Annotated in this window: 55 protein-coding genes; 36 read left to right on the forward strand and 19 right to left on the reverse strand. The window is 73.8% G+C overall.

Translation table 11 applies throughout. From position 1 onward, the window contains the following. Window positions 1-83 precede the first annotated feature (83 nt). The 6 genes from AB0K34_RS26755 to AB0K34_RS26780 all read left to right on the forward strand — a co-directional run bounded on the left by AB0K34_RS26755 (window position 84) and on the right by AB0K34_RS26780 (window position 7056). Window positions 84-2063, forward strand: a complete 1980-nt coding sequence (locus tag AB0K34_RS26755; RefSeq protein WP_240807876.1) for an APC family permease — start codon at window positions 84-86, stop codon at window positions 2061-2063. Window positions 2064-2134: 71 nt separating this feature from the next. Next, the gene (locus tag AB0K34_RS26760; RefSeq protein WP_364551577.1) at window positions 2135-2902 is read left to right on the forward strand and encodes an antibiotic biosynthesis monooxygenase; all 768 of its coding nucleotides are present in this window, start codon (window positions 2135-2137) and stop codon (window positions 2900-2902) included. 121 nt (window positions 2903-3023) lie between these two features. After that, window positions 3024-5162 carry an MMPL family transporter gene (locus tag AB0K34_RS26765; protein WP_364551579.1) on the forward strand — a complete coding sequence of 713 codons (2139 nt, stop codon included), beginning with the start codon at window positions 3024-3026 and terminating at the stop codon, window positions 5160-5162. A 13-nt stretch (window positions 5163-5175) separates the two neighbouring features. Next, the gene (locus AB0K34_RS26770; protein ID WP_364551581.1) at window positions 5176-5748 is read left to right on the forward strand and encodes a TetR family transcriptional regulator; all 573 of its coding nucleotides are present in this window, start codon (window positions 5176-5178) and stop codon (window positions 5746-5748) included. After that, the gene (locus AB0K34_RS26775) at window positions 5745-6461 is read left to right on the forward strand and encodes a GNAT family N-acetyltransferase (RefSeq protein WP_364551583.1); all 717 of its coding nucleotides are present in this window, start codon (window positions 5745-5747) and stop codon (window positions 6459-6461) included. The genes AB0K34_RS26770 and AB0K34_RS26775 overlap by 4 nt, the downstream gene beginning before the upstream one ends. A gap of 163 nt (window positions 6462-6624) precedes the next feature. After that, window positions 6625-7056, forward strand: a complete 432-nt coding sequence (locus tag AB0K34_RS26780) for a DoxX family protein (RefSeq protein ID WP_364551585.1) — start codon at window positions 6625-6627, stop codon at window positions 7054-7056. A 78-nt stretch (window positions 7057-7134) separates the two neighbouring features. Here the strand turns inward: AB0K34_RS26780 and AB0K34_RS26785 are convergent, their stop codons facing one another. After that, a complete protein-coding gene (locus tag AB0K34_RS26785) occupies window positions 7135-7788 on the reverse strand; it encodes a TetR/AcrR family transcriptional regulator (RefSeq protein ID WP_364551588.1) in 654 nt (217 codons plus the stop codon). Between the two features lie 116 nt (window positions 7789-7904). Between AB0K34_RS26785 and AB0K34_RS26790 the strand changes: the two genes are divergently transcribed. From AB0K34_RS26790 to AB0K34_RS26805, 4 genes are all read left to right on the forward strand, one after another. Then, entirely contained in the window at window positions 7905-9233 is a 1329-nt protein-coding gene (locus AB0K34_RS26790; protein ID WP_364551590.1) for a cytochrome P450, read from the forward strand. Between the two features lie 83 nt (window positions 9234-9316). Continuing rightward, window positions 9317-11251: a serine/threonine-protein kinase gene (locus AB0K34_RS26795; protein ID WP_364551592.1), complete on the forward strand. Its 1935-nt coding sequence runs from the start codon at window positions 9317-9319 to the stop codon at window positions 11249-11251. A 135-nt stretch (window positions 11252-11386) separates the two neighbouring features. Continuing rightward, window positions 11387-11971 carry a Uma2 family endonuclease gene (locus AB0K34_RS26800; RefSeq protein ID WP_364551595.1) on the forward strand — a complete coding sequence of 195 codons (585 nt, stop codon included), beginning with the start codon at window positions 11387-11389 and terminating at the stop codon, window positions 11969-11971. A 144-nt stretch (window positions 11972-12115) separates the two neighbouring features. After that, entirely contained in the window at window positions 12116-12376 is a 261-nt protein-coding gene (locus tag AB0K34_RS26805; RefSeq protein WP_364551598.1) for a hypothetical protein, read from the forward strand. Window positions 12377-12602: 226 nt separating this feature from the next. On the opposite strand, the gene AB0K34_RS26810 is transcribed toward AB0K34_RS26805, so the two are convergent. Further along, the gene (locus AB0K34_RS26810; RefSeq protein WP_364551600.1) at window positions 12603-14504 is read right to left on the reverse strand and encodes a protein-arginine deiminase family protein; all 1902 of its coding nucleotides are present in this window, start codon (window positions 14502-14504) and stop codon (window positions 12603-12605) included. Here AB0K34_RS26810 and AB0K34_RS26815 point away from each other — a divergent pair. Genes AB0K34_RS26815 through AB0K34_RS26835 form a run of 5 tightly spaced genes read left to right on the forward strand, consistent with a single transcriptional unit; the run spans window position 14493 to window position 18044 of the window. After that, window positions 14493-15710: an ATP-binding protein gene (locus AB0K34_RS26815; protein WP_364551602.1), complete on the forward strand. Its 1218-nt coding sequence runs from the start codon at window positions 14493-14495 to the stop codon at window positions 15708-15710. The genes AB0K34_RS26810 and AB0K34_RS26815 overlap by 12 nt on opposite strands. Next, window positions 15707-16348, forward strand: a complete 642-nt coding sequence (locus AB0K34_RS26820) for a response regulator transcription factor (RefSeq protein ID WP_301174533.1) — start codon at window positions 15707-15709, stop codon at window positions 16346-16348. The genes AB0K34_RS26815 and AB0K34_RS26820 overlap by 4 nt, the downstream gene beginning before the upstream one ends. A 55-nt stretch (window positions 16349-16403) precedes the next feature. Beyond that, window positions 16404-16853 carry a helix-turn-helix domain-containing protein gene (locus AB0K34_RS26825; RefSeq protein WP_364551604.1) on the forward strand — a complete coding sequence of 150 codons (450 nt, stop codon included), beginning with the start codon at window positions 16404-16406 and terminating at the stop codon, window positions 16851-16853. Next, window positions 16846-17214: a DUF4180 domain-containing protein gene (locus AB0K34_RS26830; protein WP_138641176.1), complete on the forward strand. Its 369-nt coding sequence runs from the start codon at window positions 16846-16848 to the stop codon at window positions 17212-17214. Before AB0K34_RS26825 ends, AB0K34_RS26830 begins: the two co-directional genes overlap by 8 nt. Further along, window positions 17211-18044: an alpha/beta fold hydrolase gene (locus tag AB0K34_RS26835; protein ID WP_364551606.1), complete on the forward strand. Its 834-nt coding sequence runs from the start codon at window positions 17211-17213 to the stop codon at window positions 18042-18044. The genes AB0K34_RS26830 and AB0K34_RS26835 overlap by 4 nt, the downstream gene beginning before the upstream one ends. Before the next feature lie 37 nt (window positions 18045-18081). Here the strand turns inward: AB0K34_RS26835 and AB0K34_RS26840 are convergent, their stop codons facing one another. The 4 genes from AB0K34_RS26840 to AB0K34_RS26855 form a co-directional block, all read right to left on the reverse strand. Beyond that, window positions 18082-18735 (reverse strand): DUF1990 family protein, encoded by a 654-nt coding sequence (locus AB0K34_RS26840; RefSeq protein WP_364551608.1) that lies wholly within the window; start codon window positions 18733-18735, stop codon window positions 18082-18084. After that, window positions 18732-20138, reverse strand: coding sequence for a DUF1990 family protein (locus AB0K34_RS26845; protein WP_364551609.1), 1407 nt, complete (start codon window positions 20136-20138; stop codon window positions 18732-18734). The genes AB0K34_RS26840 and AB0K34_RS26845 overlap by 4 nt, the downstream gene beginning before the upstream one ends. 126 nt (window positions 20139-20264) lie before the next feature. Continuing rightward, the gene (locus tag AB0K34_RS26850) at window positions 20265-20582 is read right to left on the reverse strand and encodes a MerR family transcriptional regulator (RefSeq protein ID WP_138642291.1); all 318 of its coding nucleotides are present in this window, start codon (window positions 20580-20582) and stop codon (window positions 20265-20267) included. A gap of 103 nt (window positions 20583-20685) precedes the next feature. Next, window positions 20686-21126 (reverse strand): Hsp20/alpha crystallin family protein, encoded by a 441-nt coding sequence (locus AB0K34_RS26855; RefSeq protein ID WP_138642290.1) that lies wholly within the window; start codon window positions 21124-21126, stop codon window positions 20686-20688. 254 nt (window positions 21127-21380) lie between these two features. On the opposite strand from AB0K34_RS26855, the gene AB0K34_RS26860 reads away from it, so the two are divergent. The 4 genes from AB0K34_RS26860 to AB0K34_RS26875 all read left to right on the forward strand — a co-directional run bounded on the left by AB0K34_RS26860 (window position 21381) and on the right by AB0K34_RS26875 (window position 23750). Beyond that, window positions 21381-21887 carry a GAF domain-containing protein gene (locus tag AB0K34_RS26860; RefSeq protein WP_364551612.1) on the forward strand — a complete coding sequence of 169 codons (507 nt, stop codon included), beginning with the start codon at window positions 21381-21383 and terminating at the stop codon, window positions 21885-21887. A 56-nt stretch (window positions 21888-21943) separates the two neighbouring features. Next, window positions 21944-22642, forward strand: coding sequence for a GAF and ANTAR domain-containing protein (locus AB0K34_RS26865; protein WP_205719757.1), 699 nt, complete (start codon window positions 21944-21946; stop codon window positions 22640-22642). A gap of 86 nt (window positions 22643-22728) precedes the next feature. Further along, on the forward strand, window positions 22729-23205 hold the full coding sequence (locus AB0K34_RS26870; RefSeq protein ID WP_301174538.1) for an STAS domain-containing protein: 477 nt from the start codon (window positions 22729-22731) through the stop codon (window positions 23203-23205). Between the two features lie 95 nt (window positions 23206-23300). Beyond that, a complete protein-coding gene (locus tag AB0K34_RS26875) occupies window positions 23301-23750 on the forward strand; it encodes a GNAT family N-acetyltransferase (protein WP_171069296.1) in 450 nt (149 codons plus the stop codon). Between the two features lie 22 nt (window positions 23751-23772). Here AB0K34_RS26875 and AB0K34_RS26880 read toward each other — a convergent pair whose 3' ends face one another. After that, window positions 23773-24600, reverse strand: a complete 828-nt coding sequence (locus AB0K34_RS26880; protein ID WP_364551616.1) for an SAM-dependent methyltransferase — start codon at window positions 24598-24600, stop codon at window positions 23773-23775. Window positions 24601-24793: 193 nt separating this feature from the next. Between AB0K34_RS26880 and AB0K34_RS26885 the strand changes: the two genes are divergently transcribed. Both AB0K34_RS26885 and AB0K34_RS26890 read left to right on the forward strand, forming a co-directional pair. Then, the gene (locus tag AB0K34_RS26885) at window positions 24794-27394 is read left to right on the forward strand and encodes an MFS transporter (protein ID WP_138639821.1); all 2601 of its coding nucleotides are present in this window, start codon (window positions 24794-24796) and stop codon (window positions 27392-27394) included. Between the two features lie 3 nt (window positions 27395-27397). Beyond that, a complete protein-coding gene (locus AB0K34_RS26890; RefSeq protein ID WP_138639820.1) occupies window positions 27398-27643 on the forward strand; it encodes a hypothetical protein in 246 nt (81 codons plus the stop codon). A gap of 6 nt (window positions 27644-27649) precedes the next feature. Here AB0K34_RS26890 and AB0K34_RS26895 read toward each other — a convergent pair whose 3' ends face one another. Next, window positions 27650-28483, reverse strand: coding sequence for an MBL fold metallo-hydrolase (locus AB0K34_RS26895; protein WP_138639819.1), 834 nt, complete (start codon window positions 28481-28483; stop codon window positions 27650-27652). A 156-nt stretch (window positions 28484-28639) separates the two neighbouring features. Here AB0K34_RS26895 and AB0K34_RS26900 point away from each other — a divergent pair, with 156 nt between their 5' ends. From AB0K34_RS26900 to AB0K34_RS26920, 5 genes are all read left to right on the forward strand, one after another. Continuing rightward, window positions 28640-29470, forward strand: a complete 831-nt coding sequence (locus AB0K34_RS26900; RefSeq protein ID WP_364551620.1) for an SAM-dependent methyltransferase — start codon at window positions 28640-28642, stop codon at window positions 29468-29470. Further along, window positions 29467-29682 (forward strand): DUF397 domain-containing protein, encoded by a 216-nt coding sequence (locus tag AB0K34_RS26905; protein WP_364551622.1) that lies wholly within the window; start codon window positions 29467-29469, stop codon window positions 29680-29682. The genes AB0K34_RS26900 and AB0K34_RS26905 overlap by 4 nt, the downstream gene beginning before the upstream one ends. A 127-nt stretch (window positions 29683-29809) precedes the next feature. Continuing rightward, window positions 29810-30652 (forward strand): helix-turn-helix transcriptional regulator, encoded by an 843-nt coding sequence (locus AB0K34_RS26910; protein ID WP_171069295.1) that lies wholly within the window; start codon window positions 29810-29812, stop codon window positions 30650-30652. A 1-nt stretch (window position 30653) separates the two neighbouring features. After that, window positions 30654-30851 (forward strand): DUF397 domain-containing protein, encoded by a 198-nt coding sequence (locus AB0K34_RS26915; RefSeq protein ID WP_138639815.1) that lies wholly within the window; start codon window positions 30654-30656, stop codon window positions 30849-30851. Window positions 30852-31213: 362 nt separating this feature from the next. After that, window positions 31214-31969, forward strand: coding sequence for an ATP-binding protein (locus tag AB0K34_RS26920; RefSeq protein WP_364551624.1), 756 nt, complete (start codon window positions 31214-31216; stop codon window positions 31967-31969). Between the two features lie 12 nt (window positions 31970-31981). Here AB0K34_RS26920 and AB0K34_RS26925 read toward each other — a convergent pair whose 3' ends face one another. Both AB0K34_RS26925 and AB0K34_RS26930 read right to left on the reverse strand, forming a co-directional pair. Then, window positions 31982-32656, reverse strand: coding sequence for a response regulator transcription factor (locus AB0K34_RS26925; protein WP_138639813.1), 675 nt, complete (start codon window positions 32654-32656; stop codon window positions 31982-31984). Then, a complete protein-coding gene (locus tag AB0K34_RS26930; RefSeq protein WP_364551627.1) occupies window positions 32626-33957 on the reverse strand; it encodes a sensor domain-containing protein in 1332 nt (443 codons plus the stop codon). Before AB0K34_RS26930 ends, AB0K34_RS26925 begins: the two co-directional genes overlap by 31 nt. A gap of 138 nt (window positions 33958-34095) precedes the next feature. Between AB0K34_RS26930 and AB0K34_RS26935 the strand changes: the two genes are divergently transcribed. From AB0K34_RS26935 to AB0K34_RS26955, 5 genes are all read left to right on the forward strand, one after another. Beyond that, complete coding sequence (locus AB0K34_RS26935; protein ID WP_364551629.1) at window positions 34096-35373, forward strand: SGNH/GDSL hydrolase family protein; 1278 nt, start codon at window positions 34096-34098, stop codon at window positions 35371-35373. Beyond that, window positions 35370-36107, forward strand: a complete 738-nt coding sequence (locus AB0K34_RS26940; RefSeq protein WP_364551631.1) for an ABC transporter ATP-binding protein — start codon at window positions 35370-35372, stop codon at window positions 36105-36107. The genes AB0K34_RS26935 and AB0K34_RS26940 overlap by 4 nt, the downstream gene beginning before the upstream one ends. A 3-nt stretch (window positions 36108-36110) precedes the next feature. Beyond that, the gene (locus tag AB0K34_RS26945; protein WP_364551633.1) at window positions 36111-38042 is read left to right on the forward strand and encodes an ABC transporter permease; all 1932 of its coding nucleotides are present in this window, start codon (window positions 36111-36113) and stop codon (window positions 38040-38042) included. A 120-nt stretch (window positions 38043-38162) separates the two neighbouring features. Then, window positions 38163-39956 (forward strand): serine/threonine-protein kinase, encoded by a 1794-nt coding sequence (locus AB0K34_RS26950; RefSeq protein ID WP_364551635.1) that lies wholly within the window; start codon window positions 38163-38165, stop codon window positions 39954-39956. Between the two features lie 21 nt (window positions 39957-39977). Continuing rightward, on the forward strand, window positions 39978-40637 hold the full coding sequence (locus tag AB0K34_RS26955; RefSeq protein WP_364551637.1) for an SDR family oxidoreductase: 660 nt from the start codon (window positions 39978-39980) through the stop codon (window positions 40635-40637). Here AB0K34_RS26955 and AB0K34_RS26960 read toward each other — a convergent pair. Beyond that, the gene (locus tag AB0K34_RS26960; protein WP_364551638.1) at window positions 40634-41116 is read right to left on the reverse strand and encodes a hypothetical protein; all 483 of its coding nucleotides are present in this window, start codon (window positions 41114-41116) and stop codon (window positions 40634-40636) included. The two genes, AB0K34_RS26955 and AB0K34_RS26960, sit on opposite strands and share 4 nt — an antisense overlap. A gap of 256 nt (window positions 41117-41372) precedes the next feature. Between AB0K34_RS26960 and AB0K34_RS26965 the strand changes: the two genes are divergently transcribed. Then, on the forward strand, window positions 41373-41657 hold the full coding sequence (locus tag AB0K34_RS26965; RefSeq protein ID WP_364551639.1) for an antibiotic biosynthesis monooxygenase family protein: 285 nt from the start codon (window positions 41373-41375) through the stop codon (window positions 41655-41657). A 67-nt stretch (window positions 41658-41724) separates the two neighbouring features. Here AB0K34_RS26965 and AB0K34_RS26970 read toward each other — a convergent pair whose 3' ends face one another. Next, window positions 41725-42123, reverse strand: a complete 399-nt coding sequence (locus AB0K34_RS26970) for a nuclear transport factor 2 family protein (RefSeq protein WP_138641991.1) — start codon at window positions 42121-42123, stop codon at window positions 41725-41727. Window positions 42124-42185: 62 nt separating this feature from the next. On the opposite strand from AB0K34_RS26970, the gene AB0K34_RS26975 reads away from it, so the two are divergent. Next, a complete protein-coding gene (locus AB0K34_RS26975; protein ID WP_364551641.1) occupies window positions 42186-42734 on the forward strand; it encodes a TetR/AcrR family transcriptional regulator in 549 nt (182 codons plus the stop codon). A 42-nt stretch (window positions 42735-42776) separates the two neighbouring features. On the opposite strand, the gene AB0K34_RS26980 is transcribed toward AB0K34_RS26975, so the two are convergent. After that, on the reverse strand, window positions 42777-43085 hold the full coding sequence (locus tag AB0K34_RS26980) for a hypothetical protein (RefSeq protein ID WP_364551643.1): 309 nt from the start codon (window positions 43083-43085) through the stop codon (window positions 42777-42779). Between the two features lie 108 nt (window positions 43086-43193). Beyond that, window positions 43194-43649: a pyridoxamine 5'-phosphate oxidase family protein gene (locus tag AB0K34_RS26985; RefSeq protein ID WP_138641423.1), complete on the reverse strand. Its 456-nt coding sequence runs from the start codon at window positions 43647-43649 to the stop codon at window positions 43194-43196. Between the two features lie 120 nt (window positions 43650-43769). Here AB0K34_RS26985 and AB0K34_RS26990 point away from each other — a divergent pair, with 120 nt between their 5' ends. Next, window positions 43770-46556: a LuxR C-terminal-related transcriptional regulator gene (locus tag AB0K34_RS26990; RefSeq protein WP_364551644.1), complete on the forward strand. Its 2787-nt coding sequence runs from the start codon at window positions 43770-43772 to the stop codon at window positions 46554-46556. 12 nt (window positions 46557-46568) lie between these two features. Here AB0K34_RS26990 and AB0K34_RS26995 read toward each other — a convergent pair whose 3' ends face one another. Further along, window positions 46569-47015, reverse strand: a complete 447-nt coding sequence (locus AB0K34_RS26995; protein ID WP_364551647.1) for a DUF1801 domain-containing protein — start codon at window positions 47013-47015, stop codon at window positions 46569-46571. Between the two features lie 256 nt (window positions 47016-47271). On the opposite strand from AB0K34_RS26995, the gene AB0K34_RS27000 reads away from it, so the two are divergent. Continuing rightward, on the forward strand, window positions 47272-48765 hold the full coding sequence (locus AB0K34_RS27000; RefSeq protein WP_364551648.1) for a CYTH and CHAD domain-containing protein: 1494 nt from the start codon (window positions 47272-47274) through the stop codon (window positions 48763-48765). Here AB0K34_RS27000 and AB0K34_RS27005 read toward each other — a convergent pair. The 3 genes from AB0K34_RS27005 to AB0K34_RS27015 all read right to left on the reverse strand — a co-directional run bounded on the left by AB0K34_RS27005 (window position 48762) and on the right by AB0K34_RS27015 (window position 53401). Next, window positions 48762-49640: an NUDIX hydrolase gene (locus tag AB0K34_RS27005; RefSeq protein WP_364551650.1), complete on the reverse strand. Its 879-nt coding sequence runs from the start codon at window positions 49638-49640 to the stop codon at window positions 48762-48764. The two genes, AB0K34_RS27000 and AB0K34_RS27005, sit on opposite strands and share 4 nt — an antisense overlap. Continuing rightward, on the reverse strand, window positions 49633-51717 hold the full coding sequence (locus AB0K34_RS27010; RefSeq protein WP_138642091.1) for an RNA degradosome polyphosphate kinase: 2085 nt from the start codon (window positions 51715-51717) through the stop codon (window positions 49633-49635). Before AB0K34_RS27010 ends, AB0K34_RS27005 begins: the two co-directional genes overlap by 8 nt. A 190-nt stretch (window positions 51718-51907) precedes the next feature. Next, window positions 51908-53401, reverse strand: coding sequence for a pentapeptide repeat-containing protein (locus tag AB0K34_RS27015; RefSeq protein WP_301176760.1), 1494 nt, complete (start codon window positions 53399-53401; stop codon window positions 51908-51910). Window positions 53402-53622: 221 nt separating this feature from the next. Here AB0K34_RS27015 and AB0K34_RS27020 point away from each other — a divergent pair, with 221 nt between their 5' ends. After that, complete coding sequence (locus AB0K34_RS27020; protein ID WP_240808155.1) at window positions 53623-53877, forward strand: hypothetical protein; 255 nt, start codon at window positions 53623-53625, stop codon at window positions 53875-53877. Between the two features lie 68 nt (window positions 53878-53945). Here the strand turns inward: AB0K34_RS27020 and AB0K34_RS27025 are convergent. Continuing rightward, window positions 53946-54935 (reverse strand): CU044_5270 family protein (locus AB0K34_RS27025; RefSeq protein ID WP_364551653.1); only part of this gene is annotated, 990 nt, incomplete at its 5' end.

Below are 54935 nucleotides of genomic sequence, written 5' to 3' on the forward strand. Positions count from 1 at the left end.
GGCCGCGCGGCCGGGCGGGCGCCGCGGCCGGGTGGCGCGCGGCCGGAGGCGCGGGCGGCCGCACGCGATGGATGCGGAGAGCGGTGAGCATTCCCAAGCGGTTCCTGGTCGGCCGGCCGCTGCGCAGCGCGCAGATGGGCGAGACGCTGCTGCCGAAGAAGATCGCGCTGCCGGTGTTCTGCAGCGACCCGCTCTCGTCCAACGCCTACGCCACCGAGGAGATCCTGCTCGCGCTCAGCCTCGGCGGGACGGCGCTGCTCCACCTCACCCCGTGGGTCGCTGCGGCCGTCATCGTCCTGCTGGCGGTGGTCGTGCTCTCCTACCGGCAGACCTGCCGCGCCTACCCCAGCGGCGGCGGCGCCTACGTCGTCAGCCGCGAGAACCTGGGCCTGAACGCCTCGCTGGCCGCCGCCAGCGCCCTGCTGGTCGACTACGTGCTGACGGTCGCGGTGTCGGTGGCGGCCGGGGTCGCCAACCTCGCGTCCGCGATGCCCGCCCTGGCGCCGTACACGGTACAGCTCTCCGTGGCCCTGGTCGCGCTGCTGGCGATCATGAACCTGCGCGGGGTCCGGCAGTCCGGGACGGTCTTCGCCATCCCGACCTACGGGTTCATCACCGTGGTCATGGCGATGCTCCTGTGGGGCGCCGGACGGACGCTCGTCGGCGAGGCCCCGCAGGCCGAGTCGGCGCATTTCGGGATCGAGCCGTCCCACGGCACGACGGGCTGGCTGGTCATCGCGCTGGTCCTGCGCGCCTTCTCCCAGGGCTGCACGGCGCTCACCGGCGTCGAGGCCGTCAGCAACGGCGTCCCGAGCTTCCGGCCGCCCAAGAGCCGCAACGCCGCCGCCACATTGGCGATCATGGGCGGGATCACCATCGCCATGTTCGCCGGGATCACCGCGCTCGCCCTGGTCTCGCAGGTGCGGGTCGCCGGCTCCACCGGACTGCTGACCGGCGCGCCGCCGGGCTACGAGCAGAAGACCGTCATCGCCCAGATCGCCGCGGCGGTGTTCGGCGCCGGTTCCCCGCCGTTCTACCTGGTCGCCGGGTTCACCGCCGCGATCCTGGTGCTGGCGGCCAACACCGCCTTCAACGGCTTCCCGACGCTGGCCTCCATCCTCGGCGAGGACGAGTTCCTGCCCCGGCAGTTCTCCCGCCGCGGCGACCGGCTCGTCTTCAGCAACGGCATCGTGATCCTCGCCGTCCTTGCGGGCGGCCTGATCTGGGCGTTCCAGGCCAGCGCCACCCGGCTCATCCAGCTCTACATCATCGGGGTCTTCGTCTCCTTCACCCTCAGCCAGACCGGGATGGTGCGGCACTGGACGGACCTCCTCGGGCGCGCGGCCGGGCCGCAGCGGGCCCGGCTGCGGCGCGCCCGCCTGATCAACGCCGTCGGCGCGGCGCTCACCGGCGTGGTGCTGGTCGTCGTCCTGATCACGAAGTTCACGCACGGCGCCTGGATCGTCGTCATCGCCATGCCCGTCCTCTTCATGATGATGAAGTCCATCCGCGGGCACTACACGCGCCTGGCCGCGGAGCTGGAGCCGCCCGAGGAGGCGGTCGGCCTGCCGAGCCGCGTCCACGCGGTCGTGCTGGTGTCCAAGCTGCACACGCCCGCGCTGCGCGCCATCGCGTTCGCCCGCGCGACCCGCCCGGACACCCTCACGGCCGTGACCGTCCGCACCTCCGGCCGCGACACCGGGGAGCTGGAGGAGGCGTGGGCGCGGCACGCCATCCCCATCCCGCTGACCGTCCTCGACTCGCCCTACCGCGACATCACCGGCCCCGTCCTCGACTATGTCGCGCGCATCCACCGCAAGAGCCCGCGCGACGTCGTCTGCGTGTTCATCCCCGAGTACGTCGTGGGGCACTGGTGGGAGCAGCTCCTGCACAACCAGAGCGCGCTCCGCCTCACGGCGCGGCTGCTGTTCCGGCCGGGCGTCATGGTCACCAGCGTTCCGTGGCGGCTCGGCTCCACCGGACCCGGCCGGTTCCGCCGCTCGGCCGGCCGGCTCCGCCGTTCCGCCGGGCGGTTCCGCCGCCGCCCCGCCGCACGGGATTGATCATTCCGCTTCCCGTCGGATGATTACAGGATTACATTGACTACCCCGACCGAAAGCGCCCTGGGGGTCTCGTGATCGTCGAATACATCCGCTACCGCATCGAACCGGACCGCACCGACGCGTTCGAGGCCGCCTACGCGCGCGCCTCCGTCCCGCTCGCCGCGGCGCCCCAGTGCGTCGACTACGAGCTGTCGCGGTGCGTCGAGGAGCCGTCCTCCTACATCCTGCGCATCTGCTGGACGTCCGCCGACGACCACATGAAGGGGTTCCGCGGCGGCGAGCACTTCCCCGCCTTCTTCGCCGAGATCAAGCCGTACGTGCGGCAGATCGAGGAGATGCGGCACTACGAGCGGACGCCGGTGGCCGGCGCCGGATCGTCCGTCCCGACGATGTACGACTGGGCGGGCGGGAGCGAGGCGTTCGAGCGCCTCACCGAGGTCTTCTACACGAGCGTCCTCAAGGACGACCTGCTCTTCCCCCTCTTCGAGCACATGGCCCCGGACCACCCGAAATGGGTGGCGATCTGGCTGAGCGAGGTGTTCCGCGGCCCGGAGCGCTACAGCGCGGAGCGCGGCGGCTACCACCACATGGTCCGGCAGCACCTGCGGCGCGGCATCACCGAGGCGCAGCGCCGCCGCTGGGTCTCCCTCCTGATGGACGCGGCGGACGAAGTCGGCCTCCCCGACGACCCCGAGTTCCGCGCCGCGTTCGCGTCCTACATCGAGTGGGGCACGCGGATCGCCCTCGCCAACTCCCAGTCCGACGCCAAGCCGCCCCTCGAAGCGCCCATGCCCCACTGGGGGTGGGGCGTGGCGCCGCCTTACATCCCGTCCAAGTAGCGGCCCGCGAGACGTGCCGTCCTCCCGTCGCGGAGGGCGGCACGTCCGCGTTTCCAGGCTTTGACAAATAACGCTAGCTGACTAACACTTCCTATCGTACTAGCGAAAGGGAGTGAGTCTCATGGCGGTCCTGCTGTCCCGGCTCGGCCGGTTCTGCTTCCGGCGGCGCCGGCTCGTCGTCCTGCTGTGGACGGGCCTGCTCGTGGCCGCCGTGTCCGGCGCGGCCGCGCTGTCGGAACCGGCGCCGGACTCGTTCTCCGTCCCGGGGACCGAGGCGCAGCGCGCGAACGACCTGGTCAAGGAGCGCTTCCCGCAGGCCGCCGGCGGCGCGTACGCCCGCGTCGTGTTCGCCGCCCCCGCCGGGCGGCGGCTGGACGACCCCGCGACCCGGGCCGCCGTCCAGCGGGCCGTCGCGCGGATCAAGGCCGCCCGGGACGTCGCCGAGGCCGCCGACCCCTTCGCCCGGCGCACCGTCTCGCCCGACGGACGGATCGCACTGGCCGAGGTCGCCTACCGCGTCCCGGCCTACGAGCTGACCAGTGCCGACCGGGACGCGCTGCGCACGGCCGCCGCCGTCCCCGGGCTCCGCGTCGAGATGAGCGGCGACGCCGTCGCGTCACCCGAGGAGGGCGCCGGCGAGCTGCTCGGAGTCGTCGCCGCGGCGCTCGTCCTCCTCGTGACGCTCGGGTCCCTCACCGCCGCCGGGCTGCCGCTGCTGACCGCCGCGTTCGGGATCGCCGTCGGCGTGTCGGCCGTCGCCGCCGCCGGCGCGTTCGTCGAGCTCAACTCCGACACCCCGGCCCTCGCGCTCATGCTCGGCCTGGCGGTCGCGATCGACTACGCGCTGTTCATCATCGCCCGCTACCGCCAGGAGGTCCTGGACGGGCGCGAACCCGCCGACGCGGCCGGACGGGCGGCGGGCACCGCCGGATCCGCCGTGGTGTTCGCCGGGCTGACCGTCGTCATCGCGCTCGCCGGACTCGCCGTCGTGGACATCCCCGTGCTGACCCAGCTCGGCCTCGCCGCCGCGTTCACCGTGTCCGTCGCCGTGCTGGTCGCGCTGACGCTGCTGCCCGCCCTGCTCGGCTTCGCCGGCCGCCGCGCCCTCGGCGGTCGGCGCGCGCTCGCCCGCGCCTCCCGCCCCGCCGTCCCGGCCGGACGCCGCTGGGGCCGGTTCGTCGTGGGCCGTCCCGTCCCGGTCCTCGTGCTGGCCGTCACCGCGCTGCTCGTGGCCGCGCTGCCGGCGCCCGCCCTCCGACTCGGCCTCCCGGACGACGGCACCGCCCCGTCCGACACCACCCAGCGGAAGGCTTACGATCTGCTGGCGGACGGTTTCGGCCCCGGCGTCAACGGCCCGCTGACACTCGTCGTGCAAGCGCCCCGCGCCGCCGCCGAACAGGTCGCGAAGGACGTGGCCGCCATGGACGGCGTCGCCTCCGTCGACGCCCCGGTGATGGACGCCGCCGGCACCACCGCACTCGTCGGCGTCGTCCCCGCCACCGGGCCCACCACCGAGGCCACCGAGGACCTCGTCCACGCGATCCGGGACCGCTTCCACGCCCGCGGCGTCGCGGTCACCGGGCAGACCGCCATCGACATCGACACCTCCGAGAAGCTCGCCGGCGCGCTCGTCCCCTACCTGCTGCTCGTCATCGGCCTCGCGTTCCTGCTGCTCACCGTGGTGTTCCGGTCGATCCTGGTGCCGCTCAAGGCGACCGCCGGGTTCCTGCTCAGCGTCGCCGCCACGTTCGGCGCGGTCGTCGCCGTGTTCCAGTGGGGATGGCTGAACGGGCCGCTCGGCGTCCACTCGTCCGGCGTCATCGTGAACCTGCTGCCGGTCATGCTGATCGGCATGGTCTTCGGGCTCGCCATGGACTACCAGGTCTTCCTCGTCACCCGCATGCGCGAGGAGCACGTCCGGGGCGCGTCCCCGGCGGACGCCGCCGTCGCCGGCCTCGCCCACGGAGCGCGCGTCGTCACCGCCGCCGCCATCATCATGATCAGCGTGTTCGCGGGCTTCGTCCTGTCGGTGACCCCGATGGTGCAGTCGTTCGGCTTCGCGCTCGCCGCCGCCGTGTTCTTCGACGCGTTCCTCGTCCGGCTGACGATCGTCCCGGCGGTGATGGCGCTGCTCGGCCGCGCCGGCTGGTGGCTGCCCGCCCGCCTCGACCGCGTCCTGCCCCGGGTGGACGTGGAGGGCGAGCGCCTCCGGGACGTCCCCGAGGCGGTGACAGTAGGCTCCTCGTCCGAGGCGAGATGACGGAAGGCGGGCGATGGCGCCGAAGCAGGGCCTGCGGGAGCTGAAGAAGGCGAGGACCCGGGCCGCGATCCAGCGGGAGGCCCTGCGCCTGTTCCGCGAGCGCGGCTACGACGCCACCACCGTCGAGCAGGTCGCGCAGGCCGCCGAGGTCGCGCACACGACGGTCTTCCGCTACTTCCCGACGAAGGAGGACCTCGTCGTCAGCGACGACGCCGACCCGGTCTTCTTCGACGCGCTCCGCGCGCAGCCCGCGGACCTGAGCCCGGTGGCGGCCCTCCGCGCCGCCCTCCGCGAGGTCTTCGGCGGCTTCTCCGCCGAGGAACTCGCGGCGGGCCGCGACCGGACCGTGCTGATCCTCTCCGTCCCCGCCCTGCGCGGGGTCGCGTTCGGCAGCTTCATGGACACCCTGCGGACCGTGAACGGCATCCTCGCCGAGCGCTCCGGCCGCCCCGTGGCCGACATCCGCACCCTGACCGGCGCCGCCTTCGGCGTCATGCTCGACCTGATGCTCCGCTGGTCGGAGGACCCGTCCCTCGACCTCCCCGAGGCGTTGGACGAGGCCCTCTCCACCCTCGAACCGGCATGAACCGCGACGACACCCCGCTCGACGACACCCCGCTCGACGACACCGCGCTCGACGACCCCGTGGGCGAGTCCCTGCGAGGCCACCACGCGCACCTCGGCCGCCGCCGGGGCAGGGCCGCCACCTACCTCCCGGACGTCGCGACCTTCTCCGCCGTCCCCGCCGACCCCGGCCCGGCCGACTGGGCCGACCTCGCCCGGCTGCTCGGCCCCGGCGGGTTCGCCGACATGTTCAGCAGCCCCGCCATCCCCCCACCGGACTGGGAGCCGGTCTTCGTCCTGGACGGCCTCCAGATGCTCTGGCCGGACGGCGCCCTCCCCGACACCGACCCCGCCGTGGTCGAACTGAGCGAGCGCGACGTGCCGGACATGCTGGACCTCGTCGCACGCACCCGCCCTGGACCGTTCTGGCCGCGCACCCACGAACTCGGCACCTATCTGGGCGTTCGCGAGGGCGGCGCCCTGGTGGCGATGGCGGGCGAACGGCTCCGCCCTCCCGGCTGGACGGAGATCAGCACCGTCTGCACCGCCCCCGAGGCACGCGGCCACGGCCACGCGGCCCGCCTGATCCACTCCCTGGCGGCCCGCATCACGTCCCGAGGCGACCGTCCCTTCCTGCACGTGGCCGCGGACAACACGGGCGCGATAGCCCTCTACGAACGCCTCGGTTTCGAGCCCCGGCGAAAAGTGACCTTCCGCGGCTTCCGCGTCCCGTAACGCCCGCCTCAAGGCCGGCATGGACTTACTGTCGCTCTGACCTGGGCTTATGTGGTCTCGAAAAAATCTTGAAGAAAATCGGGCGGGGATGTCGATCCGGTCGGGGTTCGTGCGACGCGTCAGTGAAGGCCGATGAGATGCACCGCACGGAAGGACCACCGCCATGACCGCTCAGACCGCCCAGACCGTCCAGTCCCCCACCGCCGCCGCTGTTGACGGTGGCTCGGTGCGCAGGGTGCTGTGGGTGCCGCAGGTTCTGCTCGCGGCGTTCCTGCTGATCGCGTCGGGGCTGCCCAAGCTGGTCGGGCAGGCCGACGCCGTGGAGACCTTCGACCTGATCGGGTGGGGCCAGTGGTTCCGCTACGTCACCGGGATCGTCGAGGTGTCGGGCGCGATCGGGCTGCTGGTCCCGCGCCTGGCGGGGCTCGCCGCGACCGGGCTGATCGGCCTGATGGCCGGCGCCGTCACCACCCACCTGCTGGTCCTGGACCCGGCCTGGAGCCTGATGCCCGCCGCGTTCGCCGTCATCTTCGCCGCCATCGCCTGGAACCGCCGCCACGACACCCGCGAACTCCTGCACTCCCTCAAGCGCTGACCACACGAAGACACGGCCTGCCCGAGGCCATCCCGTCCCCGGGCAGGCCGTTTCGGCATGTCCGCTCGGTGCGGCGGGTCAGTGGAGGCGGTTGTGGAGGGGAGCGGCGAGTTCGGTGGTGCTCAGAACCAGGGCGACCGTGTAGTTGATCAGGTGGTCGCGGTCGATGCCGAGGTCTCCGCGGAACCAGCCGGTGAACAGGTCCCACAGGCCGGCCGTGAGGGTCAGGCCGGTCAGTTCCAGGTCGACGTCGGGCAGCAGGACCTGGTCCAGGGTCTCGTGGGTCTCGGCGGCGAAGATCGCGGCCAGCGTCCGGACGATCTCGATGCGCCGCTGCTGGAGCAGCGGTGAGGCGGGGAACGCGTGGGTGAGGATGTGGGCGCGGCGCGGGTCGCCGGTCAGGAAGTCGAGGACGGCGGTCACCGCGGCGCGGGTGCGGGCCTGCGGCTGGCGGGGCGCCCGGTGGGCGGCCGACAGGATCACGTCCGTGCCCAGGGCGACCTGGTCGTCGACGACCGCGAGGAGCAGGGCGTCCCGGTCCGGGAAGTTCTCGTAGAAGTAGCGGTCGTTGAGCCCGGCCCGCACGCACACCTTCCGGACGGTCGTGGCCGCCAGCCCCTCGGTGCCCAGCAGGTCCAGCCCGGCCGCCAGCAGCGCGGCGCGGCGGCGGGCGCGGCGCTGGTCGGCGGGCACGCCGCGGTACGGGCGCGCGGGTGCGGGCTCGGAGGTCACAGCCCAGATTGTGCCCCATCCCTTGACTTCATCCGCGAATCTGGGGACGCTGAGCACCAGATATCTGGTGTGACGCTTCACCAGAATCGCGGACGAGACGGGAGCGTGAGGTCCGGATGGCCACGGAGACCCCCCGAAAGCTGACGCCGGCGGACATCGACCTGAGCGACCTGCGCTTCTGGACGCGCCCCCTCCATGAGCGGGCGGAGGCGTTCGCGGTGCTGCGGGCCCAGCCGAAGCCGGTGTTCCTCGTCCTGCCGAAGCTGCCCTTCCTCCCGCAGAGCCCGGGGTCCTGGGCGCTGACCCACCACGCCGAGGTGACGGAGGCCAGCCGCAACCCGGAGGTGTTCAGCAGCGAGCCCAGCGCCACCAGCCCGGCCGACATGCCGCGCTGGATGGACAAGTACTTCAACTCGATGATCGACATGGACGATCCGCGGCACGCCAAGATCCGCCGGATCGTGTCCCGGGCGTTCACCCCGAAGATGCTCGCCAAGGCCGAGGACGACATCGCGCGCCGCGCCGCCCGGATCGTGGACGAGCTGATCGAGGCGGGCGGCGGCGACTTCGTGTCCGGGTGCGCGGCGCGGCTGCCGGTCGAGGTCATCTGCGACATGCTCGGCATCCCCGTCCGGCACCACCGCCGGGTGGTGGAGTGGACGAACATCATCGTCGGCTACAGCGACCCCGAGTACGTGGGCGCGACCTTCGAGTACGGCGGCGCCGAGCCGAAGATCGGCCGGCTCGCCACGATGCGGATGCTGGGCACCGTGGCGTCGGCGGGGTGGCGGCTGCACCGGCTGGCGTTCAAGCTCGGGCGGGAGCGCCGGGCCGCGCCGACCGACGACCTGACCTCGGCGCTGGTGAACGCCAACGTCGACGGCGAGCGGCTCAGCCCCCGCGAGTTCGCCGCCTTCTTCCTGCTGCTCGTCGTCGCCGGGAACGAGACGACGCGCAACGCGATCGCGCACGGCCTGAAGCTGTTCACCGAGCACCCCGACCAGCGCGAACTCCTCCTTGAGGACTTCGACGGGCGCATCGGCGGCGCCATCGAGGAGATCGTCCGCTACAGCAGCCCCGTCATCTTCATGCGCCGCAACCTCACCCGCGACTACGAGATGAACGGCCACACCTACCGCAAGGGCGAGCGGGTGACGCTGTTCTACTGGTCCGCCAACCGGGACGAGGCGGTCTTCACCGATCCCGACCGTTTCGACATCCTGCGCTCGCCGAACCCGCACGTCGGTTTCGGCGGGCCCGGCCCGCACTTCTGCCTGGGCGCCAACCTGGCCCGCCGCGAGATCACCGTGATGTTCCGCGAGCTGTTCACGCGCCTGCCCGACATCGCCGCCGGCGACCCCGACCGCCTGAAGTCCGGCTTCATCAACGGCTACAAGCGCCTCCCCTGCACCTTCACCCCGCCCACCGCCCGCACCTCGGCATGACGTCCGCCGCACCCGTGTTCCGCTGATCACCAAGGGGCGCGGGGCACTATCGAGGCACGGCTCGGTGTGACTACTGTGCCGCTGTGACGCGGGACGTGGGAAAGGTCGTGCTCGGCCGGTATCGGCTGCTGGAGGTGCTGGGCGAGGGCGGCATGGGCGCCGTCTGGCGTGCGCACGATGAGCGGATGCGCCGGGACGTGGCGCTCAAACAGCTCAAACTCCCGCTGAGCCTGGAGGCCGGGGAGCGCGAGCAGCTGGTGGCGCGCATGGAGCGGGAGGCGCGCTCGGTCGGCATGCTCAAGCACCCGGGCGTCATCACCGTCCACGACCAGTTCCACGACGACGACGGCCTGCCCTGGATCGTCATGGAACTGGTGCGGGGCCGCTCCCTCGCCGACCTTCTCCGCGACCACGGGCCGCTGGACGAGGCGGAGGCCGCCCGCATCGGCGCGCAGATCGCGGAGGCGCTGGCCGTCGCGCATGAGGCGGGGATCGTGCACCGCGACATCAAGCCCGCCAACATCCTGCTGGAGGGACGGCGGGTCGTGGTGTCCGACTTCGGGCTCGCCGTCGTCCCCGGCGAGACCACCCTCACCGCCACGGGCGCGCTGCTGGGCACCCCCGCCTACCTGTCCCCTGAGCAGGTCAACGACCGGGAGGCGACCGCCGCGTCCGACATGTGGTCGCTGGGCGCCACCCTGTACGCCGCCGTCGAGGGACGGCCCGCGTTCAGCGGCGGCACCATGGCGGCGCTGCTGCTGGCCATCGCCCGGGGCGATCCGGCCCCCGTCCAGCGTGCCCGGCGGCTGGCGCCGGTCCTGCACGACCTGCTGCGCCGCGACCCCCGCCAGCGTCCCACCGCCAAGGCCGCCGCGGCCGCCCTCGCGGCCCTCGCCGGTCAGGCCGCCGCCGCGCCCGCAGCCACCGAACCGGCCCTGCCGGCCCCGGACCTCGCCGTCCCGCAGCTCTCCCGCCGCGCCTATCTCGTCACCGCGGGCATCGCGGCCCTCGCCCTGGCCGTCCCCGTCGGCTACTTCGCGACCCAGACCGGCGAGTCGGGACGGCCCCGCCGCATCACGTCGCCTCCTCCCACCGCACCGTTCCCCATCGGGCAACCGCTGACCGGCCACACGGGCTCCGTCAACGCGGTGGCGTTCAGCCCCGACGGCAAGATCCTCGCCTCTGCAGGCGACGACGACACAGTGCGGTTGTGGGACGTCGCCTCCCGCACACCCCTCGGCACACCCCTCACCGGCCACGAGAAAGAGGTCACGTCGCTGGCGTTCAGCCCCGACGGAAGGACCCTGGCCACCGGCAGCCGGGACACGACCGTGCGCGTGTGGGACGTGGCCACCCGCAAACCCCTCGGCAAGCCCCTCACCGAACACGAGGACCCCGTCCGGGCGGTGGCCTTCAGCTCTGACGGCAAGCTGCTGGCCACCGCTGACGTGGGCACCCTCCTGCTGCGGAACGCGTCCACCCGCCGACCCATCGGCGGTCCCCTCGAACAGCTCGGCACCTTCGACTCGATCGCGTTCAGCCCGCGCGGCAGGATCCTGGCCGGAGACGCCTACGACGTGGTGTTGTGGGACGTGTCGGGCCGCAAGCCCCGCGCCCGTGACATCACAGGCGACACCAACGGCGTCCTCGCGGTGGCGTTCAGCCCCGACGGCAAGCTGCTGGCCGGTGCCGGCGAGAAGAAGCAGGACGACGTGCGCCTGTGGGACGTGGCCACCCGCACCCAGCTCCCCCAGTCCTTCATCAACCACACGGAAGACGTCAACGCGGTCGCGTTCAGCCCGGACGGCAAGACCCTGGCCACCGGTAGCTCGGACGAAACAGTGCAGCTGTGGGACGTGGCCACCGGCAAACCTCACGGTGACCGCATCACCGGCATTGAGGGCACCGTCCGTTCGGTGGCCTTCAGTCCAGACGGCAAGACCCTGGCCACCGCAGGCTCCGACAACGCCATACGCCTATGGCACGTCCCCCCAGCCCTCCAACAAACACCCGCCTAAACCACCGTCAGGGGCCGACCCCGCGCGACACCAACCAGCGCAACAGAGTGCTGGAGACGACGCAGGGGCGGCGGACAGTGCTGAAGGTACCCTGCTAAGTACCCGCACCGACCTCGACCGGAGGCGCTACGAGCCATGCATGCGCTGACTCTTCCATTGCCGTCCGGTGACACCTGGACTCGGGCAGACTACGAGGCGCTGCCCGAAGACCTCCCGGTACGTGTGAGCCTCATCCATGGAGAACTCGTCGTGAATCCACGGCCTCGGCCGATCCACCAGCGCATCGCGCGGCGCTTGGCGACCCGTATCGAGGACGCCGCGCCCGATGCCTGGCAGGTCGACACCGATGTGGACGTCCTTCTGGACGACGACGAGGCCGAGCCGGTCGAAATCGCCCCGGACATCGTCGTGTACTCCGCCGAGCACGACGTCTATGAACGTCCCATCCAGGCCGATCTCGTGGCTCTGGTCGTCGAAGTGGTGTCACCGTCCACCAAGCGCAGGGATCGGCGGATACAGCCGACGCTCTACGCGGAGGCCCGGATCCGGCACTACTGGCGCGTGGAGACCGACCAGACCGCACCGGCGTTCGCCGTCTACACGTATGAGCTGGACGACGCCACGGATGGATACGTTGCGACCGGCGTGCACCACGACCGGCTCACCGCAACGGTGCCGTTCGATCTCGACATCGAGCTCAAGTCCGTCCGCGAACGCTGAGATCAGCGAGGCGCCGACGTTCACCCACCGCCGGCGCGTCCCGGAGCGGGAAGCCGGTCAACGGGTGTGAGGCCACAGCCGTCTACTAGGCAACCCCCACCTGTGAGAAGCCACTTTAGGAGTGGGACGGACGCGGCCGCGGAGGTGAGGGACAAGGCCGCAGCGCTGCCGCCGGGGTACCAGATCGTCACCCTGCCGAACGCCGACGTCCCCAACTTCCAGCGCCGGGTCGTCTACTGCCCGGGCAGCAAGCACGTCCTCGGAGGCGGCGGCGAGGCGCGAGGCAACGGCGCCATCCTCGTCGGCTCCTTCCCGAGAGAGGACGGTCGCGGCTGGATCGCGCTCGGCCGCCAGATCGGCTACAACGACGTCGGTATCAGTGTCTTCGCGATCTGCGCCGACTGACAGATCCACCTCTTCGCCGGTCCCGAGCCGCGACCCTGCGGCCGGGACCGGTCGCGTTCCCTCCTCGGCAGTCGCCCGGCTCTGCGGTACGTCCGACGCATGCCCTGCCCGACGCCCATCCTTGGTGCGGTACCGGCCGTCTACACCCGCCTGCGCCCCTGGATAGCGGGCGTGGAGCCGATCCCGGACCCCTGGCTCACCCCATCCGGACGCTCCAGGGGCCGGGTCAGCGGGTGGAGTGCCACCAGGGGGTGGTGGTGGCCAGGTTGCGTTGGACGTTGGTGACGCAGTGGATGTCGCCGCCGGCCGTGCCGACGTAGTGGGAGTAGTCCCAGTCCTCGATCCAGTGGACGCGGACGCCTGCCGTGCCAAGTGCCCGCTCAGTGGCTTGCTGGAAGACGTCTTGGCCGCCCTGCCGTGGCCCGTGCTGGGCCGGGGCGAGGTATCCGCCGGTGCCGGTGCTGATGCCGTTGGCGGCGTCCGGCAGGTAGGTGACGGTCAGGTCCTTGCGCGGGTAGTCGCCGGGCAGGTCGATCTTGGCGAACAGCGCGGGGACGCGGATGACGTCGCGTTCGGTGATCCCGGCCTTCTCGCGGAACTGCCGCAGCGCCCGGTCGACGCCCGCCGCCGCGATGCGGGTGCCGTTCACCAGTTCCGGCTTGCGGAGGGCCTGGGCGACCGTGAGGCCGGGGAACTGCGTGTTGGACGGGGCGACGCCCTCGACCAGCCGCTGCCCTCCGCCGCCGGTGGCGGCGACCTTCTTCAGCAGGTCCATGCCCAGCCGCGGGTCCGCGATGACCATGGCCCAGCCCTTGCCGCCGCGCCGGGGGACGAAGTGGAGGAACTCGTCGATGTGGCCGACGCCGAGCCAGCTCGTGTCGACGGCGATCGGGTCCTGGTAGCCCTGCGCCTCCAGCATCCGGACGAACTTCGCGTCGGGGGTGAACTTGCCCTCGCCGCCGTAGACGATCCGGCCGGTGCGGTACTTGCCGTAGGGCGGGATCGTCCCGAAGTTGCCGCTCGAACTGGCCGACCCGTAGTACAGGTTGTCGTCGGGGCGGTCGACCGCCGTGGCGTCGAACTCCTGGATCCCCGCGACGCCCGGTCCGCGCATCATGGTGAACACCGGGCGGGACGCGTCCCGCAGCGGGCGGTCGCGGGCGGGGAAGTCGGGGGTCACGGCCGGGGACCTGAGGTTCACCACGATGCGGTGCTCCCTGCCGCCCGGGCCCGGCATGGACGCGTAGCCCGCCTTGAACATGTCGCCCATCCACTGGTCGCCCCCGGCCGGGGACTCGATGAACGGTTTGCGCAGCCCCTCGGCGTCCAGTGCCCGCCGCAGGTCGCGCCGGTACGCCTCCTGGCCCTTGACGGGCTTGTCGGGGGCCTTGCCCTTCTCCAGCGTGACGGGGGCCTTGGGGTTCGCGACGACGGCGCGGTCCAGGGGGAGGAGGTCGTGCTGGAAGAGGACGGGCGCCACGCGCAGCCGCACCTTGTCGGAGCGGGTCCGCCCGCCGTCGGCGACCGTCAGCGTGAGGTCGCTGAACCCTGACCAGACGGCCGGGTCGCGGACGACGTCGCGGGCCTCGACCGCGAGCCGCACCCCGCGGCGGAGTTCCTCCGCGGTGATCGCGCCGTCCGCGCCGAGTGCCGTGAGGCGCCCGCCGCGCTGGACGAAGATCCGCACCTTGCTCCGCGACCGGGCGTCGGGATGCAGCGCCGCCCGCGCGGAACCGGACACGCCCTTCATCGCCGGGATCTCCAGCGGCGCCAGGTCGGCGGCGTCGGCTGCGCCGTTCACAACCGCGTCCGACGCGTCGTTGCACGCCGCCAACGCGGCGTCGGTGAGGCGCTTGTCGTTCGCACCGGCCGTCGGGCAGCGGGAGGCGTCGTCGTCGAGGTTCGGCAGCATGATCGCCCCGCGCGTGGCCGTCCACGCTCCGCGCCGCGCGTCGTCGGCGGGTGACAGCCGTCCGTCGCGGTCGGTGTCGGCGCGCAGCAGCGCGTTGCCGGACGACGCCGACGGCGCGCCCGCCAGCGCCGCCTCGGCCGTGATGCCGCAGCCCGCGAGGCAGGCCACCGCGGCAGCGGCCAGCCCGGTTCGTACGATTCGCTTGTGACCGTTCATGGGGACAAGCCTCGCGATCATGGCCCCGGACGGGCATCGACCGTTCGGCAGATCTTCGCGGCGGGCACCTCGTCCGTTCGGCAGAGGCGCCCGCGCGCCCTCACCGCCGGAGCGCTGATCGCCGCCCTCGCGATGGCCGCCGCCGCGGGCACGCCGGGCGTGGGGCCGTTGATCACGCTTTCGGCCTGGCTGACCGGTGCCGCGCTGGTCCTCATGCTCGCGTTTCCGGACGTCCGGCCGGGCGCGATCGCGGGCGCGGCCGGAGCCGGCTCGCTGGCCGCGACCCTGGCCTTCCAGGGGCCCGCCGGAAACCGGACGGCCGGTTGGTGGCTGGCGGAGTCGGTCGCGGCGGCGGTCGTCCTCCATCTGGTGGTGCGGCGCGCGGACGCCCGTCCCGCCGCGCTCGCGGGAGTGGCGGCCGCCGTCGCGGTGACCGTGCTCCCGCTGCGGCTGACGCTGCACGTCGTCCCGCCCGCGAGCGCGCGCGGCGCGGTGCTCGGCTGCCTGTTCTGCGGGCTCGGCGCGGCGGTCGCCGCCGGCAGTGGGCTGTACCTGCGGTCGCTGGACGCGCGGCGGTCCCGGTCGGTGGCCGAGGCGCGGCGCGCGCAGCGCCTCGACCTGGCGCGCGACCTGCACGACTTCGTCGCCCACGAGGTCGGCGGGATGATCGTCCAGGCGCAGGCCGCCCAGCTCGGCGGCGACCCCGCGGCGGCGCTCCGGCGGATCGAGGCGGCCGGGGCGCGCGCGATGGCCTCACTGGACCGCACCGTCCACATGCTCCACGACGACGGCCCCCGCGACGGCCCCCACGGCCTGGACGAACTGCCCGCGCTGGTAGACCGGTTCAGCACGTCGGACGGGGCCCGGGCCCGGCTGACGATGGAGGACGTCACCCCTCCTCCCGAGGTCGCGGCGACGGCGTACCGGCTGGTCGTCGAGGCCCTGACGAACGTCCGGCGGCACGCCCCGGGCGCGACCGCCGTAGAGGTGTCCGTCACCGCGACCGGGCCGCACCTGCGCGTCGCCGTCACCGACGACGGCCCCGGAGGCCGCACGGGTCGGCGGCGCGAACGGCGGCGCGGCGGCCTCGGGCTCCCCGGGACCGCCGAGCGCGTCGAGGCCCTCGGCGGCGACTTCCGCGCAGGTCCCGCCGGTGATCGGGGCTGGCGGGTGATCGCCCTGATCCCACTACGATCGCCGCCATGACCACTCGGATCGTCATCGCCGACGACCAGGATGACGTCCGTGGCGGCTTCCGCATCATCCTGGACGCCCAGCCCGACATGGAGGTGGTCGGGGAGGCCGCCGACGGCGCCGCCGCCGTCGACCTGGCCCGGCGGCTGCGTCCCGACGTCGTCCTCGCGGACATCCGGATGCCCCGCATGGACGGCCTGGAGGTCACCCGGCTGCTGGCGGGCCCCGGCGTGCCCGATCCGCTCCGGGTGCTCGTCGTCACCACCTTCGACCTCGACGAGTACGTGTACACGGCCCTGCGCGACGGCGCCTGCGGCTTCCTGCTGAAGCGCTCCGGCCCCACGCTGCTGGTGGAGGGCGTCCGCGCGGCCGCGGCGGGGGACGCGCTCATCAGCCCCACGATCACCACCCGGCTGCTGCGCCGCTTCGCCCCGCCCCGCCCGCGCGCCGACGACGGCAGCCTCACCGGCCGCGAGGCCGAGGTCGCGACGCTCGTCGCGCGGGGCCGCACCAACGCGGAGATCGCCGCCGAGCTGTCCATCACGCCCGGCACCGCCAAGACCCACGTCGCGAGCATTCAGCACAAGCTGGGCGTCCGGAACCGCGTTGAGATCGCCGCCTGGGCCTGGCAGACCGGCCGACTCGGCTGACGAAGCGGGTCTTAAAGTTCCCTATTGCTCCCTACTTCGCGTATGTTGGGGAGCAATGGACGACAAGATGTACTCGGTCGATGAGGTCGCGGACCTTCTCGGGCTTCATGTGCGGACGGTGCGGCGGTACATCCGGGAAGGGCGGCTCAAGGCCGTCCGGATCGGCAAGCAGTACCGGATCGGGCGCGATGGCCTGGAGGAATTGACCGGGAGGCCGGAGCCCGCCGGACGGTCCGCCGCGCGGGTCGAGGTGTCGAGCATCGTGCAGGTCGACAATGTCGACCGGCACCTGGCGGACCGGCTCGGCACGCTGGTGGTGAGCGCCGCGCAGAGCGGGCCCGACCCCGGGCAGCCGGTGCACATCCAGGTCGTCCATGACGAGGAAGGGCAGCGCTTGAAGGTCGTGCTGCTCGGCGGCGCGGCGGCCACGGCCGAGGTGCTGCGGTTGATCGACGCCGTGCTCGGCGAGGGCGGCGTGCTCGGACGGGAGGCCGGCGATGACTGATGTGGTGCAGGAGCGGGCCGGGGTCCAGGTGCTGGTCTGCGACCCGGACGGCCCGCTGATCGCCACCCTGGAGGACGGGCTCGACCTGGTCGGCGCGACCTACCTCGGCGCCGAGGTGGTGGCGGTGCCCGCGAACCGGCTGGACGTGCGCTTCTTCTCGCTGGGCACCCGTTTCGCGGGTGACCTCATGCAGAAGTTCGTCCAGTACGGGGTGAAGCTGGCGGTCGTCGGCGACATCTCCGGGCACATGGCGGGGAGTTCGGCGCTGCGCGCGCTGGTGCGGGAGTCGAACAGGTCCGGTCATGTGTGGTTCGTCCCGGACCTGGAGGCGCTCGATGCGCGGCTCGCGGGGACGCCATGAGCGTGATCTACAAGTCCGAGGCGGGGCGGCGCGAGCTGCTCGGCCACTACGAGCGGGCGCTGGACGCCTGGCCGGTCCCCGCCGAGCAGGTCAGGGTGCCGACCCGCGAGGGCGAGACCTTCGTGCTGGTCTCCGGCCCGCCGGACGCGCCGCCCCTGATGCTGCTGCACGGCTCGGGAGCGAACGCGGTCATGTGGCGGGACGACGTCCCGGTGTGGTCGCGGCACTTCCGCACCCACGCCGTGGACCTCGTCGGCGAGCCGGGGCTGAGCGCGCCCTCGCGGCCCGTCCTCGGCACCGACGCCGTCGCGCTGTGGCTGGACGACGTGCTCGACGGCCTCGGGATCGCGGGCGCGGCGGTCGTCGGCGCGTCCCTCGGCGGCTGGACGGCGCTCGACTACGCCGTCCGGCGGCCGGAGCGCGTGACCCGGCTGGCGCTGCTGTGCCCCGGCGGGCTGGGGCGGCAGAAGATCGGCTGGGTCGTCAGGACCCTGGCGGGCCGCCTGGTCGGGCGCGGCGGGCTGCGGGAGTCGGCGATGACCGTCACGGGCCTGGGCGAGGGGAGCGAGGTGCTCGACGGCGTCGTCCTGACGTTCACGCACTTCAACCCGCGCCGGGAGAAGCTCCCGGTGGTCCCCGACGACGCGCTGCGCGGCCTCCGCATGCCGGTGCTCGTCATCGTCGGGGCCCGGGACGCGATGTTCGACTCGCGGCAGACCGCGCGGCGCGTCCACGAGCTCGTCCCGCAGTCGACGGTGAAGCTGCTTCCGGACGTCGGCCACGCCATCTTCGGGCAGGCCGGGACGATCGACGAGTTCCTCCGGGCGTGACGCCCGCGCGGCGGTGTCAGGGCGCCGGGCGGCGGTGTCAGGACGCCGGGCGGGGGTGGCGGTCGGCGGTCAGGGCGGCGGCCGTCATCCGCTCCATCCGCCGGCAGGCCCGGTCGTAGAACTTGAGCTGGGTGCGGCGGCCGAAGACGCGGAAGCCGAGGCGCTCGATGGGGTGCGGTTCGGCCGCCGGCTGCGAGAACGCGTGGATGTGGAACTCGACCTCGCCGGTGTCGAGCCACTTGCGGACCTCCTGGTCCATCTGGCCGCGTTCGAGGTGCCCCTTCAGCGTGCGGTAGTTCCAGCCGTAGACCCGGACCTGGCGCCCGTCCAGCTCGACGGTCTCGTCGACGACCTCCCCGACGCGGACCCCGAGGTAGAAGCGCAGGCCGTAGAAGTGGCCTTCGAGCAGCATGTTCCGGCCCGGCTCGGGCGGGCCGGAACCGCTGATCCTCCGGATGACGGCCGGGTCCGCGTACGCGTAGTTCTGCACGAGCAGGCGGGCGATCTGCCAGCTTCCGCCGGGCACCGGCGGGCCGGGCGGCTCCGGAGGGAGCGGCTGCCGGCGGTCGTCGACGTCCCAGCCGCTCTCGGGCTTGTGCACGTCGTGCTGGGACGGGTCGAAGTTCAGCGGAAGGCGGTGCAGGCGCGCTTGCAGGCGCGCCCGCCGCAGGGGCCGTGTCCCGGGCCTCATCGCGGCGCCTCGCGGGAGTGACGATCGTGTGAGACCTGCTGGACGGCCGCGTACGTCGGGCCGCGCACCTGCTGGAGCAGCCCCGCGGGCTCCAAGCCCTCCACGGGGTTGTACGCGGGGTTGAATCGCCTGGCCTCGGTGGAGGCGAGCCCCTGCAACCGGAGTTCCCCGAACCGCTCCCAGCCGCCCAACTCGGTCGCCACCAGCAGCGTCAGCGAGAACGGCCGGTCCCGCACGGCGCGGTCAAGGGAGCGCAGGTCGGACGGGACGGACGGCGAATGGTAGACGGCCGCGCCGAGGATGAGGCGGCGGTCGCCGGCCCGGTAGGGGAGCAGGGAGCCGTAGAAGGCCGGGCTCCACACGGACTTCAGATGGAGGAGGCGGCGGCCGAGCAGGGTGTGCCCGGTCGTGGCCAGCAGCAGTTCCGCGTCGGCGCCGGACGGCTGCCGCCAGCGCAGGGCCAGGCCGAGGATGTCCGGCAGCGGGGGCGGGAGGCCCATGGCGCGGGAGAGCCGCACCTCGGCCGGCAGCTCCGTGTGCTCGTCCAGGAAGGGGACTCCCCAGTACTGGGACGTCCCGTGCAGCATCAGCGTGGCGTTGAAGAGGAGACCTTCGGGATGCAGCGGACGGCTCCGCGCGCGGGCCGCGAGGGCGAAGGGGTGCTTGAACGCCGCCGTGACCGCTCGGGCGGCCAGGGTGTCCTCGGAGGGCGAGCCGCTCGCCCGTTCCGTCTGGACCTCCACCTCTCCGACCATCCGGCCGCCGGACAGCTCGGCGACCCGGGCGCAGAAGTGCGCCCACATGTGGAGCTGCATCTCCTTGGCGATGCCGACCTTCTCGTAGAGGACCGCCGCCAGCCGCTCCCCGCTGCGCGCCCACGACTCGATCGTGAACAGGAGGTCGCCGCCGTCCGGGTCCCGCACGGCGCGGAACTCGATCTCCCCGGCCTCCAGATGGCCGTGCAGCGTCGCGAACCGGAACGACTCCGGGGTGCGCTCCACGACCCGCACCGGGCAGTTCCACGGCCCCGGCATGTGGACGACGTACTCGTCCTCCACCTCCAGCGGCAGGGAGGCCCCGGACGTCTTGTCGAAGACGGCGACCTCCACCGGCGAGGCCGCGTTGAGGTCGGCGCCCAGCCGGGTGATCAGCTCCGCCGGGCTGAGCGGGCTCCCGGCGATCCGGATCGCGTACCGCCGCTGGAACACCGGGCCGACGCCCTGCCGCGCGTCCTGCACCCGGTCGCCGGGGCGCCGCGGGATCCGCCTGACCTCGGCGACCGCCTCGGTCCGGAGCCGGCGCCGCCGCACCCGGCGGGACGTCCGCAGCCACCGCCAGGCCGCGAGCCCCATGCCCGCGGGCCAGCGCACCGCGCGCACGCGCCGCCGCCACCGCACTCGCACGACGCCTCCCCCGAAGTCGCCCTCGCCGCCCCGCTCGGGGTGACGGGCCTGCCCTACCCGGTCTGACCAGGGCGAATCCAGCGGCGGCGGGGCGGTGGGGCGCGGGGGACGCGCCGCGCGGGCCGGTCAGGCGTCGCGGCCGCGGGCGGCGAGGCGGCGGGCGAGCTCGTCGCGCTCGCGCGTCACCTCGGCCAGCTCGTGCTGGAGCTCGAAGATGCGCCGGATGGCGGGCAGGGTCATGCCCTCGCCCATCAGCGTGACGACCTCCTGGATGCGGCCGATCTCGTGGCGGCTGTAGCGGCGCTGGCCGCCCGAGGAGCGCTCCGGGGAGACGACCTGGTGGTCGTCGATGCGGCGCAGGAACGCCTGCTGGACGTCCAGCATCCGCGCGACCTGGCCCACCGTGAACAGGGCGGCGTGCTCGTCGTCGATCGGCAGGCGCATGGGGGTTCCTCCTTCGCAGGCCGCGCGCACGGCCGGCGGGGGTGGCCCCGGCCCGCGCGGGGGGGTGTCGCGGGTCCGGGGCCGTGTCCGGTGCCGGGCCGGGTCAGCTCTTGATCGCCTTCTGCCCGCCGCCCGTCTGCTGGACGGCGACCTTGCGCGGCCGGGCCTGCTCCAGGACGGGGATGCGGACGGCGAGGACGCCGTTGTCGTAGGCGGCCTCGATGCCTTCGGCGTCCAGGTGCTCCGACAGGTAGACCCGGCGGGTGAACGCGCCCATCGGCCGCTCGCGGACGAACGCCCGCTCGTCCTCGCCGAACTCCTCCTCGCGGCGCGCGGTCACCGTCAGCACGCCGCGGTCGACCGTGACCTCGATGGAGCCCGGCGCCACGCCGGGCAGGTCGAACCGCAGTACGACGTCGTCGGCGCGGCGGACGCCGTCCATCGGCATGCCGGCGCCGCCGCCCATGGCACCGGCCTGGCGGACGGCCCGGTCGAACTGTCGCTCGAACTCCTGCACGAAGGGGTCGATCGACGTCAGCAACATGACATCACCTCCGAGGACCGCCGGCGCCGAGCCGGGCGCCGGCCCACTTGCTCCTTGTACAAGAGGAAACCTGCAACTCCAGTTATAGGTTCCTTCCGAGCGGATGTCAAGGCACGGCCGGAGCCCGGCCGCCGGAACCGATCTCGTCGCGATACCGGCCGGCGGACGGAAACCGCCGCGAAGCGGGTAGGGTGAACCGAAAGTTCCGCCCTGTGTCCGCGGATCAGCAGGCAATGCTGCCCGAGGTGAGGAACATGGCGAACGGACGCGGCGCCGGCGACGGCGCCCACCAGGCCGCCGGCCGGCTGGCCGGCGCGCTGCGCTCGATGGCGGTGATCTCCCGCGCGGACGGGGCCGCCCTGATGCTGGCCGCCGAGCCGAGCGGGCTGCGCGCGGTCGGCGGATCCACTCCCGAAGGGTTGACCCTGCAGTACGCCCAGCAGCTCGTGCAGGCGGGCCCCGCCCTGGACGCCGTCTCCGCCGGCCACCCGGTCGCCGTGGACGACCTGGACGGTCATCCCGACCGTCCCGGGTACGCGCGGCTGGCGCTCACCGCGGCGCCGGTCAGGGCCGTCCTCGCGGTCCCCGTCCACGTCGGCGGCGAGGTCGTCGGGGCGCTGAACTTCTACCAGTGCACGCCCTGTCCATGGACGAGCCGGCAGATCGCGCTCGGGGAGCACCTGGCCGAGACCACGGCCGACCTCCTGGTCCGGCTGGCCGCGCGGCCGGCGGCGGGCGACGGCGCCCACGGCCTGCCGTAGTGCCTCCACATCTCGTTCATCACCGTTCTCTCAGCAAGCAGTCAAGGATGTGGAGCATGATGCATATCGACACCGACGCGTTGGACTCCAGTTTGGAGGTGCTGCGCAAGGCGCCCGTCGACTCGGACGTGGCCCGCGCCCTCCAGCGGGTGGTCAGTTCGGTGGACCGGCTCTTCGGCTACGACGGCGCCGGGATAATGCTCATCGACGACTCCGAGGCGCTGCTGTACGTGGCCGCGTCCGACGAGGTCGGCCGGTCCCTGGAGGAGGCCCAGGCCAGCGCCGGCCAGGGCCCCTGCTACGAGACCTATGTCGAGGGCCGGCCCGTCTGGACCAAGGACGTCCGCTCCGACCCCCGCTGGCCGCAGCTCGTGGACGTGCTCGACGAGCGGGTGCGGGCCGTCGCCGGAGTGCCGCTGCTGCTGGGCGGCAGCCCGGTCGGCACGCTCAACGTCTACCGCTCCGAGCCGTACGGCTGGGACGACTCCGACTTCGCGGCGCTGCGCGCCTACGCCGGGCTGATCAGTGAGCTCATGGCGGCGGCGCTGTCGTCCCGCGAGCACAGCGCCACCGCCACCCAGCTGCAGTACGCGCTGGACTACCGGGTCATCATCGAACGCGCCATCGGCTTCCTGATGGCCACCCACCGGCTGGACGCCGTCGCGGCGTTCAACATGCTGCGCAAGCAGGCCCGTAACACCCGCCGCCGTGTCGCCGATCTGGCCGCCGAGATCCTCAAGGACGGCACGCCCTAGCCCCGGCCCCCCCGCTCGCTCCACCTCGGTCCGGCCCCTGACCCCTGCCCGGTCCCGGAGAATCCGCCCCTGCCTCTGGAGGCTCTGTGACCACCGCAGATGGGCGCCGCCCCGCCGGCGCCCGCCCGACCGCGCCCGACCCGCCCGCCGAGATCGGCCTCACCTGCCCCGACGGGACGCCGCTGCTGAGCGTCGGCACCCGCCTCGACGGGACGACCGTCGAGCTGCTCCTGGAGGGCGAGCTCGACGTCGCCGGCTCCGAACCGCTCCGCCGGCACATCGCGGCGGTGATCGCCGCGCACGACCCGCACCGGCTGCTGCTGGACCTGTCCGGCCTGAGCTTCGCCGACTCCAGCGGCCTGGCCGTGTTCGTGTGGGCGCACAAGGAGATGACCGGGCGCGGGCACGGGCTCTGCCTGCGCCGCCCGCAGCCGAAGGTGCTGCGCGTCCTGCACGTCACCGGCCTCCACACCCGCCTGGACGTCGCCGAGGCCGCCGGGCCCGCGCCCGGCGACCCCGACGAGGACGGACCGTTCGGGACGTACCGGCGCACCATCCGCTGACCACCGCGGCCGAGACGACCGGTGCGGCCGGGATCACGGCGGGCGGAGAGTCCGCCCGTGCGTCCCGCCCGCGGCGGTCGGTTAGGGTGCGCTGGATGGACACGGGACTGCTCATTCGCCCCTACCGCCCGTCCGACGAGGACGCGGTGATGGACCTGTGGTCGCGGGCGTCCAAGCTCGCGCACCCGTTCGTCGAGGGGGAGGGGGAGGGCGAGCGCGCCCGCAAGGTCCGGGAGGTCTACCTGCGCATGGCCGAGAACTGGGTCGCGGAGGACGCGTCCGGCACCGTCATCGGGCTGCTCGGCCTGCTCGGCGACGAGATCGGCGGCCTGTTCGTCCACCCGGACGCGCAGGGGCACGGCGCCGGCCGCGCGCTCGTGGAGCACGCGGCGGCGCTGCGCGGCGAGGTGCGGCTCGAAGTGTTCGAGGCCAACGCCAAGGCCCGCGGCTTCTACGAGCGGATGGGGTTCGAGGAGCGGGAGCGCAAGCCGGAGGCGGACACCGGCCACCCGGTCGTCGTCATGGTCCGGCCGGTCCGCGGCTGAGGCGCCCGGCCGATCCGTGTGACTAGGGCTTCCGGCCGAGTCCGCAGAACTGGTAGACCGGCTTGGGCGGCCCGTCGAGGCCGCTGACCGCCGGGCGCCACTGCGAGCACGACACGACGCCCGGCTCCAGCAGGTCCAGCCCGGCGAAGAAGCGCTCCAACTCCGCGCGGCTGCGCAGCCGCATCGTCGCGACCCCGGCCTGGTTGCTCATGTCGACCGCCTGCTGCGCGGCCTCGCCCTCGACCTCCCCGGTCGGGTGGGCGATCGCCAGGTGGCTGCCGGACGGGACGGCGGCGAGCAGCCGGTCCACGACCCGCTGCGCCTCGTCCTCGCCGGGGATGAAGTTCAGGACGCCCAGCATCATGATCGCGACCGGCCGGGAGAAGTCGAGCGTCGCCGACGCCCGCTCCAGGACGGTCTCCGGGTCGCGCGCGTCCGCCTCGATGTAGTCGGTGGCGCCCTCGGGGGTGGACGTCAGCAGGGCGTGCGCGTGCGTGAGCACCAGCGGGTCGTTGTCGACGTACACGATGCGGGACTCCGGCGCGATGCCCTGCGCGACCTCGTGGGTGTTGCCCGCGGTGGGCAGGCCCGTCCCGAGGTCCAGGAACTGCCGGATGCCGGCCTCCCCGGCCAGGTGGGCGACGGCGCGGCCGAGGAACCCGCGGTCGGCGCGGGCCGAGGCGACGATGTCGGGGATGACCGCCTGGATCTGGTCGCCGAGCTCCCGGTCGACGATGTAGTTGTCCTTGCCGCCGAGCCAGTAGTTCCAGACCCGCGCGGTGTGCGGGACGGAGGAGTCGATGGCCGGACGGTCGCCGGACGGCTCGTTCGCGGGGGAGGTGCCGGTCATGCGCCGAGATTAGCCAGTCCGGGCGATCTCGGTGGGCCGATACCGCTTTGTGGTGGCATTCCGGATATCGGGCGGTGCTTTTCCCGGGTTATGCGCGCGCCGCCGGGCGCGGCGAGGTGTGACGACCGGGTGACGGGTAGCCCTACCGCTGATCAACTGGGCGACCGCCGCTCCGGCGAGGAAGGGCCTGCGCATGACCGCCGACGCACGGTTGGGCACGATCACCACGCGCGTCCCGGCACGGCTGGACCGGCTGCCGTGGTCGCGGTTCCACTGGATGATCGTCGTCGGCCTGGGCACCGTCTGGATCCTCGACGGCCTCGAGGTCACCATCGTCGGCTCCGTCGCCGCGCGGCTCACCGAGCCGGGCAGCGGCATCGCGATGACCCCGTCCGACATCGGGCTCGCGGCGGCGATCTACGTCGCGGGCGCGTGCCTCGGGGCGCTGTTCTTCGGCCAGCTCACCGACCGGTTCGGCCGCAAGAAGCTGTTCATCCTCACGCTGGCCGTCTACGTCGCCGCGACGGTGGCGACCGCGTTCGCCTTCGCGCCCTGGTACTTCTTCGCCTGCCGGTTCGTCACCGGGATGGGCATCGGCGGCGAGTACGCGGCGATCAACTCGGCCATCGACGAGCTGATCCCGGCCCGCGCCCGCGGCCGCGTCGACCTCGCGATCAACGGCAGCTACTGGGTGGGGTCCGGGCTCGGCGCGCTGGCCGCGCTGCTGCTGCTCGACACCTCCTTCTTCGCGCAGGACCTCGGCTGGCGGCTGGCGTTCGGGATCGGCGGCGTGCTCGGCCTCGCGATCATGATCGTCCGGCGGCACGTGCCGGAGAGCCCGCGCTGGCTGTTCATCCACGGCCGCCAGGAGGACGCCGAGCGGATCGTCGACCGCATCGAGGGCGAGGTCCGCGCGGAGACCGGCCGCGACCTCGCCGAGCCGGGCGAGAGCATCACGGTGCGGCAGCGCCGGGCCATCCCGTTCCGGGAGATCGCGCAGGTCGCGGTCAAGGTCTACCCGAAGCGGGCGACGCTCGGGTTCGCGCTGTTCGTCGGGCAGGCGTTCCTCTACAACGCGGTGACGTTCGACCTCGGCACGATCCTGAGCAAGTACTTCGACGTCGCGTCCGGGGCGGTGCCGTACTTCATCGCGCTGTTCGCGTTCGGCAACTTCCTCGGCCCGCTGCTGCTCGGGCGGATGTTCGACACCGTCGGCCGCAAGCCGATGATCTCCGGGACGTACTTCATCTCCGCCGCGCTGACCTGCCTGCTCGGGGCGTTCCTGGTGACCGGGGCGCTGTCGAGCTGGACGTTCATCGCGCTGGTGTCGGTGACGTTCTTCTTCGCCTCCGCCGGCGCCAGCTCCGCCTACCTGACGGTCAGCGAGATCTTCCCGATGGAGACCCGCGCCCTCGCCATCGCGTTCTTCTACGCGATCGGCACCGCCGCGGGCGGCATCACCGGCCCGCTCCTGTTCGGCAACCTGATCGACAGCGGCGCCGCGGAGAAGGTCGCGATCGGGTTCTTCATCGGCGCCGTGATCATGGCGCTCGGCGGCGTCGCCGAGCTGGTCTTCGGCGTCCGCGCCGAGCAGGCGTCGCTGGAGGCCATCGCCCGGCCGCTCACCGCGGAGGAGGCGGAGGGCGAACCGTCCGAGAAGGCCCCGGCGGCGAGCGGCGGCGAGAAGGCGAACCGGCCGGCGCTGGAGGCCCGGCGGCACGCCGAGGAGGGGCGGGCGCGCGCCGCCGAGCACCGCGCCGCCGTCCACGAGCTGCGGCCGTACGCGGCCGAGGGGGACGCCGCCTCCCTCGAACGGCTCCGCGTCGAGGAGGTCCTCGCGCAGATCGCCGAGTGGGACGCCGAACGCCTCACCGAGGAGGCCACCGCCCACGAGGAGCGGGCCAACGCCGAGCGCGCCCGCGACGACACCGAGCGGGCGAGCGCCCTGGGCCGCGCCGAGGCGGCCGGCGAGCGGGCCCGCGCGCTCCGCGAGCGGGTCGAGGCCCTCGCCGCGGAGAACGAGGAGGACTCCGCGCTGCACGCGGCGCTGGCCGCCGCGGCGGACGAGCGGGCGCGGGCCGGCGAGCAGCGGGCGATGGCCGCCGAGGCCCGCGGGCGCGCCGCCGGGCTCGACGGGACCGAGGCCGAGATCGTGCTGGAGCAGGCCCAGACCTACACCGAATGGGAGCGCATGCACACCGAGCTGGCGCTCGCCCACGCGGCCCGCGCCGACGGCGACGAGGAGGGGGCCGGCGCGCACGAGCGGCGGGCCGCCGTCCACCGGATGCGGGCCGAGTCCGCCGCCGACCGGATGGAGGCCGCGCAGCACCGCTCCGCCGCCGAGTCGCTGGCCGCGGAGTCGGGCACGGCCGCGCAGGCCGAGCGGGAGCGCGCCGAGGCGGCGGACCGGGAGCGGGCGGCGCGCGAGCGCGACGAGCGCATCCGCGCCCGCGTCCTGCGCCGCGAGCGGGAGCGCCGCGCGGGCCTGCGCCGGTTCCTCCCGGGCCCGGGGCAGACCTTCTCCTCGCCGGGCATGATGTTCGGCCGGTCGGCCGACTGGACGGCCGCCGCCGACCACGCGCTGGACCGCGAGGTCACCGCCATCGCGCAGGCGCTCGCCGAGCACGGGCCGATCGGCCGCACCCGGCTCGCCGAGGTGGTCGGCGCGCGCTACTGGGGTCCCGGACGGTTCCGCGCCGCGCTGCGCGAGGCCGTCCACGAGGGACGGGCGCGCCCCCTCGCGAGCAACCGGTACGGGCCGCCCGAGAACCACGACGCGAACCCGGAGGCATGACCGATGCCGACCTGCCGCTTCTTCGGGCACGACTTCCGCTTCACGGCCGAAGGCGCCACCATGCGCTGGACGTGCGCGCGCGGCTGCGGTGCCGGCGGCTCGAAGGAGTACGGGACCGCGTCCGAGGCGCGGCGCTACGCCCGAGCCTTCGACAAGAAGGACACCGACGACCTGGGCCGCCGCGCCCCGCTCGTGGCGCTCTTCCCGCTGCGCCTGGCCCACGCCATGCGCAGACGTGAGCGCCGCTGAGCCGCGTCAGGCGGTCTGCTGAGTGAATGTGTGGGTCTGGCCCGGTTCGACATAGGTCGCCTGGTCGCCGAAGCCTCGGAGTTCCATCTCGCGGCGGAAGTCGTCCAGGGGCGAGCTGAAAACGCTGTAGTCGTTGTAGTGGACGGGCACCGCCCTTGCGGGACGGATCGTCTCGAACAGGTCGGCGCCCTGGGTGGCGTCCATCGTGACGATGAGCCCGCCGGGCAGCTTGGTCCCGCCCAGGTGCAGGACGGCGAGGTCGATGTCGCGGGTACGGCGGGCGATCTGCTGGATCCCGTCGAACATCAGCGTGTCGCCCGTGATGTAGAGGCGGAACTGCACGTCGCCGGTGGCCGGACCGAACTCCAGGAGGCTGCCCATGACCGGGGGCAGCAGCATGCGGGCCGCGCCGGGCGCGTGCCGTCCGGGCATCGAGGTGATGCGGAGCAGCGCGCCGTCCTTCACCATCGTGTGCGTCTCCCAGGTGCGCAGCCCGACCGCGTGCCGGAAGCGGTGCCAGCCCTGGAGCCGGCGGGCGGCGTGCGGTGTCGTGACGATCGGCAGGCCCCGGTCGAGCTTCGCGCGGGCGACCCGGTCCCAGTGGTCGCCGTGCAGGTGGGACAGGACGACGCCGTCCAGCCGCGGCAGTTCCTCGATCCGCAGGGCGGGCTCGGTCAGCCGCTTGGACGTGAGCCCGAACCCGAGATAGGCGCGCTGCCCGCGGTGCAGGAAGTTCGGGTCGGTCAGCAGCGTGAACGGCCCGCAGCGCAGCAGGGTCGTCGCATTGCCGACGAATTGCATGGTGAGCTGGCGCAACGCGAGGTCAGGTGCGGTCTTCATGGTCGTTCCCCCCTTTCGGCCCTTCGGCGGGTGATGCCCAGGCGAGCGCCGCCGAACCCCCGCCGGCCCGGTGCGGGCCCGGCCGGGACATCGCCTCGTCTTGACCAATTGCTTCATAATTCGTGCATCACAAGATGCGGCAATGGAGGCCAAGCGATGAGCGACATCGAACAGGCTCCACCCGGGGTGGACAGCACGATCCCCAGCCCGGCCCGAATGTACGACTACATCCTCGGCGGCTCGGCCAACTTCACGGTCGACCGCGAGGCCGTGAAGAAGGTCCGCGAGCACATGCCCGACCTGGAGGACGCCGCGTGGGCGAACCGCGGGTTCCTCCAGCGCTCGGTGCGGTGGCTGGCCCAGCAGGGCGTCCGGCAGTTCATCGACGTCGGCGCCGGCCTGCCGACGGGCAACAACACCCACGACGCGGTGCAGAAGGTCGCCCCCGACGCGCGGGTCCTGTACGTCGACAACGACCCGCTGGTCGAGATCCACGCGAAGTCCTTGCTGGAGGGCGTGGCGGGGACGGCGTTCATCACCGCGGACTTCCGCGACCCGGACGGCCTGCTCGGGCACGAGGAGACCACCGCGATGATCGATTTCACCGAGCCGGTGGCGCTGCTGCTGGTGACGGTGACCCACTTCGTCCCGGACGAGGACGACCCGTGGGGGGTCGTGCAGCGGTACGTGAGCCGGCTCGCGCCGGGCAGCTATGTGGCGCTGTCCGCGATCAGCAGCGACCGCCAGGTGAGCGAGGAACTGGACCAGGTGACCGCGGTGTACGCCAGGTCGTCGTCCGGTGGCGCCTACCCGCGGCCCCGCGCGGAGATCGAGCGGTTCTTCGCCGGGCTGGAGATCGTCCCGCCGTACGAGGGGGCGCCCGCGGAGTTGTGCCATCTCGGTGTCTGGGGCGCCGAGGACCCTGACGAGGCCGATAGTGATGGCTCACAGCTGGGCTACTGCGCTGTGGCGAGGAAGCCGGCATGAGGAAGCCGACCGCGGCGGAGCTGGGCGTCGATCCGGACGCCCTGGACTGGCAGCGCTCGGAGAGCGACGAGGGCGGAATCGAAGTCGCTTTTGTCGGAGAATGGACCCTTTTGCGCACGTCCGGCGACCTGATCTCGGTGTTCGACCAGCACGAATGGGCCTGCTTCCTGGACGGTGTGAAGAAGGGCGAGTTCGACCGCGCCGCATCGTGAGGGCCCATCGTGAGGACCGTCCCGTGACCGCGATTCGTGAAGCACTTCCTCATCCGGCCAGATCTGTGATTCACAAATTCGGAAGGCGTATGCTGATGGCGGCCGTATGTCAAGGGAGGTGGCGCCGATGAGTGAGGCGTACGGCGCCACCATTGCCAAGCGGGGGCTGGCGCGCCGCCTTCGGGACCTGCGCGTCGCGGCCGGATACACGGCCAACCAGGTCTGCGACCGGCTGAACTGGGGACGGGGCAAGGTCGGCCGGTTCGAGGCCAACAACTGGGTTCGGCCCGAGCTCAGTGACATCCGCGACCTGGCGCGCATCTACGAGGGCAGCGACCTCGACGAGCTCGAGGAACTCGCGACGCGCGCCCGGAAGCGGGCCTGGTGGCGTGACTACCCGGACGTCTTCGACAACGAGTTCCCCGGCTACGAGGGGGACGCGTCGAGCATCCGGGTGGTCATGCCGCTGGTGCTGCCCGGCCTGCTGCAGACCCTGCCGTACATGCAGGCGCTGCTCACGTCCGGGACGCGGACGCCGGAGTGGCGGGAGCAGGCGCTGCGGGCCCGGCTGCGGCGCCAGCAGATCCTCGACCGCGACGACGGCACGGCGCCGCAGCTGACCGCGATCCTCACCGAGGCGTCCCTGATGTACGAGTGGGGCGACCCCGGCGACCGGCGCGCCCAGCTGCGCCACCTGCTCGCCATGTCCGCCAGGCCGAACGTCGAGATGCGGCTGCTGCGCTTCGCCGACGGCCTGCATCCGGGCATGTCGACGCTGGTCAACATCTTCCGGTTCCCCTGCGGGGAGCCGTCCATGGTGTTCCTCGAGAACGACGCCGACATCCAGGAGATCGACGACCCGAGCAGAGTGGAGGCGTATGACGAGATCTTCGAGCAGATCCGCGGGGCGGCGCTGAGCCCCGCCGACACCGCGAAGCACCTGGAGAAACTCATCGCGACGCTGGAGTGAAATGGACCTCTCTCAGGCACGGTGGTTCAAGGCCGCCGCGAGCGCGAGCAGCAACGGCGGATGCGTCGAGGTCGCCGACCTCGGCACCGCGACCGGGCTGCGCGACAGCAGGACGCCCGAGGCGGGGGCGCACGTCGTCCCCCGCTCGGTCTTCGCCGCGTTCCTCGGCGACGTGCGGGCCGGCCGGTACGACCGCTAGCACGCGGAACGGGCCCTGACCGGGCCGCACACTCGATCCCCCAGGGCTGCACCCCTGGGGGATCTTCATGTGTGCGGCCCTCTCTCAGGCGCCGTCCACGCTACAGCGGCGGACGCCGCCCGTCCCGGGTCCGCCGGTACGTTCCCGCCGTCCCGGACATGAACGTGGTTTGTGCGCTTAAGGGCGCATCGGTGAACGTCTCAACTGTCACCGCATGATCCTTGCGATGTTCCGCGTCCGGCGGCCAGAAATGTGCGAAGCTTGTATCTGTGATTCACACATAGCGACTTACGAACCTCTGAGGTTCAGGTCGCGAATGTCTGAATTGCGAATGTCTCCCAAGACCACCCGAGGTGGGCGTCATGACGAAGGCCGCAGCGACGTGCGGGATTCCGTGGAGGCTGGAGAACGGCGGCTGCGCGGCACTGCCCCTGCCCGGGGACGACACGATCGCGCGGGTCGCCCGCGCGCACGTTACCGGCCTGCTGCCCGTGCTCGGGCTCGCCGTCCAGGACGTCGACGACATCACGCTCATGGTCAGCGAGCTGGCCACGAACGTCTTACAGCACGCGACTCCCGGCGACGGCCCGTCCGGCGCCGAACTCTGGGTCTACCAGCGCGCGGACGGGCGCGGCGCCGACGAGCTGGTCATCAAGGCGTTCGACACGCTGCGCGCCTGGCGCCCGCAGGCGCCCGCCGGCCCGATGCTCGAACACGGCCGCGGCCTGGAGATCATCGAGCTGCTGACCGGCGGCCGCTGGGGGCACCACCCGTCCCGCTCCCGGCTCCGGTCGCCGGCCGTCCGGGGGAAGGCGACCTGGTTCGCGCTGCCCCTGCCGCGCACCGCGCGCCGCCACCGGCACAACTGGCGCATGGACGGCCCGCACGCCACGCGGGACCTGCACGCGCTGCTCGTCCAGCGCGGTGTGCACGACCTCGTCCCGGGCGACGAGCTCGGCGTCTCCGTCCTGTCCGGCCAGGGCGACCTGACCGTCTGGTGCGAGTCGGCGACCTTCCGCTGGTGCGCCCGCACCGGCGAGACCGGCAAGCTCCCGATCACCGACATCACCGAGGTCTGCGAGCAGCTCGTCCGCATCTGGGAGACGATGGCCCCCTGAGCCGCCGCGCGGTCACCCGGCGTCGCGGCCGCGCAGGTAGGCGAGCACGGCGAGGACCCTGCGGTGGGTGTCGTCGGTCTGCGGCAGGTCGAGCTTGGCGAGGATGCCGCGGACGTGCTTGCCCACCGTCGCCTCCGTGACGACGAGCCGCCGGGCGATGGCGGCGTTGGAGCAGCCCTCGGCGATGAGCGCGAGCACCTCGCGCTCGCGCGGGGACAGCTCGCCGAGCGGGTCCCGCCGCCGGCGGATGAGCTGCCGGACGACCTGCGGGTCCACCACGGTGCCGCCGTCCACGACCCGGCGCAGTGCGTCGGCGAAGTCGGCGACGTCCACCACCCGGTCCTTGAGCAGGTAGCCGACGCGGCGGCCCGTCCCTGAGTCCAGCAGGTCGGCGGAGTAGCTCAGCTCGACGTACTGGCTGAGCGCCACGACCGCGAGGTCCGGGTCGGCGCGGCGCAGCGCGACGGCGGCGCGCAGGCCCTCGTCGGAGAAGCCCGGCGGCATCCGGATGTCGGTGACGACCAGGTCCGGGCGGTGCTCGGCGACGGCCGCGAGCAGCGCCTCGGCGTCGCCCACGGCGGCGGCCACCTCGAACCCGAACCTCGCCAGCAGGCCGGCGAGGCCCTCCCGCAGGAGGGCGCCGTCCTCGGCGAGGACTACGCGCACGGCGGTGCGCTCAGGCTGCACGGAAGCTCCACACGGACGACGGTCGGCCCCCCGGCGGGGCTCGACACCAGCAGTCTGCCGTCGATCACCGCGACCCGGTCGGCGAGGCCGGTCAGCCCGGTGCCGAGGCGAGGGTCGGCGCCGCCCGCGCCGTCGTCGGCGACCTCCACGGTGAGGACGCCGCCGTCCCACCGCGCGGTCACCGCGGCGCGTGCGGCGCCGCTGTGCTTGGCGGCGTTGGTGAGCGCCTCGGCGGCGGCGAAGTAGGCGGTGCCCTCCACGTGGCGCGGGGGCCTGCCGGGCAGGTCGGCGTCGACCTCGACCGGGAGCGTCGACCGGTCGGCCAGCTCGCCCAGCGCCGCCGCCAGCCCCCGGTCGGTGAGCACGCGGGGGTGGATGCCGTGGATGAGTTCGCGCAACTCGGCCATGAGCTGCTTGGCCTCCCGGTGGGCGTCCGCCACGCCCTCGGCCGCGGGGGAGCCGGGCGGCAGGTCCATGCGGGCGAGCCCGAGCTTCATGGTGAGCGAGACGAGCCGCTGCTGGGCGCCGTCGTGCAGGTCGCGCTCGATGCGGCGGCGCTCGGCGTCGAACGCGTCCACCAGCCGGGCGCGGGAGCGCTCCACCTCGACCAGCTCGGCGTGGAGCCGTCCGCCGGAGCCGTCCTGGAGGAGCGTCCGGGCGAGGGCGGCCTGCGCGCCCGCGACGAGCGCGAGCAGGTAGGGGACGGCGGGCAGCAGCGCGAGCGCGGCGACCGCGTACGGGAGCGCGTCCGCCGGGGCGGCGACCTTCACCGGCCCGAGCGCCATCGGCCCGTCCCCGCCCAGCAGGATCAGCGGCGCGGCGGCGGCGCCGAACTGGAACGCCAGCACGGCGAGCAGCGCGGCGTAGAGCACCGGGACGATCAGCGCCACCAGCAGGAAGTAGCCGAGTTCGCGCCAGGTCGCCGGTTCGGCGCAGCGCGTGCGCAGCCACGGGCCGAAGCCGGGGGCGGGCGGGCGCCGGTGACCCGACCGTGCCGGACGGGCGTCCACCAGCCGCAGGCGCCGCCGCTCCAGCCGGGCCAGCGGCAGCGTGACCGGAGGCCCGAGCACGGCGGCGAGCAGGGCGCCGAGGACGACGAGGAACGCCCGCTCGCCCAGGCCGGCGCCGGGTGAGGCCGCCAGGAGCCACAGCAGCGCGGGGACGGCCAGCGGCACCCACGCGGCGAGGGCGACCGGCGCGGTGGACAGCGCGAACGCCGTGGCGCGCCAGGGCCAGCCCGTCAGCAGGAATCGGCGCCGCCCCATCGCGGCCAGCGCGGTCGGCGGCGGGTCGGTCGGCACAGGCGTACGGTAGCCGAGCCGTCCGGGTGCGGAGTCCGGGTAGTGCTGGGCATACCCCGAAGTCGGGGGCCTGCCGTGATGTGGCGCGGGGTGCCGCGGCGGTGGGATCGAGGCATGAGACGAAAGCCTTCCGCACGCATGATCCTTCCCCTGGCCGGCGTGACCGGCATGGTGCTGGTCGCCGGGCTCGTGCCCGCGCTGCCCGGCGGTCCCGAGGCGTCGGCGCGACCGGTCGCCGCGCCGTCCGCGAGCTGGTCCCAGAGCTGGGGGACGGCGATGCAGCGCCCCCTCGCCGCCGGTGAGGACGACGGGCCGAACTGGTCGACGGCGGGGTTCGGCGACCACTCGCTGCGGCAGGTCGTCCGGCTGAGCACGGGCGGCACGCGGATCCGGATCCGGCTGTCGAACCGCTACGGCACGGCCCCGCTGCGGGTCGCCGCCGGTGCGGTCGGCCGGTCGGGAGGCGGCGCCAAGGTGTGGCCGGGCACCGCGACCGCGCTGACGTTCGGCGGCGGGCGCTCCGCCACCGTCCCGCCGGGCCGGGAACTCGTCAGCGATCCGGTGCCGCTCACCACGGCGCCGCTGGAGAAGCTGGCCGTCACGCTCCGCTTCACGGGCGCCACGGGGCCGGCGACCTTCCACCGCTTCACCACCGCGCCCGCCTACCGGGCGCCCGGCGACCACCTCTCCGACATCGGCTCGGACGCCTACACCGAGACCACCGACGCGCTCTACTACCTGGCCGGCGTCGACGTGACCGGCGGCACCGCCGGTACCGGCTCCGTGGTGGCCTTCGGCGACTCGCTCGTCGACGGCGTCGGCGCGTCCCCCGGTGCCGACGCGCGGCTGCCGGACGCGCTCGCGGAGCGGCTCGCCGCCGCCCGCCGCCCGCTCGGCGTCGTCAACGCGGGGATCGGCGGGAACCGGCTGCGGTACGACTCGGCGTGCAGCGGCGACAAGGCCACCGCCCGGTTCGCCCGCGACGTCCTGGCCCGGCCGGGCGTCCGGTCGGTGATCGTGCACCTCGGCGCCAACGACATCCGCGACACTCCGGGCGACCCGTGCCTGGTGCCGGGCGGGCCCTCGACCGCCCGGCAGGTCATCGCGGCCCAGCGGCAGCTGATCCGCGCGGCCCATGCCCGCGGCCTCAAGGTCGTCGGGACGACCATCCTGCCGATGAAGGGCGCGCTGTTCCCGGTGTGGACGCCGCAGGTGGAGAAGGAGCGCGACGCCGTCAACCACTGGATCCGCACCAGCGGCGAGTACGACGCGGTCCTGGACGCCGACCGGATCATGGCCGACCCCGCCGACCCTGACCGTCCACGCCTGGCCTACGTGTACGAGGACGGACTGCACCCCAACGACGCGGGCTACCAGGCCCTGGCGCGCGGCATCGACCTGGGCGCCCTGCGATGAACCACCCGCCGCCCCCGCCTGTGCAACTGCATGAGGTGAGCAGGCACTACGGGACGGGCGAGGCGCGCGTCCATGCGCTCGCGGGCGTCAGCGTCGCCTTCCCGGCCGCCACCTGGACCGCCGTGATGGGCCCGTCCGGTTCCGGCAAGTCGACCCTGCTGCACTGCGCCGCGGGCCTGGACCAGGCGTCCGCCGGACGCGTCGTGCTGGCCGGGCAGGACATCACCCGCGCCACCGACGCCGCGCTGACCGCGCTGCGGCGCCGCGCCATGGGCTTCGTCTTCCAGAACTTCAACCTGGTCGCCTCGCTGACCGCCGAGCAGAACGTCGCGCTCCCGCTGAGGCTGGCCGGCGCCCGGCCGTCCCGCGCGGACGTGCGCGCCGCCCTGGCCGGCGTCGGGCTGGCGGAGCGCGTGCGGCACCGGCCCCGCGAACTGTCGGGCGGGCAGCAGCAGCGGGTGGCGATCGCCCGCGCGATCGTGACGCGGCCCTCGGTGCTGTTCGCCGACGAACCCACCGGCGCCCTGGACACCGGATCGGCCCGCATCGTCCTGTCACTGCTGCGCCGCATGGTGGACGAGGCCGGGCAGTGCGTCGTCATGGTGACCCACGACCCGGTCGCGGCGGCGAGCGCCGACGCGGTGGTGTTCCTGTCCGACGGCCGCGTCGCCGACCGCCTGGTGCGTCCCTCCGCCGCCCAGGTGGCGGAACGCCTCACCCGGCTGGAGGGCTGACCCGTGCTGCGCGTCTCCGCCGCCACTGTCCGCGACCGCTGGCCGCTGTTCGCCGGAGGGCTGCTGACGGTCACGCTCGGGGTGGCGCTCGTCCAGTCGTCGGTGCTCGTCCTGGTGTCCACGGGCGAGCCGGAGATCCCGCCGGGCACGTCCGGCCGGGCCGCCGAGCAGATCAGGGAGGGGTACGTCGGGGCGGCGACGCTGCTCGGCATGGCGACCCCGCTGGCGATGTTCCTCGCGGTGTTCATCGTGGGGTCGACGTTCGCGTTCGCCGTCGAGCAGCGGCGGACGGAACTGGCCCTGCTGCGCATGATCGGCGGGAGCCGCCCGCAGGTCGTCCGGCTGCTGCTGGGCGAGGCGTTCCTGCTGGGGCTGGCCGGCAGCGCCCTCGGCATCGCGCTGGGGGTGCCCGCCACCTGGGCGCAGGGCTGGCTCCTGATCGGGATCGGGCTGCTGCCGGACGACTTCTCCGCGCGCTGGTCCAACGGGGTGCTGGTGCTCTCGCCGTGCGTGGGGATCGGCGTCGCGATCTGCGGGGTGCTCGCCGCCGCCTACCGGGCGGCCCGGGTGCGTCCGCTGGACGCCCTGCGCGGCGCGCCCCGCGCGACCCGCGTGATGACCGCCGGCCGCTGGCTGGCGGGCGTCTCCTCGCTCGCCCTCACGGTGCTGCTCGTCGCGGCCGGGCACGGCGCCGACCTGCTGGGCGCCCTGCTGATCGCGATGGCCGTCTCCGTCTTCGGATCGATCGCCCTCAGCGCGCTGAGCCCGCTGGCCGTCCCGCTGTTCGGCCGGCTGCTCGGGACGGTGCTGCGCACCAGCGCTCTCGGCGACCTGGCGCAGGCCGGACTGCGCGACGCGGTACGGCGCAGCGCCTCGACCGCCGCGCCTCTCATCGTCCTGGTCGGGCTGCTCATCGGCCTCACCGGCGCGCTGAACTCGCTCGCTCGCGCCACCGGCGCCGACCTGCGGCGCATCACGGCCGCCGACCTGGTGGTGACCTCGACCGGTGCCGCCGCCGCCCGGATCCCGGATGTACCGGGCGTCGCCGTGGCGTCCGCGCAGAGCCGGGTGGAGATGTCGGTGACCGCCCGGCACCGCATTGAGCAGCGCTCCTACCGGCGGACGTACCACGCGGGGATCACCGCGGTCGACGCCGCCGCCTACCGCCGCACCCACCGCCTCGCGCTGCGCTCCGGCTCCCTGGACGCGCTGCACGGCCGCACGGTCGCGATCGGTCCACAACTCGCCGCCGAGGGCGTCCGCAGCGGGACGGTGACGGCGCGGATCGGCACCCGCAAGCTGAAGCTGCGCACCGTCGCGCGGATGCCGGAGGTCCTGGAGAACGGCAGCGACAACTTCCTGGTGCCGCGCGACCTCGTCCCCGCCGCGATGCTCGCGGACGCGCCGACCGAGACCCTGGTCCAGGTCGCCCCCGGCACGTCGCCGCGTGCGGTCGCCGACCGGATCCGCACCGCCGGCCTCGGCGAGGTGCGCACCTTGGCCGGGTGGGCGGACGCCAGGGTGGCGGAGCAGCAGCGCGGCACGATGGGGATCATGTCCGTGCTGATGGGCATGTCCGGCCTGTACGCGGCGATCGCGGTGGTCAACGCGGTCGTGCTCGCCGCCGCCGAGCGCCGCACCGAGTTCGCCGTCCTGCGCGCCACCGGGCTGAGCCGCGTGCAGGTCGTCGTGATGGCCGCCGTCGAGGCCGCGGTGGTGACAGTGATCGGCCTGTCGCTGGGCGCCCTGGTCGCGGCGGCGGCGCTGGCGGGCTTCCACCCGGGGCCGGGCGGCGTGCGCATCCTCGCCGTGCCGTGGACGCTCTTCGGCCTGCTCGTCGTGGCGTCCCTCGCCATCACCACCGCGGCCGGCGCGTTGACCGCGATGGCCGCGACCCGGCCGTCCCCGACGTCGCTCCTCGCCGCCCGCGAATGAGGCGGTGCACCGGCCGCGCTCGGGTGCCGGCTGTGCGTCGGAAGACGCAGAACGGGACGAACACTCTCGGTACTGTGTGCGTCAAATAGACGATCATGTGCAGCCGGTGCTGGGGGTGGGATGTCCGGGGCGGGACTCAAGGCGCTCAGGCCGGGTGATCCGGAGCAGGTCGGACCCTACCGGCTGCTGGCCCGGCTCGGGGCCGGCGGGATGGGCCGGGTCTATCTGGGACGCTCGCCGGGGCGGCGGCTGGTCGCGGTCAAGGTCGTCCACCCGCACTTCGCCGACAACGCCTCGTTCCGGCGCCGGTTCGCGAAGGAGGTCGCCGCCGCGCGCCGCATCGGGGGCTTCTACACGGCGCACGTGGTGGACGCCGACCCCGACGCCGACCCGCCGTGGCTGGTGACGGAGTACATCGCCGGGCCGACGCTGCAGGAGGCCGTGGACGAGAACGGCCCGCTGCCCGAGGCGTCGGTGGCCGCGCTCGGCGCCGGGCTCGCCGAGGGGCTCGGGGCCGTCCACGAGCAGCACGTGATCCACCGGGACCTCAAGCCGGGGAACGTGCTGCTGGCCCGGGACGGCGCCCGGATCATCGACTTCGGCATCGCCCGCGCGATGGACGCCACGTCCCAGAGCCTGACCCTGGTGGGGACGCCCGGGTACATGTCGCCCGAGCAGTACCTCGGCGGCGACATCGGGCCGGCCAGCGACGTGTTCTGCCTGGCCGCCGTGCTGACCTTCGCCGCCACCGGCCGCCACCCGTTCGGGGAGGGGCCGCCGGACGCGCTCGGCTACCGCGTCCGGCACGAGGAGCCCGACCTCGCGGGCATCCCGGCGGCGCTGCTGGAGCTCGTCGCGGCGGGCCTGGAGAAGGACCCGGACGACCGCCCGCCGACCGAGGAGTTCCTGGAGCGCTGCTCCGCGCTGGCCCCGGACGAGGGCATGTCCCTCCCGAAGACGTTCGACACGATGATCGCCACGCGCGTCGCCGAGACGGAGGTCTTCGCGGGAAGCGTCGGCGCGGGGAAGAAGTCCGAGCCGAAGCCGCCGCCCAAGCCGAAGCCGAAGGCACCGCCCAAGCCCAAGGCCGAGCCGAAGGCGCCGCCCAGGCCGAAGGCGCAGCAGCCCAAGGCCCAGGCGCAGGCCCAGGCGCAGCCGCCCCTGCGGCCGCCGCAGCAGCAGCCGCCGCGCCCGCCGGCCAAGCAGCCGGCGCCGGCCGGCGGGATCGCGGCCGGGGTCATCGGGGTGCTGCTGGTCGTGCTGCTCATCGCCGTCGCCGCCCAGGACCGGTCGGGTTCGTCGGGCAACGCCGGCGCGTCGTCGTCCACATCGTCGTCCACGTCGTCGTCGCCCACCTCGACCGGCACCCGGACGTCCGGGCTCTACGGCGGCTCGGACCCCACCGGTTCGTCGAGCCCGACGCCGACCCCGGACCCGACCTTCGAGGCGTTCGACGCGATCAGGGTCGGCGACTGCCTGGACGCCTACCAGGACCCCTACGACTCCTCCGAGTGGAGCGAGGACGAGCCGACCGCGGTCTCCTGCGGCCGGAGCGACGCGTACCTGAAGGTCTACGGGGTGGAGGACTCCGGCAGCGGGTGCGACGCCGAGGCGCTCGACGGCGAGGACTGGTGGAGCTCGCCCTACCACGACGGAGAGCGGATCTACCTCTGCGTGCGGCGGCAGTTCAGGGAGGGCGAGTGCTTCCTGGGCAAGAAGAGCACGAAGAACGGCAGCACGGCGGCCATCAACGGGCACGGCCTGATGACGTCGTGGGGCTGCGGCAAGAGCACCGTCCCCCGGGGGTTCAACTACATCCTCCAGTTCACCGGCTACTACGAGTCCACGTGCCCGAGCGGCTCGCTGCGGTGGACGGACTTCCGCAAGGGAGTACTCTGCGCCCGCATCGTGTAAGGGACGCCGAAAGGGTGTGCGGTGGGTAGGTCCTTCGTCGTGACCGGCGGTGGACGCGGTGTGGGCCGCGTGATCGTCGAGCGGCTGCTCCGGGACGGGGGCAGGGTCGTGGTGATCGAGCTCGACGCGGCGGCGGTCGCGTGGGCGGACGGCGTCCCGGGCGTCGCCGCGGTCGTCGGGAGCGCCGCCGACGAGAGCGTCGCGGTGCGGGCCGCCGACCTGGCGCAGGAGGCGGGGACGCTCGCCGGGTGGGTCAACAACGCGGCCGTCTTCCGCGACGTCTCGTCCCATCAGGCGCGGCGTCCCGTGCGGGGGTCGCTTCCCTACGCGACGGCGAAGGCGGCGGTCGAGGGGCTCACCCGGGCCCTCGCCGTCGACTACGGCCCGTACGGCATCCGAGCGAACGCCGTCGCGCTGGGCTCCATCACCACCGAGCGGTACGAGCACTTCCTGGCGGAGCAGGCGCCCGAGGATGCCGCACGGATCGAGGGTGAGATGCGGCTGCTCCACCCGGTCGGCCGTGTGGGACGCCCGGACGAGGTGGCCGCCGCCGTCGCGTACCTGCTCTCGGACGAGGCGAGCTTCGTCAACGGCGCCGTCCTCCCGGTGGACGGCGGGCGCCACGCGGTGGGCCGCGACCCCGAGGAGGCCCCTGCCGACCCGGACGATCGCGCGCCCTAACCTCCCGACTTCGCGGCGGCGACGGCGTCGCGCAAGGCGGTGAGGAAGTCCTTGCCGTCGGCGTCGTCGCCCAGGGCGAGGTGGAACGAGGCCGCTTCCGGCATGCCCGACCACGGCCCGGTGGCGCTGATCCCCGTGTCCGGGACGAGCGGCGGGAGCGCGTCGAGGACGACGTCCCCCAGCCAGATCGACCGGACGTGGACGCCCCGGCGCTTCCCGGCCACGGCCACCACGAGGTAGGTGGGCAGGAGCAGCGCGACCGTCGTGTGCTCGCCGTCGGGGTCGCCCGACCCCGTGAGCCTCGCCAGCGGCCCCGGCCGCCTCAGCCGGACGCTGCGGGTGACGCAGCACCACCGGGCGGTGCCGAGCGCGTTCCCGAGCAGGTGCTCCTGGGCGTGCGCGGCGATCGCCGCCCGCACCTCCGGATCGAGCGCCCCCGGCTCGGACCGCCTGCTGGAACGCTCGTACAGACGCTTCATTTCCCCCCACCTCCGGAAAACCCGCTGTGAGCGTACGGCGGGAGAAGTCGCCGGAAAGTGCCCCCGCCCGACAGCGGTCATAGCATTGCAAAAACGGCGATGTGGCGCCATCGCCACTGGTCGGGGAAATAAGCGTGAATTTCTGTATCCGGACGGGCGGTTGCCGCCGGAGCGGGGGCTGCTCCGCGGCGGATCTGTCGGTGGCGTTCGGCACACTGGCCTGGTCGGCGGTACGGACGGCCCAGGGAGGTCGAGCGTGGTCATCATCTCGGGGAAGCTTTATGTGGACGCCGAGGCCAGGGACGCCTATCTGGAGGGGTGCCGGGAGGTCGTCGAACTGGCGAGAAAAGCGACGGGCTGCCTTGATTTCGCCATTTCGGCCGATCTCCTGGAGCCCGGCCGGATCAACGTGTACGAGCGCTGGGAAAGCGGCGAGGCCGTCGAGCGGTTCCGCGGGACGGGCCCGTCGTCGGAGCAGCAGGCGGAGATCCGCGACGCCGAGGTGAGCCGGTACCTGATCTCCGGGGTCGAGGCCCCCTAGCGCCAGGGGCGGAGTCGACGCCTTCCCAGCGGCCAGGAGGTCGGAAGGCCAGGGGCGGAAGGCCAGGTCAGGAGGCCAGGGCCTCGTGCCATCGGGCCGTGTCGGTGTACTGGTGGAGCCAGGAGATCCGGCCGTCGGTGACGCGCCACAGGTGGACGAACTCCGCCTCGTAGCGGCGCTCGGTGGAGCGCGCGGTGCCCCGGTAGTGACCGGTCACCACCACGAGCCCGTCGCCGGTCTCGTGCCAGGTCTCGGCGTAGGGCGCCGTGTCGTACTCGGCGAAGACGGCGCCCCAGACGCGGGTGAGCGTCTCCTCGGGGCCGTGGAAGGCGCCGCCCGCGCCGAACGGCAGGCCGGGCGCGGTGCGGGCCTCGAACTCCGGGTGCAGCAGCGCGAGGATCGCGGCGGCGTCCCGCGCCTGCGTGGCGGTGTAGAACCCGGCGACGAGATCGGCGTCGGCGGTCATGGGCACCTCTTTTAGAGACGGTGTTCTAGAATGTATCCACTACTAGCATGGAGGGCGCCGCCATGGGAAGACCGGCCAAGTTCGGTGAGGACCGGATCCTCGACGCCGCGCTCGCGGTGCTCGCCGAGGACGGGCCCGGCGCGGCCACCATCGGCGCCATCGCGGCGCGGCTCGGCGCCCCGTCCGGCTCGATCTACCACCGGTTCGGGTCCCGCGACCTGCTGCTCGCCACCCTCTGGGCGCGCTGTGCGCGCCGCTTCCAGGAGGGGTTCGCCGCGGCCCTGGCGGCGGACGACGCCGAGGCGGCGGCGCTCCACACGCCCCGCTGGTGCCGCGCGCATCCGGACGAGGCGGCCGTCCTGCTGCTCTACCGGCGGCAGGACCTGGTGGCCGAATGGCCCGAGAGGTTCGCCGCGCTGAACGAGGAGAGCGCCGCCGCGCTCGACTCCTTCGCCGAGCGGCATCCGGGCCTGGAGCGCGAGCGGCTGGTCTTCGCCACGGTCGACGTCCCCTACGGCGCCGTCCGCCGCCACCTGCTGGCCCGCCGCCCGCCCCCGCCCGAGGTCGACGCCCTGATCGTCACGGCCTGCCGCGCCGTCCTGTCGTCCTGACGGAGGCGCGGCGGCCGGTTCCGGGCGTCGGTGCCGCCCGCGTCACCGCAGGTCGAACTTGACCTTCTCGCCCTCGATCGAGGTCACCGTGATCGTCACCGGGCCCACCTGGGCGCGCTGCCCGGTGGCGATGGTGGCGGGCGCGGAGCCGTCCGCCGAGACCGTGACGCCCCGGCCGGAGATCTGCGAGACGGTGACGTCGACGTCGTTGACCTCCACGGTCTGCCCGGCGCCGGTCACGGTCACGTGGCACTTGCCGTTGACGCAGCTGTGCGAGTTGGACTGGCATCCGCCGAGCACCAGGACGCCCCCGGCCGCGAGAGCGGCGAGGACCGGAACTGCGCGCTTCACATAAACCCCCATGTCAGGCGATATCGGAGGTATTGATGCGCGTTCCGGCCGTCAGGTTCCCCCGGCCGAAGGCTGAAACCGGCCACCCCGACCGGCCGAGCGGGGAGGTCAGGGCAGCCAGCGGCCGTCGCGCATGAGGTCGCGGCCGGGGAGTTCGTTCACCTCGCGCCACGCCTGGACGCGGCGCGGCGTGATCCGGAACCAGCGGTAGGCGCCGGCCGCCTCGCGCGGGTCGAAGCCGGCCTGCGCGGCGAACCGGTCGGCCCGCTCCGCCGGCAGCGCGTCCAGGTCGAGCACCTCCACCGTGCCGTCGATCACGGACACGTCGCGGGTGCCGCCGAGGGCGAGCCGGACGGTCCGGCCGACGGCGAGGTTGCGGCCGGTGGGGCTGTCCGCCGGGGTGGCCGCGAGCAGCGCCTCGCCGTCCCAGTCGAAGGACAGCGGCACCAGGTGGGGGACGCCGTCCGGCGAGGCCGTCGCCACCCAGACGTCCACGTCGTGGGAGAGCCGGTGCTCGGTGTCGCGGCGGCGCTCGGCGCGCGAGCGCGGGGCGGGGAGGGTCATGGTCGCTCCTCGGATCGCGGGTGGTGGCCGGCCGGCGGACCGGCGTGGTCCCAGGCTCTCCCGCCCGGCGGGCGGGACGCCTCCGTGCCGAGCACGGAACCCGCCACGGATAATGGGCCGGTGACGACGATCTCCGCCCGGGAGGCCGAGGTGCTCGCCCTGGTCGGGGCGCATCTGAGCAATGCCGAGATCGCCGCGCGGCTGGTGCTGTCGGTCCGCACCGTCGAGTCGCACGTGTCCTCGCTGCTGCGCAAGCTGGCGCTGCCGGACCGGCGGGCCCTCGCCCGGCACGCCGCCGAGGTCGACCGCGCCGAGCGGTCGCGGTCGGCGCCCGCGCTGCCCGCGCCGCTGACGGCCTTCATCGGACGGGTCCGCGAGCGCCGGGAGCTGGCGGCGGCGGTGCGGGGCAGTCGGCTGGTGACCGTGGCCGGGCCCGGCGGGGTCGGCAAGACACGGCTCGCGCTCGCGGCGGCGGAGGACCTGGCGGGCGACTTCGCCGACGGGGTGTGGTTCGCGGACCTGGTGCCCGTCACCGAGCCGGGACGGGTGGGCGCGGCGGTCGCGGCGGCGGCGGGCGTCGGGGAGCAGCCCGGACGCGGCATCGACGACGCGGTCGCGGCGGCGCTGGCCGACCGCCGCGCGCTGCTGGTGCTCGACAACTGCGAGCACGTGCGGGACGGGGTGGCGCCGTTCGTGGAGCGGCTGCTCGCCGCCTGCCCGGAGCTGCGCGTGCTGGTGACGAGCCGGGCCCGGCTGATGGTCCCGTTCGAGCACGTCGTGGCCGTCCCGCCGCTGTCGCGGGACGGGGGCGACGAGTCCGAGGCGGTGGCGCTGTTCCTGGACCGGGCGGCGGTCGCGGCCCTGCCGCCGGACCCGGCGGCGCGCGAGCAGGCCGTGGCCGTCTGCGAGGGGCTCGGCGGCATGGCGCTGGCGATCGAGCTGGCGGCGGCGCGCTGGTCCACGCTCGGGCTGGACGGCCTCATGACGGGCCTCTCCGATCAGCTGCGCATCCTCACCGGCGGGTCCCGCGCCGACGACCGGCACCGGTCGGTGCGGGCGGTGCTCGACTGGAGCCACGACCTGCTGGAGCCGGGGGAGCAGGCGCTGCTCCGCCGCATCTCCGTGTTCGTCGCGCCGTTCACCGCAGGTGACGCCGCCGAGGTCGCCGGGTTCGCCCCACTGGACCCGGCGGCGGTCGTGGACGGGCTCGGAGCGCTCGCCGAGCAGAGCCTGCTCTCGGTGGCGCCGTCCCCGTCCGGCACCCGGTACCACGCGCTGGAGACGATCCGCCAGTACGGGACGGAACGGCTCGCCGAAGCGGGCGAGCTCGCGGACGTCCGGGCCCGGCATCTGCGCTGGTGCCTGGCCAACGCGTCCGCCCTGCGGGAGACCGGCGGCGCGGACTGGCGCGCCCGGTTCGACGACGCGGCCGAGGACATGCGGGCCGCGCTCACCTGGGCCGCCGACCTGCCGGAGCGGCGCCCGGACGCCTACCGGCTCGCCCTGCCCATGGCCGAGCTGGCCTTCGCCCGCAACCTGCTCGGCGAGGCGCAGCAGCGGTTCGAGCAGGCGGCGGGGCTCGCCGCCGACGGTGCCGAGGCCGCTGCGGCGCTGCGGCACGCCGCCGCCGTGGCCGGGTGCCGCAGCCTCGACGGCGAGATGTACCGGCTGCACCGCGCCGCCGCCGAGGCCGCCCGCCGCGCGGGCGACACCGCCGCCGCCGGGCGCGACCTGGCCGCCGCCGCGACCGTCGCGTACCGCTTCTCCAGCTCGTTCGAGCGCATCCCGCCCGCCGCGGAGGTGGCGGGGATCCTCGCGGAGGCGCGGAAGCTGGCCGGTGACTCACCGGCCGCCGAGGCGGCGGTCGCGCTGGCGGAGGCGGCGGTGGAGGCGGACGCGTTCGGGGCCGTCCAGGGCGACCCGGAGAACCCGGCGGCGGAGACGGTCCGGCGGGCCGGGCGGGCGGTGGAGCTGGCGCGGCGCGCGGGCGACCCGGTGGCCGAGTCCGCCGCGCTGGACGCGCTCTCCGGCGCGCAGAGCTGGGCCGGCGACCCGTTCGCGGCGGCGGCCGCCGCACGCCGCCGGATCGCCCTGCTGTCCGCCGAGCCGGACGGCCCGGCGGGCACCCACGAGCTGATGGACGCCCTCGCCATGGCCGCCGGGACCGCCGTCGGCGTGGGGCGGCTGCCGGAGGCCCGCCGCTGGGGCGGGCGGCTCGCCGACCACCCGCTGCTGGTGGAGGCGGGGCACCACGCCACGTCCTGGCTGCTCGTCGCGGACGCGTTCAGCGGCCTGGCGGGCGAGCTGCTCCCGGTCAGCGCCCGGTTCCTCGACTCGTGGGAGCGGAACGGCCTGCGGTCGCGGTCCCTCGCGCCCGCCGCCGCGTCGGTCGCGATGGTCCACGGCCTGCGCGGCGACCGGGACGCCCGCGCGTCCTGGCTCGCGATCGCCGCGGACGCCGGGCCCGAGGGGGACAACCGCCTGGGCTACGGCGCGGTCTTCGACACCATGGTCCTGCTCCACAACGGCGACGCGGACGCGGCGCTGGAACGGGTCGCCCCTGAGCCCGACCAGGTGTGGAAGTGGGTGTGCTGGGTCTGGCTGCACTGGTACACGGCGCTGCGGGTGGAGGCGGCGGTGCTCGCCGGGCACCCCGAGGCCCGCGACCGGATCGCCGCCGCCCGGACGGTCGTCACCGGCAACCCGGTCGCCTCCGCCCAGGTGGACCGGGCGGAGGCGCTGCTCGACGGCGACCTCCCGCGCCAGCTCGCCGCGGCGGAGGCGTTCGAGGCGGCCGGGTGCCCGTACCAGGCGGCGCGCACGCTGCTCCTCGCCGGCGGCGACCACACCGCCGCCGGAGAGGCCGCGCTCGCCGGCCTCGGGCTCGCCCCGGCGGCCGTCCGGTAGGGGCGGACGCGTTCAGCCCATCGCCCGCTTCACGAGGGCGGCGATGCGCTCCTCCACCTCGGGCGTCACCTCGGTCAGCGCGAACGCGGTCGCCCACATCGGGCCGTCGTCGAGCTTCGCCGGGTCGTTGAAGCCGAGCGTGGCGTAGCGCGTCTTGAACTTCGCCGCAGGCTGGAAGAAGCAGACGTTCTTCCCGTCCAGCGCGTAGGCGGGCATCCCGTACCAGAGCTTCGGTGCGAGGGAGGGCGCGGTGGACGTGATGACGGCGTGGACGCGCTCGGCCATGGCCCGGTCCGCGTCCCCCATCTCGGCGATCTTCGCGAGGACGTCCCGCTCGGCCTCCGCGGCCTTGTCCGCGCGCGAGGCGCGCCGCGCCGCCTTCTTCTGCTCCTCCGCGTGGTCCTTCATCGCGGCCCGCTCCTCGGCGGTGAACCCCTCGTACGTGCCGTTCGCGGCCATGATCACTCCCGTTGTCCGTGGTTCGCGACCGTCCCGAACCGGGCCGGTCGCCGTGGTCACGAGCATCGCCGGACGGCGGTACGGGCGGCATCCGTGCCGAGTACGGAATCCACCACGGACGGCCCGTCCGCAACCGGACACGGAGAGCCGGACGTCCAGGCCGGGCAAAGCCTTCCCCTGCTGTTCACCTGGGCGTGGAATGCTGGTCATCTGGGTGTGCGTGCCGATTTGTCGAGCATCGTTGAGGGAGCAGCCCGTGGCCGACAGGCATCTCGAAATCGAGCAGAAGTACGATGCCGCCGCCGACTTCGTCCTGCCGGACCTGTCCGGGCTGCCGGGGGTGGCGGCGCTCGCGGAGCCGGAGGTCCACGAGCTGCACGCCACCTACTTCGACACCGCCGACCTGCGGCTCGCCGCCAACAAGATCACGCTGCGGCGGCGGCGCGGCGGCCCGGACGCGGGCTGGCACCTGAAGATGCCCGCCGGGCCGGACAGCAAGCAGGAGCTGCGCGCGCCGCTCGGCCGCCCGCTGGCCGTCCCGGCGCGGCTCGCCGGGCTGGTCGCGGTGCACACGCGCGGCGCGGAGCTGCGCCCGGTCGCGACGCTGGAGACGCGGCGGACGGTCGTCCGGCTGCTCGGCGCGGACGGGGCCGAGCTGGCGGAGGTCGCCGACGACCTCGTGACCGGCCGGGGCGGCGCGGACGCCGAGCCCGAGCGGTGGCGCGAGATCGAGGTCGAGCTCGGCACCGGCGGCCCCGACCTGCTGAAGGCCGCCGGGAAGCGGCTCCGCAAGGGCGGTGCGAAGCGGGCCAAGTCGTCGTCCAAACTCGGTCGGCTGCTCGGCGCCGCCGTCGTCCCGTCGGAGCCGGCGGCGGCGCGGTCCGCGGCCCGGTCGCGGATCGCGGCGGCCACCTGCAACGGCAAGGCGCCGGCGATCACGACCGGCGAGGTCGTGCTGGCCTACCTCGCCGAGCAGGTCGAGACGATCGTGACCGTCGACCCGAAGGCGCGGCTGGGCGAGGACGACGCCGTCCACAAGATGCGGGTCGCCGTCCGCCGGACGCGCAGCGCGCTGCGCAGCTACCGCCCCGTCCTCGACCCGGAGCGGACGGTGCCGCTCGGCCCTGAGCTGCGCTGGCTCGCCCAGGTCCTCGGCGAGGTCCGCGACCTGGAGGTGCTGCGCATGCGCTTCGAGGGCGCGCCCGACTTCCTGCTGGACGACCTGGAGCGGCGGGAGCGCTCGGCGTACCGGCGGATGAACACCGTGCTGAAGGAGCCGAGGTACTTCGCGCTGCTCGACGACCTGGACCGCCTGGTCGCCGACCCGCCGCTCGGCGCGGCGGCGGCCCGCAAGGCGCGCAAGGAGCTGCCCGGCCTCGTCACGCGGGCCTGGGACCGGATGGCCAAGGAGTACGCGTCGATCCGGACGTCCGCCGACCCGGAGACCGCGCGCCACGAGACCCGCAAGGAGGCCAAGCGCGCCAGGTACGCGGCGGAGCTGGCCGTCCCGGTGCTGGGGATCGCGGCGAAGCGGGTGGTCAAGGACGCCAAGCGGCTGCAGGAGGTCCTCGGCGGCTACCAGGACGGCGTCATCGCCATGGAGCACCTCGCCGCCGCCGCGAAGCGGACGAAGAACCCGGCGGAGGCGTTCACGCTCGGCGTCCTGTACGGCAAGGAGCAGGTCGAGGCGGAGAGCGCCCGCGATCGCCTGGCCACGACCTGGTCGCAGACGCTCGGCCCGTCGTTCTAAGAGTCCCCGGCGCTGTGGCGCTCCAGTGACGCCAGCGAGCCCTCCGCGAGGTGCGCGACCCAGAACTCGCCCTTGCGGAGGCTCGGGTCCTCCGGGACGTTCTCCCCCATTTCCTTGCACAGCCCGGTGACGAGCGCGGAGACGATCTCCCCGTGCGTGCACACGACCGCGCCGGTGCCGGCCAGGGAGAGCAGCCGGTCCACGGCCTCCTCCGGGCCGGTGTCGCCGATGGTGAACGCCGCGTCCGTGGAGATGGGCGCCCGCGTAGCGCGCGCGTAGGGCAGGACGGTCTCCAGGCAGCGCGCCGTCGCCGAACTGACCACCCGCATCGGCCCGTAGGCGTTCAGGAGCCCGGCCAGTGCGGCGGCCTCCTGCCGCCCGGAGGCGTCCAGCGGGCGCAGTTCGTCGGCCTCCCGCCACTCCCGCTTCTCCCCGGCGGACGCGTGCCGCAAGATCACCAGCGGCGCCGTGCGCGCCGGGCCACGCAGGAACTCGTGCAGCAGGTCGGTGTCGTGCCGGTAGCTGAGCCTGGCGTCCGCCTCGGCGGCGGGCAGCCAGACCAGCTCGTCCACCTCGTGGTTCGCGGTGAACGCGCTCTCGGCGACGGGCCGCGCCGCCCAGTAGTCGACCTGCTTCGTCCGGTCCCCGATCGGGTAGGCGACGGTCGGGAGCCGGTGGCCGAGGCGGGCGGTGATGCCGGTCTCCTCCTCGATCTCGCGGACGGCGGCGCGCAGCACGTGCTCGCCCGGGTCGACCTTGCCCTTCGGGAACGACCAGTCGTCGTAGCGGGGCCGGTGGATCACCGCGAACTCCGGCTCCCCGCCCGGCCCGTCCCGCCACAGCACCGCCCCGGCGGCGTGGATGACCTCAGCCATCGACCGTCCTCCACCGGCGGCTCTTGACCAGGTGGGTCTGGATGTCCAGGAGCGTCTCGCCGGGCCGGGCCCGGCCGCGCGTCCAGGTGCCGTCGCCGTCCAGCGCCCACGCGTGGGTGCCGGGCTCCATGGCGCGGTCGAGCAGGGCGAGCAGGTCGTCGCGCTGCGCCCGGTCGGTGACGGTGACGAGCGCCTCGACGCGGCGGTCCAGGTTGCGGTGCATGAGGTCGGCGCTGCCGATCCACACCTCGGGCTCCCCGCCGTTCTCGAACGCGAACACGCGGGAGTGCTCCAGGAACCGGCCGAGCACGCTGCGCACCCGGATCATGTCCGACAGGCCGGGCACGCCGGGACGCAGCGCGCAGATCCCGCGCACCCAGACGTCCACCGGCACCCCGGCCCGCGACGCCCGGTACAGCGCGTCGATGATCACCTCGTCCACCAGCGAGTTGCACTTGATCCGGACCCGGGCGGGGTGCCCGGCCCGGCGGTTGTCGATCTCGTGCTCGATCCGCTGGACCAGCCCCGACCGCAGGCTGTTCGGCGCGACGAGCAGCCGGTGGTAGGAGCTCTGCCGCGAGTAGCCGGTCAGGTGGTTGAACAGGGCGCTGACGTCCTCACCGACCTCGGGGTCGGCGGTGAGCAGCCCGAAGTCCTCGTAGAGGCGGGCGGTCTTCGGGTGGTAGTTGCCGGTGCCGATGTGGCAGTAGCGGCGCAGCTGGCCCTCGTCGTCCTGCCGCACGATCAGCGCGAGCTTGCAGTGCGTCTTCAGCCCGACGAACCCGTACACGACATGGCAGCCGGCCGTCTCCAGCTTGCGCGCCCACGCGATGTTGGCGCGCTCGTCGAACCGGGCCTTCAGCTCGACGACGACCACGACCTGCTTGCCCGCCTCGGCGGCGCTCATCAGCGCGTCCACGATCGGGGAGTCGCCGCTCGTCCGGTACAGCGTCTGCTTGATCGCGAGGACGCGCGGGTCGGCCGCCGCGTCCTCGATCAGCCGCTGGACGGTCGTGGTGAACGAGTCGTAGGGGTGGTGGACGAGCACGTCCCGCTCACGGATGGCGCCGAAGATGCTCGCGTCCTCCGGCAGCGCCTCCTTCGACGGGACGAAAGGGGGGTACTTCAGCTCCGGGCGGTCGAGGTCGGCGATGGCCGCGAGGCCGCCGAGGTCGAGCGGCCCGCCGACGCGGTAGATTTGGCCCTCGTCCACCGCCAGCTCGGAGGTGAGCAGCTCCAGCACGCCCGCGGAGATCGACTCCTCCACCTCCAGCCGCACGACCGGGCCGAACCGGCGGCGCAGCAGCTCGCGCTCCAGCGCCTGCAGGAGGCCCTCGCTGATGTCGTCGTCGATCTCCAGGTCCTGGTTGCGGGTGACGCGGAACGCGTGGTGCTCGACGACCTCCATCCCGACGAACAGCTGCCCGAGGTGCGCGGCGATCACGTCCTCCAGCGGCGTGAACCGGTCCGGGGACGCCTCGATGAAGCGCGGCAGCAGCGGCGGCACCTTGACCCGGGCGAACATCGTCGCGTCGGTCTCCGGATCGCGGACGATCACCGCGAGGTTCAGCGACAGGCCCGAGATGTAGGGGAAGGGGTGCGCGGAGTCGACCACCAGCGGGGTGAGCACCGGGTAGATCCGGTCGCGGAACAGCCGGCGCAGCCGCTCCTGCTCGGTCTCGGCCAGCTCGTCCCAGCGCAGGATGTCGATGCCCTCGTCGCCGAGCGCGGGGCGGATCCCGTCCCGGAAGCTGGCCGCGTGCCGGCGCATCAGCTCGTGCGCGACCTCGCCGGTGCGCTCCAGCACCTCGCGGGGCTGCCGGCCGCTCGCGGACTGGACGGCGAGCCCGGTCGCCATCCGGCGGGCGAGGCCGGCGACCCGCACCATGAAGAACTCGTCCAGGTTGCTGGCGAAGATCGCCAGGAAGCGGACGCGCTCCAGCAGCGGCAGGGCCGGATCCTCGGCGAGCTCCAGGACGCGCTGGTTGAATCTCAGCCAGCTCTCCTCCCGGTCGAGGAAGCGGTCGTCCGGCAGCGCTTCGTCCGGTGGGGGGAGCTGTCCTGGATAGACGGTCATACCGTGATCTTTCCCGACCAAGATGAACGACAGTCGAACTCGGGGATGTCACCGAAGTATCAGACACTCCGATCATGCCCGCGGTTCCCCCTGATCACACGGTATTTCCGCATGTCTTGCCCACTTTTCCGGCAGCCGTCCGACCGGCCGCGGCCGGTCGGTTGCCGCAGCCGGTCAGACGCTCCCAGGGTCAAGTGCCGTGGCCGTTCGAGTGCGCGCTGTGGGCGGTCTCCGCGCGGCCGTCGTGGTACAGGACGGACGCGCCGAAGCACAGCAGCGCCACGATCACCGCGAGCCAGGCGACGACGCGGCCCGCCCGGAGCCCGTAGCCGCAGGTGATCCAGAGCAGGTGCAGCCCCCAGCGGCGCAGCGGGTCGCGCTCGCCGCGCCGCCGCATCTCCAGCGCCCCGTACCGGAAGTCCCGGGCCAGCCGGCCCCGGTCGGCGGCGGCGCTGGCGCGGGCCAGCTCCAGGTACAGCGTCCGCAGCCGGTCGTCGTCGGCGGCGGTGCCGGCGGAGCCGAGCGCGAGGTCCTCGGCGAGCACCGCCCGCCCGCCGTGCGCGGCGCGCCCGTGCGGGTGCCAGGGCAGGTGCGGGCGGTGGTGCGGGACGGTCGCGAACGCGCAGTCGCCCGCGAGCGCCAGCGTGTCCGGGTGCCGCAGCCCGAGGAACCCGCAGCCGCTCAGGTCGACGCCGGCGAGGCGCAGCCGGGCCGCGTCCACCCGGCGCAGCGAGACGACCCGGACCGCCGCCGGGCCCGCCGAAGGCGGCTCCGCGAGCCCCTGGATCGGATGGGCCAGCGCCTCGACGCCCGCCGGGCCCTCGAACACCGCGTCCTCCAGGTCGAGTTCGGCGTGCCGCAGCCGGAACCCCGCCTCCCCGTGCACGGTGACGCCGCGCGCCGTGACCTGCCGGGCCGCCGCGTGGACCCGCAGCCGGCCGTGCACGGTCGCGTCCGACAGCGCGATCCGGCCGGCGGCGGTGAGCGGGCCGAGCCAGACGCCCTGCCGGAACCGGGTCCGCTCGAAGCGGGCGTGCCGCGACACCTGGACCCGCTTGAACGAGACGGGGCCGCCGAAGCAGGCCGCCTGCATCGCCGCGTCCCGGCCGAACAGCGCGCGGTCGAAGCAGGCCGCGCCCATGAACACCGCCCGCCGGAACGAGGCGTCGGCGTGCCAGCGCGCCTCCCCGAACACGGCGTCGCAGGTGAACACGGCCTCCTCGAACGAGGCGTACCGGTGGAAGCGCGCCGCGTGGAAGGAGGCGTTGCGGCCGAACCGCGCGCCCCGGAACGAGACGTTGCCGAAGAACCGCGCGTCGTAGAACGAGACGCCGCCGAGGAAGCAGGCGCCGTCGAACGAGCTGTCGCCCTCCACGCAGGCGCCGCGCAGCACCGCGTCGGACGGGAGCACGGCGCCGTCGAAGCGGGTCCGGCCGAGGTGGGGGCGGCCGTCCGGGCCGGTGACGGCGTCCAGCACGGCGTCGAGGAGCCACGCGGGGACGGTCACGCCGCGCAGGTCCAGGTCGGCGCCCGGCCGCAGCGTGCCCATGAACTCCTCGAACTCGCGGGGCCGCAGGTGGGCGGCGCACCCGCCGCGCGGGCCGGCGGCCCGCCCGCTGCACCCGTGGACCGCCGAGCAGCGCGGCCAGAACACCGCCGTCGAGGAAGGCTCATGTGATGTCACGGTCTCGTTGTACCCACGCCGCCGCGCGGAGTGCAGGTCTCCCGGTGGCCAGGTAGGTGCAACCCCGCCGCCACCCCCGGCCCCGCCCCGGATTAAAAGAGGGGGTTGTTTTGTCAGACCCTCGCGTAATGATTTCTGTTATGAGCAGAGACACCCATCCGGGGGTGCAGTGCCCGCACTGCCAATCGCATCTCGCGCTCGTCCCCGTGCTTGGAAAACCCGTGCCCGGAAACTCCGCAACCGCACCCGCCACGATCCCCGCCGCCGTCCCCGCCCTGCCGATCGTCGCGAAGGAGGAATGGCAGCCGCCGCCCGTCGCCGAGGTGCTCGCCGTTTACGCCGGACGCGCCAAGGACACCAGGACCGCGACGCGCGGCGCCGCCAAGGTGAGGGAAAGCCTCAACCGCGCGAAGGCCGCCGCCGCGCAGCGCCGGGCCGCGCAGAGAACGGCCCGGCACACCCCCAAAAGCGCCTGATCACATCTCGGCCGCAAACGCCGGGAAGGGACGGCACCGTGATCGGCACCGTCCCTTCCGGGAACGGGTCAGCGCGGGTGGGAGTCGGTCCATTCCGCGGTGACCGTGACGGTGGAGTCCACCGTCCGCCCCGCCGGGATCCGCGTTCCCGCCGCGGGCTCCAGCACGATGTTCTGGCTGGCCAGTGCGGTACCGGTGGCCAGATCAATGATCATTTGACGGCGGATCACACCGCGGTCCGTCCGCTCGTCCACCGCGATGGCGTTTCCCGTCCGCCCCTCCGGGTCGGTGGCCTTCCCGACCGACTTCACCGCGGGGAGCGCGGCCAGCATCCGGAACCCGGCCGCCCGCACCTCCGGCTTCACCGGCATGTCCATCACCAGGCCGCGCGCCACCTCGTAGAGCCACTGGTCCGCCGGCATCCGCTCGTTCGACTCGGTGCCGTGGCCCTTGTACCAGCGCATCAGCTCGGCCTTGAGCCGTGCCGGGTCGGACGGCAGCGACCGCAGGTCCTTCATGGTCACGTTCCGCCCCAGCCAGAACACCTTGTCGCCGTCGACGAGCGGCGCGCTCTGCACCTCGGCGCGGCCGGGCGCGCCCTTCGCCGTGAACGCCTTCAGGCGGCCCTGGCCGGGCTTGACGTTCGGGGCAGGCGGAACCTCGATCCGGAACGCCGACGGCGATCCGGCGCGCTGCCACGCCGCCACGTCCGTGGGCGTGGCGGGCTTGGCGCCGAGGTTCTGCTGGAGCGTCCACGACCGGACGCCCGGCTTGCTCGGCGTCCACGTCTCCGCCTTGTCGCGGACGACGACGCCGTAGCGGTCCGCGCCCGTCCCGACCAGGTACAGGTGGGACGAGACCGTCACCTGGTGCCAGTACGCCCCGGTCGTCTCGTGCTGCCCGCCGGCCTTCTCCGCCGCCGCGAGCAGCACGGTCTTCGCGTCGAGCGCCGGGACCGCCGCGGTCCCGTTCCCGCCGGGCCCGGGGGCGACCCCGCCGGCCGGGTCGCCGCCGGTCGTGACGACGGCCGCCGCGACGCCGAGCAGCGACATGACGTT

The organism is Actinomadura sp. NPDC049382, assembly GCF_040677125.1.
Classification (GTDB): Bacteria; Actinomycetota; Actinomycetes; order Streptosporangiales; family Streptosporangiaceae; genus Spirillospora; species Spirillospora geliboluensis.

Excerpts from the sequence above, each read along its gene's own strand:
- AB0K34_RS26765 (WP_364551579.1), top strand. The coding sequence starts at position 3,024 with ATGGCGGTCCTGCTGTCCCGGCTCGGCCGGTTCTGCTTCCGGCGGCGC.
- AB0K34_RS26770 (WP_364551581.1), top strand. The coding sequence starts at position 5,176 with ATGGCGCCGAAGCAGGGCCTGCGGGAGCTGAAGAAGGCGAGGACCCGG.
- AB0K34_RS26775 (WP_364551583.1), top strand. The coding sequence starts at position 5,745 with ATGAACCGCGACGACACCCCGCTCGACGACACCCCGCTCGACGACACC.
- AB0K34_RS26780 (WP_364551585.1), top strand. The coding sequence starts at position 6,625 with ATGACCGCTCAGACCGCCCAGACCGTCCAGTCCCCCACCGCCGCCGCT.
- AB0K34_RS26790 (WP_364551590.1), top strand. The coding sequence starts at position 7,905 with ATGGCCACGGAGACCCCCCGAAAGCTGACGCCGGCGGACATCGACCTG.
- AB0K34_RS26800 (WP_364551595.1), top strand. The coding sequence starts at position 11,387 with ATGCATGCGCTGACTCTTCCATTGCCGTCCGGTGACACCTGGACTCGG.
- AB0K34_RS26810 (WP_364551600.1), bottom strand. The coding sequence starts at position 14,504 with ATGAACGGTCACAAGCGAATCGTACGAACCGGGCTGGCCGCTGCCGCG.
- AB0K34_RS26820 (WP_301174533.1), top strand. The coding sequence starts at position 15,707 with ATGACCACTCGGATCGTCATCGCCGACGACCAGGATGACGTCCGTGGC.
- AB0K34_RS26825 (WP_364551604.1), top strand. The coding sequence starts at position 16,404 with ATGGACGACAAGATGTACTCGGTCGATGAGGTCGCGGACCTTCTCGGG.
- AB0K34_RS26830 (WP_138641176.1), top strand. The coding sequence starts at position 16,846 with ATGACTGATGTGGTGCAGGAGCGGGCCGGGGTCCAGGTGCTGGTCTGC.
- AB0K34_RS26835 (WP_364551606.1), top strand. The coding sequence starts at position 17,211 with ATGAGCGTGATCTACAAGTCCGAGGCGGGGCGGCGCGAGCTGCTCGGC.
- AB0K34_RS26840 (WP_364551608.1), bottom strand. The coding sequence starts at position 18,735 with ATGAGGCCCGGGACACGGCCCCTGCGGCGGGCGCGCCTGCAAGCGCGC.
- AB0K34_RS26850 (WP_138642291.1), bottom strand. The coding sequence starts at position 20,582 with ATGCGCCTGCCGATCGACGACGAGCACGCCGCCCTGTTCACGGTGGGC.
- AB0K34_RS26855 (WP_138642290.1), bottom strand. The coding sequence starts at position 21,126 with ATGTTGCTGACGTCGATCGACCCCTTCGTGCAGGAGTTCGAGCGACAG.
- AB0K34_RS26860 (WP_364551612.1), top strand. The coding sequence starts at position 21,381 with ATGGCGAACGGACGCGGCGCCGGCGACGGCGCCCACCAGGCCGCCGGC.
- AB0K34_RS26865 (WP_205719757.1), top strand. The coding sequence starts at position 21,944 with ATGATGCATATCGACACCGACGCGTTGGACTCCAGTTTGGAGGTGCTG.
- AB0K34_RS26875 (WP_171069296.1), top strand. The coding sequence starts at position 23,301 with ATGGACACGGGACTGCTCATTCGCCCCTACCGCCCGTCCGACGAGGAC.
- AB0K34_RS26880 (WP_364551616.1), bottom strand. The coding sequence starts at position 24,600 with ATGACCGGCACCTCCCCCGCGAACGAGCCGTCCGGCGACCGTCCGGCC.
- AB0K34_RS26885 (WP_138639821.1), top strand. The coding sequence starts at position 24,794 with ATGACCGCCGACGCACGGTTGGGCACGATCACCACGCGCGTCCCGGCA.
- AB0K34_RS26890 (WP_138639820.1), top strand. The coding sequence starts at position 27,398 with ATGCCGACCTGCCGCTTCTTCGGGCACGACTTCCGCTTCACGGCCGAA.
- AB0K34_RS26895 (WP_138639819.1), bottom strand. The coding sequence starts at position 28,483 with ATGAAGACCGCACCTGACCTCGCGTTGCGCCAGCTCACCATGCAATTC.
- AB0K34_RS26900 (WP_364551620.1), top strand. The coding sequence starts at position 28,640 with ATGAGCGACATCGAACAGGCTCCACCCGGGGTGGACAGCACGATCCCC.
- AB0K34_RS26905 (WP_364551622.1), top strand. The coding sequence starts at position 29,467 with ATGAGGAAGCCGACCGCGGCGGAGCTGGGCGTCGATCCGGACGCCCTG.
- AB0K34_RS26910 (WP_171069295.1), top strand. The coding sequence starts at position 29,810 with ATGAGTGAGGCGTACGGCGCCACCATTGCCAAGCGGGGGCTGGCGCGC.
- AB0K34_RS26915 (WP_138639815.1), top strand. The coding sequence starts at position 30,654 with ATGGACCTCTCTCAGGCACGGTGGTTCAAGGCCGCCGCGAGCGCGAGC.
- AB0K34_RS26920 (WP_364551624.1), top strand. The coding sequence starts at position 31,214 with ATGACGAAGGCCGCAGCGACGTGCGGGATTCCGTGGAGGCTGGAGAAC.
- AB0K34_RS26935 (WP_364551629.1), top strand. The coding sequence starts at position 34,096 with ATGATCCTTCCCCTGGCCGGCGTGACCGGCATGGTGCTGGTCGCCGGG.
- AB0K34_RS26940 (WP_364551631.1), top strand. The coding sequence starts at position 35,370 with ATGAACCACCCGCCGCCCCCGCCTGTGCAACTGCATGAGGTGAGCAGG.
- AB0K34_RS26950 (WP_364551635.1), top strand. The coding sequence starts at position 38,163 with ATGTCCGGGGCGGGACTCAAGGCGCTCAGGCCGGGTGATCCGGAGCAG.
- AB0K34_RS26960 (WP_364551638.1), bottom strand. The coding sequence starts at position 41,116 with ATGAAGCGTCTGTACGAGCGTTCCAGCAGGCGGTCCGAGCCGGGGGCG.
- AB0K34_RS26970 (WP_138641991.1), bottom strand. The coding sequence starts at position 42,123 with ATGACCGCCGACGCCGATCTCGTCGCCGGGTTCTACACCGCCACGCAG.
- AB0K34_RS26975 (WP_364551641.1), top strand. The coding sequence starts at position 42,186 with ATGGGAAGACCGGCCAAGTTCGGTGAGGACCGGATCCTCGACGCCGCG.
- AB0K34_RS26985 (WP_138641423.1), bottom strand. The coding sequence starts at position 43,649 with ATGACCCTCCCCGCCCCGCGCTCGCGCGCCGAGCGCCGCCGCGACACC.
- AB0K34_RS26995 (WP_364551647.1), bottom strand. The coding sequence starts at position 47,015 with ATGGCCGCGAACGGCACGTACGAGGGGTTCACCGCCGAGGAGCGGGCC.
- AB0K34_RS27005 (WP_364551650.1), bottom strand. The coding sequence starts at position 49,640 with ATGGCTGAGGTCATCCACGCCGCCGGGGCGGTGCTGTGGCGGGACGGG.
- AB0K34_RS27010 (WP_138642091.1), bottom strand. The coding sequence starts at position 51,717 with ATGACCGTCTATCCAGGACAGCTCCCCCCACCGGACGAAGCGCTGCCG.